Origin of the sequence: Mesorhizobium sp. WSM4989 (assembly GCF_029625795.1) — a bacterium.
In the GTDB taxonomy this organism is placed as follows: domain Bacteria; phylum Pseudomonadota; class Alphaproteobacteria; order Rhizobiales; family Rhizobiaceae; genus Mesorhizobium.
Genome location: NZ_JARTVN010000002.1, coordinates 2,096,409 through 2,151,054, shown reverse-complemented (window position 1 = coordinate 2,151,054; position 54,646 = coordinate 2,096,409). Strand labels below are relative to the sequence as shown.

Below are 54,646 nucleotides of genomic sequence, written 5' to 3'. Positions count from 1 at the left end.
TCGACGGCGCATGTCGAGTACGAGACGGCCAACCGTCACTACGCCCATGTCGACTGCCCCGGCCATGCCGACTATGTCAAGAACATGATCACCGGCGCCGCCCAGATGGACGGCGCGATCCTGGTGGTTTCGGCCGCCGACGGCCCGATGCCGCAGACCCGCGAGCACATCCTTTTGGCCCGCCAGGTCGGCGTGCCCTCGATCGTGGTGTTCCTGAACAAGGTCGACCAGGTCGACGACGCCGAGCTGCTCGAGCTGGTCGAGCTCGAGGTTCGCGAGCTGTTGACCAAGAACGAGTTCCCCGGCGACGACATTCCGATCGTCAAGGGTTCGGCGCTGGCCGCTCTGGAAGATTCGAACAAGACCATCGGCGAGGACGCCATCCGCGAGCTGATGGCGCAGGTCGACGCCTACATCCCGACGCCGGTCCGTCCGCTGGACAAGCCGTTCCTGATGCCGATCGAGGACGTGTTCTCGATCTCGGGCCGCGGCACGGTCGTGACCGGCCGCGTCGAGCGCGGCGTGGTCAAGGTCGGTGAGGAATTGGAGATCGTCGGCATCCGTCCGACGGCCAAGACCACCTGCACGGGCGTGGAGATGTTCCGCAAGCTGCTCGACCAGGGCCAGGCCGGCGACAACATCGGCGCGCTGTTGCGCGGCATCGACCGGGAGGGTGTCGAGCGCGGCCAGGTTCTGGCCAAGCCGGGTTCGGTGAAGCCGCACAAGAAGTTCGTGGCCGAAGCCTACATCCTGACCAAGGACGAGGGCGGCCGTCACACGCCGTTCTTCACCAACTACCGGCCGCAGTTCTACTTCCGCACCACCGACGTGACCGGCATCGTGACGCTGCCGGCAGGCACCGAGATGGTGATGCCCGGCGACAACATCACCGTCGATGTCGAGCTGATCGTGCCGATCGCGATGGAAGAGAAGCTGCGCTTCGCCATCCGTGAAGGCGGCCGCACCGTCGGTGCCGGCATCGTCGTCACCATCAAAGAATAATTGGACGAAACGGATCTGTCGCGGGCGCGGGGCTGCCCGCGCCGCGCCAGAACAAGGAATTGACGCATGAACGGACAGAATATCCGCATCCGCCTTAAGGCGTTTGACCACCGGGTGCTCGACGCCTCGACGCGCGAAATCGTGTCGACCGCCAAGCGCACCGGCGCCAACGTCCGCGGCCCCATTCCGCTGCCGACGCGGATCGAAAAGTTCACGGTCAACCGGTCGCCTCACGTCGACAAGAAGAGCCGCGAGCAGTTCGAGATGCGCACCCACAAGCGGCTGCTCGACATCGTCGATCCGACCCCGCAGACGGTCGATGCTCTGATGAAGCTCGATCTGGCCGCCGGTGTCGACGTCGAGATCAAGCTCTAAGGAACAAGAGGGCGGGGCGACCCGGAACTCTGAAGGAAGCAAGAGGCGTGGAGGGGCGTCAGCCCCGACAGGGAACTCTAAAGGAATTGAACCGATGCGTTCAGGTGTGATTGCAAAGAAGGTGGGAATGACCCGCATCTATAACGATGCAGGGGAACACGTTCCCGTCACCGTTCTCCAGATGGAGAACTGCCAGGTCGTGGCGCAGCGCACGCAGGAGAAGAACGGCTACACCGCCGTCCAGCTCGGCGTTGGCCTTGCCAAGGTGAAGAACACGTCGAAGGCGATGCGCGGCCATTTCGCTGCCGCCTCCGTCGAGCCAAAGGCGAAGCTCGCCGAGTTCCGCGTCTCCGCCGACAACATGATCGACGTCGGCGCCGAGCTCACCGTCGAGCACTTCGTCGCCGGCCAGAAGGTCGACGTGACGGGCACCTCGACCGGCAAGGGTTTTCAGGGCGTGATCAAGCGGCACAACATGGGTGGCGGCCGTGCCACGCACGGTAACTCGGTCTCGCACCGCACGCACGGCTCGACCGGACAGCGCCAGGACCCCGGCAAGGTGTTCAAGGGCAAGAAGATGGCCGGCCACATGGGCGACGTTCGCGTCACCACCCAGAATGTCGAGGTCGTCTCGACCGATGCCGACCGCGGCCTGATCCTGATCCGCGGCGCCGTCCCGGGGGTGAAGGGCGCCTGGATCCTGGTCCGTGACGCGGCCAAGGTTGCGCTGCCGGCCAACGCGCCGAAGCCAGCCGCGATCCGTGCCGCTGCCGCCAAGAACGATGCCCCGGCCAATGAGGGAGCGGAATAATGGACCTCAAGATCACAACCCTCGGCGGCAAGGACGCCGGCAAGGTAAAGCTCTCCGAGGAGATCTTCGGCCTTGACCCGCGTGAGGACATCCTGCAGCGCGTCGTGCGCTGGCAGCTGGCCAAGAAGCAGCAAGGCACGCACAAGGCCAAGGGCCGCGCCGAGATCGCGCGCACCGGCGCCAAGATGTACAAGCAGAAGGGTACGGGCCGCGCCCGTCACCATTCGGCTCGCGCTCCGCAGTTCCGCGGCGGTGGCAAGGCGCACGGCCCGGTCGTGCGCAGCCACGAGCACGAGCTGCCGAAGAAGGTGCGCGCTCTGGGCTTGAAGCACGCTCTCTCGGCCAAGGCCAAGAGCGCTTCGCTGATCATCGTCGACGAGCTGAAGCTCGCCGAAGCCAAGACCAAGGCGCTGGTTGCGAGCCTCGAGACGCTCGGGCTCACCAATGCCCTGGTGATCGGCGGCGCCGAGCTTGACCAGAACTTCAAGCTGGCGGCGACCAACATCCCCAACATCGACGTGCTGCCGATCCAGGGCATCAACGTCTACGACATTCTGCGCCGCGGCACGCTGGTCCTTTCGAAGGCCGCCGTCGAGGCTCTCGAGGAGCGCTTCAAATGACCGACCTCCGTCACTACGACGTGATCGTCTCGCCGGCGATCACCGAAAAGTCGACCATGGCTTCCGAGCAGAACCAGGTCGTCTTCAATGTCGCCAAGAAGGCGTCGAAGCCGGAAATCAAGGCCGCCGTGGAAGCTCTCTTCGGGGTCAAGGTTACGGCCGTGAACACGCTCGTCCGTAAGGGCAAGATCAAGCGCTTCCGCGGCACGGTTGGCCGCCAGGGCGACGTCAAGAAGGCGGTTGTGACGCTGGCCGACGGCCAGTCGATCGACGTCGCGACGGGTCTCTGAGCAAGGCCGCGAGGACAGGACAATGGCACTCAAGAAATTCAACCCGGTAACGCCGAGCACCCGTCAGCTGGTCATCGTCGACCGCTCGGGCCTCTACAAGGGCAAGCCCGTCAAGGGCCTGACCGAAGGCCTGACCAAGTCGGGCGGCCGCAATAATTACGGCCGCATCACGGCCCGCTTCATCGGCGGCGGTCACAAGCGTTCGTACCGCATCATCGACTTCAAGCGTAAGAAGTACGACGTCGTCGGCACGGTCGAGCGCATCGAATACGATCCGAACCGCACCGCCTTCATCGCGCTGATCAAGTATGACGACGGCGAGCTGTCCTACATCCTGGCGCCGCAGCGTCTGGCCGCCGGCGACAAGATCGTGGCCGGCGAAGCGGTCGACGTGAAGCCGGGCAACGCGATGCCGCTGGCCTCGATGCCGGTCGGCACGATCGTCCACAACATCGAGCTGAAGCCGGGCAAGGGCGGCCAGGTCGCCCGTTCGGCGGGCGGCTACGCCCAGCTCGTCGGCCGCGACCAGGGCATGGCGATCCTGCGCCTCAACTCGGGCGAGCAGCGCGTCGTGCACGGCTCCTGCATGGCCACCGTCGGCGCCGTGTCGAACCCCGACCACGGCAACATCAACGACGGCAAGGCCGGCCGCACGGTGTGGCGCGGCAAGCGCCCGCACAATCGCGGCGTGGCCATGAACCCGGTCGATCATCCGCACGGTGGTGGCGAAGGCCGCACCTCGGGTGGCCGTCACCCGGTTTCGCCCTGGGGCAAGCCGACCAAGGGCAAGAAGACGCGGTCCAACAAGGCGACCGACAAGTTCATCGTGCGCTCGCGCCATCAGCGCAAGAGCTAAGAAGAGGTAACGCCAAGTGACTCGTTCGATTTGGAAAGGCCCCTTCATCGACGGCTACCTTCTCAAGAAGGTGGACAAGGTTCGTGAAGGCGGTCGCAATGAGGTGATCAAGATGTGGAGCCGTCGCTCCACCATCCTGCCGCAGTTCGTCGGCTTCACCTTCGGTGTCTACAACGGCCAGAAGCACGTTCCCGTCTCCGTGAACGAGGACATGGTCGGCCACAAGTTCGGTGAATTCGCTCCGACCCGGACCTACTACGGTCATGGCGCGGATAAGAAGGCGAAGAGGAAATAATCATGGGCAAGGCCAAAGCTCCGCGCAGGCTTGCTGACAACGAGGCGCGCGCCGTTCTGCGCACCATCCGTATCAGCCCGCAGAAGCTGAACCTGGTTGCCGCGCTGATCCGCGGCAAGAAGGTCGCGACAGCGCTTTCCGACCTCGAATTCTCGGCCAAGCGGATTTCCGGCACGGTCAAGAAGACCCTGGAGTCGGCGATCGCCAACGCGGAAAACAACCACGACCTCGATGTCGACGCACTGATCGTATCGGAAGCCTATGTCGGCAAGTCGATCGTCATGAAGCGTTTCCACGCGCGTGGCCGTGGTCGCGCCAGCCGTATCGAAAAGCCGTTCTCGCACCTCACGATCGTCGTTCGTGAAGTCGAGGAAAAAGGGGAGGCCGCATAATGGGCCAGAAAGTCAATCCGATCGGGCTGCGTCTCGGCATCAACCGCACCTGGGATTCGCGCTGGTTCGCGAACACCGGCGAATACGGTCAGCTGCTGCATGAGGACATCAAGATCCGTAAGTATCTTGAGAAGGAACTCAAGCAGGCCGCGATCTCCAAGGTCGTGATCGAGCGTCCGCACAAGAAGTGCCGCGTCACCATCCATGCCGCGCGTCCGGGCCTGATCATCGGCAAGAAGGGCGCCGACATCGAGAAGCTCCGCAGGAAGCTGATGGAGATGACGAAGTCCGAGACGCACCTCAACATCGTTGAAGTGCGCAAGCCGGAAATCGACGCCACGCTGATCGCCCAGTCGATCGCCCAGCAGCTCGAGCGCCGCATCGCGTTCCGTCGCGCCATGAAGCGCGCCGTTCAGTCGGCCATGCGTCTTGGTGCCGAAGGCATCCGCATCAACTGCTCCGGCCGTCTCGGCGGCGCCGAAATCGCGCGCATGGAGTGGTACCGCGAAGGCCGCGTGCCGCTGCATACGCTGCGCGCCGATGTCGACTACGGCACGGCCGAGGCGAACACGGCGTACGGCATCTGCGGCGTCAAGGTGTGGGTGTTCAAGGGCGAGATCCTCGAGCACGACCCGATGGCGTCGGAGCGTCGCGCCACGGAAGGCGATCACGGCGGTCAGACCGGCGAGCGTGAGCGCGGTCGCCGTCGCGAGAACGCCTGAGAAATTTGAGAATTTGGAGTTAGAACGATGCTGCAGCCAAAGCGCACAAAGTTCCGCAAGCAGTTCAAGGGCCGTATCCACGGTACCGCCAAGGGCGGCACCAATCTGGATTTCGGCGGTTTCGGGCTGAAGGCGCTTGAGCCGAACCGCGTCACCGCGCGCGAGATCGAGGCGGCCCGCCGCGCGATCACCCGCGAGATGAAGCGCGCCGGCCGCGTCTGGATCCGGGTGTTCCCGGATCTGCCGGTCACCTCGAAGCCGACCGAAGTGCGCATGGGTAAGGGCAAGGGCGCCGTCGACTACTGGGCGGCGCGCGTCAAGCCTGGCCGCATCATGTTCGAGATCGACGGCGTCAGCGAAGAAACTGCGCGTGAGGCGCTGCGTCTCGGCGCCGCCAAGCTCTCGGTCAAGACGCGCTTCGTGCAGCGCATCGCAGAATAAGGACAGGCGATCATGAAAGCCGAAGATATCCGGACCAAGACCCAGGATCAGCTGGCCGACGACCTGGCCGCCCTCAAGAAGGAGCAGTTCAATCTGCGCTTCCAGAAGGCCACCGGCCAGCTCGAGAAGACCGCACGCGTGAAGCAGGTCCGCAGGGACATCGCGCGCATCAAGACCATCGCCGCGGAAAAAGCCGCGGCCAAGAAGGCTTAAGGACGAGAACCATGCCAAAGCGCATCCTGCAGGGCACCGTGGTCAGCGACAAGAACGAGAAGACGGTCGTCGTCAAGGTCGAGCGGCGCTTCACGCATCCCGTGATGAAGAAGACCGTGCGCCTGACCAAGAAGTACAAGGCGCATGACGAGAACAACGCCCACAAGGTCGGCGACCAGGTGTTCATCCAGGAATCGAAGCCGATCTCCAAGGACAAGCGCTGGGTCGTCATCACCGCGGATCAGGCTTGATCCGGGCGAACGAAACGAATTTTGGACAGACCGGGGAGGGGTGAAAGCCCGTCCCGTTAGAAAAGAAGAAGGCGGCCAGTCATGATTCAGATGCAAACAAACCTCGACGTCGCGGACAATTCCGGCGCCCGTCGTGTCATGTGCATCAAGGTGCTGGGCGGTTCGAAGCGGAAGTATGCCTCCGTCGGCGACATCATCGTGGTGTCGATCAAGGAAGCCATCCCGCGCGGCCGCGTTAAGAAGGGCGACGTGATGAAGGCGGTCGTGGTTCGCACGGCCAAGGACATCCGCCGTCCGGACGGCAGCGTGATCCGTTTCGACAAGAACGCGGCCGTTCTCGTCGACAACAAGAAAGAGCCGATCGGCACACGTATCTTCGGGCCGGTTCCGCGCGAGCTTCGCGCCAAGAACCACATGAAGATCATCTCGCTCGCGCCTGAAGTGCTGTAAGGAGCCGGACCCATGCAAAAGATCAGAAAAGGCGACAAGGTCGTCGTGCTTGCCGGCAAGGACAAGGGCCGTTCGGGCGAAGTCCTGTCGGTGCAGCCGAAGGAAGACACCGCGCTGGTCCGCGGCGTGAACCTCATTCGCCGTCACCAGAAGCAGACCCAGTCCCAAGAGGGCGGGATCATCACCAAGGAAGCGCCGATCCACCTGTCGAACATCGCGCTGGCCGACCCCAAGGACGGCAAGCCGACCCGCGTCGGCTTCGCCATCCAGAAGGACGGCAAGAAGGTGCGCGTCGCCAAGCGTTCGGGAGAAGTCATCAATGGCTAAGGCTGAAACCAAGCAGGCAGCTGCCAAGAACGAGCCGCGCCTCAAGAAGGTCTATCAGGAGACCATCCGCAAGGCGCTGCAGGAGCAGTTCGGCTACGACAACGAGATGCAGGTTCCGCGCATCGACAAGATCGTGCTGAACATGGGTGTCGGCGAAGCGACCGGCGATTCCAAGAAGCCCTCGGTCGCGGCCGAGGACCTCGCGCTGATCGCCGGCCAGAAGGCTGTCGTCACCCGCGCCCGCAATTCGATCGCGGGCTTCAAGGTGCGCGAGAACATGCCGATCGGCGCCAAGGTCACGCTGCGCAAGGAACGCATGTACGAGTTCCTCGACCGCCTCGTGAACATCGCGCTGCCGCGCGTTCGCGACTTTCGCGGACTGAACCCGAAGAGCTTTGACGGCCGTGGCAACTACGCCATGGGCATCAAGGAGCACATCGTGTTCCCGGAGATCAACTACGACAAGGTTGATCAGGTCTGGGGCATGGACGTCATCGTTTGTACGACGGCGAAGACGGATGACGAGGCCAGGGCGCTGCTCAAGGCCTTCAACTTCCCCTTCCGCCAGTAACGGCAGCGAAAAAGGAAAAATCTGAAATGGCAAAGACCAGCTCAGTCGAGAAGAACAACCGGCGCCGCAAGCTTGCCGGTCAGTACGCCGCCAAGCGCAAGGCGCTCAAGGACATCGTCATGGACCAGTCCAAGCCGATGGAAGAGCGTTTCCGCGCCCAGTTGAAGCTTTCGGCGCTGCCGCGCAACTCGGCCAAGATCCGCATCCGCAACCGCTGCGAAGTGACGGGGCGTCCTCGCGCCTACTATCGCAAGCTCAAGCTTTCGCGTATCGCGCTTCGCGATCTGGGCAACAACGGCCAGATCCCGGGCCTGGTCAAGTCGAGCTGGTAAGGAGACACTGAGATGTCATTGAGCGATCCTCTCGGCGATATGCTGACCCGCATCCGCAACGCCTATGGCCGCAAGAAGTCGACCGTCTCGACTCCGGCCTCGCGTCTGCGCGCCCGCGTCCTCGAAGTGCTGAAGTCGGAAGGCTATATCCGCGACTACAGCCAGACCGACTTCGAGAACGGCAAGTCGGAAATCGAGATCGAGCTGAAGTATTTCGACGGCGCTCCGGTCGTGCGCGAAATCGAGCGCGTCTCGAAGCCCGGCCGCCGCGTCTATGTCTCGGCCAAGTCGATCCCGCATGTCGCCAACGGCCTCGGCATCGCCATCCTTTCGACGCCGAAGGGCGTCATGGCCGATCACGAAGCGCGCGAGCAGAATGTCGGCGGCGAGATCCTCTGCCAGATTTTCTAAGGGTGAATGGTCAATGGTGAATAGTGAATGGTGAGACTGCACGGGACTTTGACCGCGCCGTTCGCCATTCCACCATTCACCATTCACAGCAGTAAAGGAAAGAGGAGACAACAATGTCTCGTATCGGAAAGAAACCCGTTTCGCTGCCGCAGGGCGTCTCCGCGACCGTCAACGGCCAGACCGTGACGGCGAAGGGCCCCAAGGGCGAGCTGAAGTTCGTGGTCAACGACGAAGTGCTGGTCAAGATGGAAGGCGCCGAGATTTCGGTCGAGCCGCGCGACCAGACCAAGACCGCCCGCGCCAAGTGGGGCATGTCGCGCACGCAGATCGTCAACATCCTGCAGGGCGTCAAGGACGGCTTCGAGAAGAAGCTCGAGATCACCGGCGTCGGCTATCGCGCCGCCATGCAGGGCAAGAACCTGCAGCTGGCGCTCGGCTTCAGCCACGACGTGGTCTATGAGACGCCGCAGGGCATCACGATCTCCGTGCCGAAGCCGACCGAAATCACGGTCTCCGGCATCGACAAGCAGCAGGTCGGCCAGGTCGCGGCCGAGATCCGCGAGTATCGCGGTCCCGAACCCTACAAGGGCAAGGGCGTGCGCTATGCCGACGAGCGGATTGTCCGCAAGGAAGGCAAGAAGAAGTAAGACTTTTGATCGCCGCGGGGCGCGACCGCGGGAGGCTTGGCCTACCGCACACGGTTGCCCCCGTTTTCTGAAGGCAAGGAACAGAATCATGGCTAGCCCCAAAGAAACCACCCAGCGCCGCGCGCAGCGCGTGCGCCGCCAGCTCAAGAAGGTCGCCGGCGAGCGGCCGCGGCTTTCGGTGCACCGCACCTCGAAGCACATCTACGTCCAGGTCATCGACGACGCCAAGGGCCACACGCTCGCCGCCGCCTCGACCCTGGAGAAGGACCTGAAGGGCTCGCTCAAGACCGGCGCCGACAGCGCCGCCGCTGCCGCGGTCGGCAAGCTGATCGCCGAGCGCGCGTCGAAGGCCGGCGTCAAGGAAGTCGTCTTCGACCGCGGCCCGTACATCTATCACGGCCGCGTCAAGGCGCTGGCCGAGGCTGCCCGCGAAGGCGGTCTGAGCTTCTAATGCATGATCCCGAAAAGTTGCAGACTTTTCGGACAGGATCATGCAAAGGAGAAATTCACCGCCGGTGGTCGCTAGAGGCGCCGGCAAACAGCAACCCGTGCTTCCGGAAAAGAACAAGGACTAGGATATGGCACAGGAACGTAGGGAAGGCGGCCGCGGCCGCGAGCGTGAACGCGAAGAGCGCGACGACGGCATGGTGGACAAGCTTGTCCACATCAACCGCGTCGCCAAGGTGGTGAAGGGCGGCCGTCGCTTCGGCTTTGCCGCGCTTGTCGTCGTCGGCGACCAGAAGGGCCGCGTCGGCTTCGGCCACGGCAAGGCGCGCGAAGTGCCGGAGGCGATCCGCAAGGCGACCGAATCGGCCAAGCGCGACATGATCTTCGTGCCGCTGCGTTCGGGCCGCACGCTGCATCACGACGTCGAGGGCCGCTGGGGCGCCGGACGCGTTCTGCTGCGCGCCGCCAAGCAGGGTACCGGCATCATCGCGGGCGGCCCGATGCGCGCCGTCTTCGAGACGCTCGGCATGCACGACGTGGTCGCCAAGTCGATGGGTTCGTCGAACCCCTACAACATGGTTCGCGCCACCTTCGACGCGCTGAAGAGCCAGATGCATCCGAAGGATGTGGCAGCTGCGCGCGGCATCAAGTACTCGACCCTTCAGGCCCGCCGCGGCACCGCCGTCGCGACCGAAGAATAGTCGACGCTGACCAGGGATTTCGACCATGGCCAAGAAAGCTACCAAGACCATCACCGTCGAGCAGATCGGTTCGCCGATCCGCCGGCCGAAGGAGCAGCGCGCGACGCTGGTCGGCCTCGGCCTCAACAAGATGCACAAGCGGCGTACGCTGGAAGACACCCCTTCGGTGCGCGGCATGATCGCCGCCGTCCAGCACCTCGTCCGCGTTGTGGACGAGGCCTGAACGGAAGCGCAGGAGACAGAAACATGAAACTCAACGATCTGCGTGACAAGGACGGCGCCACGCACTCCAGGAAGCGCCTCGGTCGCGGCATCGGCTCCGGCTCTGGCAAGACCGCCGGTCGCGGCGTCAAGGGCCAGAAGGCACGCTCGGGCGTTGCCATCAACGGCTTCGAGGGCGGCCAGATGCCGCTTTACCGGCGCCTGCCAAAGCGCGGCTTCAACAACCTGTTCGCCAAGAGCTTCACCGTCGTGTCGCTTGCCCGCATCCAGGCTGCCGTCGATGCCAAGAAGCTCGACGCGAAGGAGACCGTGACGGCTGAGACCCTGATCGCTGCCGGCGTCATCCGCCGCGCCAAGGACGGCGTGCGCGTGCTCTCCGACGGCGAGCTCAAGGCCAAGCTCAGCTTCGACGTCGCCGGCGCCTCCAAAGCTGCGATCGAGAAGATCGAGAAGGCCGGCGGTTCGGTGAAGCTGCCGGAAGCGGCCGCCGCCGAGTAACGGCGATTTGAAGCGCGGCCGGCGGGTATGGTTTCATTTTTGCCGCCCGTCCGCGCTTTGATCTGATCAATTAGGCGGCCGCGTCAACGCGGCCGCTTGCATGTTGACGGTCCGGAGCTTATCTCGTGAGCTTCGGTGACACGCGCCGCCTGAGCTGCGGGCATCGAGCGCGACATAGAAATCAATGAAGTAGAGCATAATCAATGAAGTAGAGGATGATGTCTTCCGAAAACCGCTTCACACTTTTCGGCATCATGCTCTAGCGGAGAAAATCAGGCATGGCTTCGGCTGCTGAACAACTAGCCTCCAATCTGAATTTTGCGGCCTTCGCCAAGGCCGAGGATCTGAAGAAGCGCATCTGGTTCACCGTCGGCGCGCTGCTCGTCTACCGCCTCGGCACCTACATCCCGCTTCCCGGGATCAATCCCGACGCTTTCGCGCAGGCCTTCTCCTCGCAGAGCAAGGGCGTGCTCGGCATGTTCAACATGTTTGCCGGCGGCGCCGTGCAGCGCATGGCGATCTTCGCGCTCGGCATCATGCCCTACATCTCCGCTTCCATCATCATGCAGCTGATGACCTCGGTCATCCCGTCGCTGGAAGCGCTGAAGAAGGAAGGCGAGCAGGGCCGCAAGATCATCAACCAGTACACGCGCTACGGCACCGTGCTGCTGGCCTTGGTGCAGGCCTACGGCATTTCGGTCGGGCTGGAGGGCGGCAACGGTATCGTCACCGATCCCGGCATGTTCTTCCGCATCTCGACCGTCGTCACGCTTGTCGGCGGGACCATGTTCCTGATGTGGCTCGGCGAGCAGATCACCGCGCGCGGCATCGGCAACGGCATTTCGCTGATCATCTTCTCGGGCATCGTCGCCGGTCTGCCGCACGCCATTTCAGGCACGCTGGAACTCGGCCGCACCGGTGCGCTGTCCACGAGCCTGATTCTCGCGATCATCGTGCTCGCCGTCGTCGTCATCGGCGTCATCGTCTTCTTCGAGCGCGCCCAGCGCCGCCTGCTCATCCAGTATCCGAAGCGGCAGGTCGGCAACCGCATGTTCCAAGGCGACACCTCGCATCTGCCGCTGAAGCTCAACACCTCGGGCGTCATCCCGCCGATCTTCGCCTCCTCGCTGCTGCTTCTCCCGGCAACGGTTGCCGGCTTCTCGCAGACCACCAACCTGCCTGCCTGGGCGAGCACGGTTCTTGCGGCGCTGGGCCACGGCCAGCCGCTCTATATGGCGTTCTATGCGGCGATGATCATTTTCTTCGCCTTCTTCTATACGGCAATCGTCTTCAACCCGAAGGACACGGCCGACCAGCTCAAGAAGCATTCCGGCTTCATCCCGGGCTATCGTCCGGGCGAGCGCACCGCCGAATATATCGACTATGTTCTGACGCGTATCACCGTCATCGGCGCCATCTACCTGGTGCTGGTGTGTCTGCTGCCTGAGTTCCTGATTTCAGCGACTGGCGTACCTTTCTATCTCGGTGGCACATCGCTTCTGATCGTGGTCAGTGTCACGCTCGACACGGTGGCGCAGATTCAGGGTCACCTGATCGCGCACCAGTATGAGGGCCTGATCAAGAAGTCGAAGTTGCGCGGGGGTAAGAGGAGCAGATGAGGCTGATATTGCTTGGGCCGCCAGGAGCGGGCAAGGGGACGCAAGCACAGAGACTGGTAGAAAAACACGGCATACCCCAGCTTTCGACGGGAGACATGCTGCGTGCCGCCGTCCAGGCCGGAACCGAAGTCGGCAAGCGGGCCAAGGCGGTTATGGATGCCGGCGAGCTGGTATCGGACGCGATCGTCAATGCGATCGTTGCCGAGCGGATCGACCAGCCCGACTGCGCCAGGGGCTTCATCCTCGACGGTTATCCGCGCACGCTGGTGCAGGCCGATGCCGTCGAAGCCATGCTCGCCGAGCGCAACATCGCGCTCGACAGCGTCATCGAGCTCGTCGTCGACGACAAGGCGCTGGTCGGGCGCATCGTCAAGCGGGCCGAGGATGCCAAGGCGGCCGGCCAGCCGGTGCGCAAGGACGACAACCCGGCGGTGTTCGAGGAGCGCCTGCGAGAATATTACAAGAAGACGGCGCCGCTGACCGGCTACTACTATGCCAAAGGCAGGCTGAAGAGCGTTGACGGCATGGCCAGCATCGACGCGGTGACCGCGGAGATCGAGAAGGTGCTCACGGCGGCGGTGAGCTAGGCCGCTCCGACAAGCAAAGATTGCGCTTGACTGGAAGAAGCCATTGGGGTATGGCGGCCCGTCTTCCTATCAGGCATGGACTTTGCTTGCCCGCAAGGGCAGGGCATCCGTTTTGAACCAGGAAACTCCCGCAAGGGCCGGCCTCCACCGGACGCGGGGCAACTTAGATAGCGCCGGGCCTGCCTTTTGAAGGATGGCCGGCCCAAATGGAGATGAAAGAACATGGCTCGTATAGCCGGCGTCAACATTCCGACCAACAAGCGCGTCGTCATTGCGCTTCAGTACATTCACGGCATCGGCAAGAAGTTTGCCCAGGAGATCGTCGACAAGGTCGGCATCCCGGCAGACCGCCGCGTCAACCAGCTGACCGACGCGGAAGTGCTGCAGATCCGCGAGACGATCGACCGCGACTACCAGGTCGAAGGCGACCTGCGCCGCGAGGTCTCGATGAACATCAAGCGGCTGATGGACCTCGGCTGCTACCGCGGCCTGCGTCACCGCCGCTCGCTGCCGGTCCGCGGCCAGCGCACGCATACCAATGCGCGCACCCGCAAGGGCCCGGCCAAGGCGATCGCCGGCAAGAAGAAGTAATTAGGGGAATAAGGGGGTAGGGGAGTAAGGCAGTAGGGAATAGTCCGAAATCGGATCGTTCATTTCCCCACTCCCTTACTGCCCTATTCCCCTACTCCCTTACGAAGGTGGAGCCGCTGGCGTTACGGCGGTGTAGAGATCAACTGAAAGGACTACCATGGCCAAGGAAGCCGCTCGTGTTCGCCGTCGCGAACGCAAGAACATCTCGTCGGGCGTTGCCCACGTCAATTCGACCTTCAACAATACGATGATCACCATCACCGACGCGCAGGGCAATTCGATCGCCTGGTCGTCCGCCGGCGCCCAGGGCTTCAAGGGTTCGCGCAAGTCGACCCCGTTCGCCGCCCAGATGGCCGCCGAGGACGTCGCCAAGAAGGCCCAGGAACACGGCATGCGCATGCTCGAGGTCGAGGTCTGCGGACCCGGCTCCGGCCGTGAATCGGCGCTGCGCGCCCTGCAGGCGGCCGGCTTCACCATCACCTCGATTCGCGATGTGACGCCGATCCCGCACAATGGCTGCCGTCCGCGCAAGAAGCGCCGCGTCTAATATTTTTGAACGCCGCGTGAGCGCCAGGGCGCTCCTCCGCGGCAATTCCAGGCTGCCCGCCACGATTGGATGGTGGCGGGTCAAAGGAAGGAAGACACCATGATCCAGAAAAACTGGCAGGAACTGATCAAGCCGAACAAGATCGAGTTCTCGTCGAAGAAGAAGACGCTGACCACGCTTGTGGCCGAGCCGCTCGAGCGTGGCTTCGGCCTCACGCTCGGCAACGCGCTGCGGCGCGTGCTTCTGTCTTCGCTGCGCGGTGCGGCCGTCACCGCCGTGCAGATCGACGGCGTGCTGCATGAGTTCTCGTCCATCGCCGGCGTGCGCGAGGACGTGACCGACATCGTGCTCAACATCAAGGAAATCGCCATCCGCATGGAAGGCGATGGTCCCAAGCGCATGGTCGTGCGCAAGCAGGGCCCGGGCGCCGTGCTTGCCGGTGACATCCAGACGGTCGGCGACGTCGAGATCCTCAACCCCGACCACGTGATCTGCACGCTGGACGAGGGCGCGGAGATCCGCATGGAATTCACCGTCGACACCGGCAAGGGTTATGTGCCGGCTGAGCGCAACCGCGCCGAGGACGCGCCGATCGGCTTGATCCCGGTCGACAGCCTCTACTCGCCGGTCAAGAAGGTCTCCTACAAGGTCGAGAACACCCGCGAGGGCCAGGTTCTCGACTACGACAAGCTGACCATGACCATCGAGACCGACGGTTCGATCTCGGGCGAGGACGCCGTGGCTTTCGCGGCCCGCATCCTGCAGGACCAGCTCAGCCTGTTCGTCAACTTCGACGAGCCGCAGAAGGAAGTCGCCACCGAGGCCGTCACCGAGCTGGCCTTCAACCCGGCGCTGCTCAAGAAGGTCGACGAGCTCGAGCTTTCGGTGCGTTCGGCCAACTGCCTGAAGAACGACAACATCGTCTATATCGGCGACCTGATCCAGAAGACCGAAGCCGAGATGCTGCGCACTCCGAATTTCGGCCGCAAGTCGCTGAACGAGATCAAGGAAGTGCTGGCGGCGATGGGTCTGCACCTCGGCATGGAAGTGCCGGACTGGCCGCCGGAAAACATCGAAGACCTCGCCAAGCGTTACGAGGATCAGTATTGAGCATGAATTCCAAGGATCGGCGGCGCGAGCCGCTCGATCCGACGGTCATGCGGAAAACCATCAGAGGCCGTGGCCTCTTGAACAACTAAAGAAGGAAAAGAGCCATGCGCCACGGTTTTAAAGGCCGTCGCTTCGCCCGCAGCGTAAGCCACCGCAAGTCGATGTTCGCCAACCTCGCAGTGTCTCTGATCGAGCACGAGCAGATCGTCACCACCCTGCCGAAGGCGAAGGACCTGCGTCCGATCGTCGAGAAGCTGGTGACGCTCGGCAAGCGCGGCGACCTGCACGCCCGCCGCCAGGTGATCGCGCAGATCGGCAATGAAGGCGTCGTCAAGCGCCTGTTCGAAACCATCGCACCGCGCTACGCCAGCCGCAACGGCGGCTACCTGCGCATCATGAAGGCGGGCTTCCGCCACGGCGACAATGCCGCCATGGCGGTCATCGAGTTCGTCGACCGCGACACCTCGGCCAAGGGCGCCGCCGACCGCGCGCGTCTCGAAGCCGAAGGCGGCGACGAGGAAGCCGCGGCCGCATAAGGCCAGGTTTTCAGCGAATGAATTCAAGGGGCCCTCGGGCCCCTTTTTGCGTTCTTGTGTCTGGCGCTATCCGAGAATATCCAAATAGTCACGGCCGGACAACGCGCGCCAATTGAGCACCCCAGGCACCTCCTCGGCGGCAGGTTGCGGATATGAATAGATGCTGTCGACCTTGGTTCGGGGATCGATATCCCGCAAAAGCCGACCTAGCTTTGCTTCTTCCAGATGCCTGACCGGGTCACCATCACCTATGAATGATGTATCGACTTGAAAGTGCACCTTGATGCAGCCGGCGCAAATGTTTAGCAGGACACTATCGCTCAGTGCGGCGTAGTGGACCTTTGTGCGTTGAAGGTCCCAGAGCCCGGCGGAAAGAAACTCCGAGGGTTTTGTCTTTCCACTGAATCTGTCCAAGGACAGCTTTAGCCGTTCCGTCACAGGCTCGAATTTGCCCTTGAGTTGGGCCGCGCCTTCGACCTGAAACCAGTTCATCCGGTAGGGAGCGGCAATGTCGAACGAAATCTCCACCTTGCCGAAACACCAATAGAGCGGAACGTCACCATCATCATCGACGTCCCAGTCGTCGGGCGTGCCAAGCACCTTCGCGACATCGATCAGCTTCATCTCAGGGGAAAGCGGCCCCAAGGTTCCGGTTGCCAAGAAATCGCAGAAGGAAGCGACCTGTTTTTTCATCAGACGAACCGCGGTACCCGATTGCGCCTGTAGCTATAGCCGGCTACTGGCTGAAAATAATTCGATATCATCGCCTTAGCCTTTCATTCTGCACAATCGTCGGGACAATGGCGCCTGATCTGGAGGATTCGGAATGCACCTCAAACGGCTGTTTCTTATTGCGGTGTGCACGCTTGCCGCTTTCGCCGCGGCTCCTAGCGTCAGACAGGCATTCGCAGAAGATGCCGCCAAGCCGGCCGACCCTGGCCTTTCCGACGTGCTGACCGATCTCTTGCATGGCGTCGAGGGCGAGAACTCCACTTCCGGGCCCGACAAGCGCGTGCCGTTCGGCCGCGAGGAGGTGCAGCTTTCGTTCGCGCCGCTGGTCAAGCAGACGGCGCCGGCCGTGGTCAACGTCTACGCCTCGCAGACCGCAAAGGTGACCTCGCCATTCGAGGGCGATCCCTTCTTCGAGGAGTTCTTCGGCCGCGCGCAGCCGCGCGCGCAGTCTTCGCTCGGTTCCGGCGTGCTGGTCGATCCGAGCGGCGTGATCGTCACCAACTACCATGTCATCAAGGATGCCGACGAGGTGAAGGTCGCGACGGCCGACGGGCGCGAGTTCACATCCAAGGTGATGCTGAAGGACGAGACACTCGATCTTGCCGTGCTCAAGATTTCCGCCGACAAGCCGTTCCCGGTGATCGCCATCGGCGATTCCGACGCGCTCGAGGTCGGCGACCTGGTGCTCGCCATCGGCAATCCCTTCGGCGTCGGCCAGACGACCACCAGCGGGATCGTTTCGGCGCTTGCCCGCAGCCATATCGGCGTTTCCGACTCCGGCTATTTCATACAGACCGATGCCGCCATCAATCCCGGCAATTCCGGCGGCGCGCTGATCAACATGGGCGGCCAGCTGGTCGGCATCAACACGGCTATCTATAGCCGCAGCGGCGGCTCGATCGGTATCGGTTTCGCCATTCCGTCGAACATGGTCAGGGCTTTCGCCGACGCCGCCAAAGCCGGCCTGGATTTCTTCGAGCGGCCCTATATCGGCGCCGAGTTTGAAGCCGTGACACCCCAGATCGCGGAATCGCTTGGCATGGAAAAGCCGACAGGCGCGCTGGTCTCGTCGGTCGATGGGGCCGGACCGGCCGGCAAGGCGGGGCTCAAGCCCGGCGACGTCGTGCTGTCGCTCAACAACACCCCGGTCGAAAGCATCGAGGCGCTGGATTACCGCATGGCGACGCTGTCGATCGGCACCAAGGCGACCTTCGCCGTGCTGAGCAAGGGCCAGCAGGCAACGCTTGAGATTGCGCTGGAGCGCGCGCCCGAAGGCGCGAAGCCGAGCGAGGTCACGCTGCATGGCCGCAGCCCCTTCGCCGGGGCCAAGGTGGCAGAGCTTTCGCCGCGCCTTGCCCAGCGTCTCGGGCTGCGCACCGACATGAAGGGGGTCACCGTGGTCGACATCAACCGCGATTCACCGGCCGCCGATTTCGGCTTCCAACCGGGCGACATCGTGCGCGAAGTGAACGGCACGAGCATCGATAAGGCGGCGACGCTGGCACAGATTGCGCAGCAGGACACGCGGTGGTGGCGGTTTACCGTCGAGCGCGGTGGGCAGATACTGCGCCAGGTGTTGCGTTACTGAGCAGGCTCTGGAAAAGGGGCCGCGTTCCAACCAAATAAAAGTGCATGGCCGATCTGTTCAGCGTCGATGAACCGGAGAAGGCGCCGCCTGGCCGACCGCTGGCTGACCGGTTGCGCCCGAAGACCCTTGGCGAGGTTGTCGGCCAGGAGCACTTGACCGGCCCGGATGGCGCGCTGACGCGGCTGATCAATTCCGGCACGCTCGGCTCGATGATCTTCTGGGGCCCGCCCGGCACCGGCAAGACGACGGTGGCGCGGTTGCTCGCCGGCGAAACCCACCTTTCCTTCGAGCAGATATCGGCGGTGTTTTCCGGCGTCGCCGACCTGAAGAAAGTGTTCGAGGCAGCAAAACTGCGCCGGACCAATGGCCGCCAGACGCTGCTCTTCGTCGACGAGATCCATCGCTTCAATCGTGCCCAGCAGGATGGTTTTTTGCCGGTCATGGAAGACGGCACGGTGGTGCTGGTCGGCGCCACGACGGAGAACCCATCCTTCGAGCTGAACGCGGCGCTTCTGTCCCGCGCGCGGGTGCTCGTCTTCCGCTCGCTGGACGAGGAGAGCATCGCCAAGCTGCTGGAGCGGGCCGAGGCGACCGAGGGCAGGGCGCTGCCGCTCGACGACGAGGCGCGGGCCATGCTGATCCGCATGAGCGATGGCGACGGTCGTGCCTCGCTGACGCTCGCCGAGGAGGTCTGGCGCGCCGCCAAGCCGGGCGAGGTGTTTGGGCCCGAAGGCCTGCAGCGCGTCATCCAGCGTCGCGCGCCGATCTACGACAAGGGCCAGGACGGCCATTACAACCTGATCTCGGCGCTGCATAAATCGGTGCGCGGCTCGGATCCGGACGCTGCGCTGTATTACCTCGCCCGCATGTTCGATGCCGGTGAGGATCCGCTCTATCTCGGCCGCCGGCTGGTGCGCATGGCGGTGGAAGATATCGGGCTTGCCGATCCGCAGGCCCTGGTCGTCGCCAATGCCGCAAAGGACGCCTACGATTATCTCGGCTCGCCCGAGGGCGAACTCGCCTTCGCCGAGGCCACCGTCTACCTCGCCACCGCGCCCAAGTCGAATGCCGTCTACACCGCCTTCAAGGCGGCCACACAAGCGGCCAAGGAATTCGGCTCGCTGCTGCCGCCCAAGCACATCCTCAACGCGCCGACCAAGCTGATGAAGGAAGAGGATTACGGCGCCGGCTACCGCTACGACCACGACGAGCCGGATGCCTTTTCCGGCCAGGACTATTTCCCGGAAAAGATGGGCCGCCGCACTTTCTACGATCCGCCCGAGCGCGGCTTCGAGCGCGAGGTCAAGAAGCGGTTGGAATACTGGGCAAAGCTGCGCAAAGAGCGGGAATAGCCGCTTCCGCGACTCGGCGGGCTCGGGTGCTTCGCGGCGAAGCTTCGTCGGCATGACAGCAAAGTCGAGATGCTGGCGCGATCGTGAGCGGGCAAACCTGTTCCAGATTGTGCCGCGTCATGAAAAATCCTATGAAGGCGCACGGCTGGCGGAGGTCGCCGTGATTTGGCTCATGCGAACAGGATCGCGCTCCCAAGCGAAAGACTATGACAAAGCAAACCCGTAAGACTCTTCGTCAGGCTGCTATCGCAGTCCCGCTTCTCGCGCTTGGCTTTTATTTTATCCCGATCCTGACCACGATCTGGATCGTCTGCGGTCTGATCGACGTGATGCGCAATGCAAACAAGGATCTGTCGTTGTTCCGCGGCTATTTCCTGGGCAACGGCATCTTCACCTGGCTGCTGTCGCCATTCAACCTTTTGGTCGACCTGCTTTGCTATCGGAACCCGGGCGTATGGAAGCTGGAGCAGTTCCCCGCAGACTATCAGCGCGAGGTCAACGAGGTTCTCGACGTCTTCAAGGCTCGCAAGGACGAGATCATCGCCGATATCGACGCCAATTTCGGCACCGGTCGGCGCGGCATGTATGTCTATCAGTGGTATGGCAAGCACAAGATCGACAACGTCGCGGAATTCAACAAGGACTTCAAATACATCAAGACCATCGCGGTCTCAGTCTTCAGAGGCAAGGAATCGACTTCCTGGCATTTCGGGCCGCTGCGGCTCAGCCTGCGCATCCTCTACAACCTGTTGCCGGTCAAGGCTGAGATTTTCGTCGAGTGCAACGGCGCCAGGAACTACTGGCACGACAACCCGCTTTACATTTTCGACGACACGCTGCTGCACCGTTCGGTGAACGAATATGACGGACGCCGCTACTGCGTGTTCATGGATATCATCCGTCCATCGCCATTCCCCGGCCCGATCGCCAACCTTCTCGCCATCGTCTCGGTCAGCGTCGAGCGCATCAATTCCATGTTCTACAAGAACTGGAAGATGATCGGCTCGTCCAAGGCCAAGAAGGCCGCCGCAAACTGAAGCGTCCGCGCCTGCGGCTCCGCAAAGCTCTTTGGCGCGATCTTTGTCCGTTGTTGGGTCTTTGGCTCGCAACCTCTTTGCCTTAGTGCTATGGCGCCGCTTTCAACCGGAAAAGCGTAACCATGGCAGGTGTCGAACAAATCACTGTGGAGGCCGACGAAGCGGGCATGCGGCTCGACCGCTGGTTCAAGGTCCATTATCCGGGCCTCGGCTTCGGTCACCTGCAAAAGCTCTTGCGCTCGGGCCAGGTCCGCGTCGATGGCGGCCGCGTCAAGGCCGACACGCGCGTCGAGCCCGGGCAGACCGTGCGCATTCCGCCGCTCGAAGTCGACAAGAAGGGCGACGCCGCGCTCACTGGCCATTCGATCCGCAACCAGGGCGATGCCGATGTGCTGGCCAAGATGCTGCTGCACGAGGACCCGAAGGTCTTCGTCTTCAACAAGCCTGCCGGGCTTGCCGTGCAGGGCGGCTCCGGCGTCACGCGCAATGTCGACGACATGCTCGAGGCCTGGCGCAACCAGAAGGGCGAGAAGCCGCGCCTCGTCCATCGCCTCGACCGCGACACTTCCGGCGTGCTGGTCGTTGCCCGCACCCGCCTTGCCGCGATGAAGCTGTCGGAAGCGTTCCGGGCGCGCGAGACGAAGAAAACCTATTGGGCCTTGGTCAAGGGCGTGCCGCCGAAGCGCGAGGACAAGATCTCGACCTGGCTGGTCAAGGAGGCGACGCCGGACGGCGACCGCGTGCGCATCGCCAAGCATGGCGAGAAGGGCGCCGACCATGCCGTTTCCTATTACCGCGTGGCCGAGCAGGCGGCGCAGTCGCTGTCCTGGCTGGAAATGGAACCTTATACCGGCCGCACCCACCAGCTTCGCGTCCATGCCGCCCATATCGGCTGCCCGATCATCGGCGATCCCAAATATTTCGAGGCCGACACCAATTGGGAGTTTCCCGGCGGCATCCAGAACCGCCTTCATCTTCACGCGCGCCGCATCGTTATCCCGCATCCAGACCAGGGCGTCATCGATGTTACCGCGCCGATGCCGCCGCATATGCGCCAAAGCTGGAACTTGCTCGGCTTCGATGAGCAGAGCGCGGAGGACGACAATTGAGCGGTGCTGCCGATACATTCGGCCGACGCGACGCGGTCGACATGACCGCGGCCGCCATGATGGTCGGGCTGACATTGTCCTGGGGCCTGAACTACGTCGCCGCCAAGGTCTCCTATGCCGGCTACGATCCGGTCTTCGTATCGATCGCGCGCTCGATCATCGGCGGGCTGTGCGTTCTCGGCTGGTGCCGGTTGCGCGGCATCAAGCTGTTTGAAGCGGATGGGACGCTCAGCGCCGGCATTGTCGTCGGCGTGCTCTTCGGCGTCGAGTTCCTGTTTCTCTATATCGGGCTGGAATACACGACCGTCGCTCGCAACACGCTGTTGGTCAACACCATGCCGTTCTGGGTACTGATCGGCGGCCATTTTTTGCTCGGCGAGCGCATCAACGCGCGCAAGCTTGGGGGCCTCGTGCTTGCTTTCTGCGGGCTTCTGGCCGTGTTCTCAGACGGCATCTTCGCCGGCAATGACGCGACGCTGACGGGCGATCTGCTCAGTCTTGGCTCGGGCATCCTGTGGGCGTTGACCAGCATCGTCATCAAGCGATCGAAGCTGGTCGAGACCAGCGCCGAGAAGCTTCTGCTCTATCAACTCGCCGGCGCCGCCGTCGTCGGTGCCCTTGTGATGCCGTTCGCCGGCCCGCCCATCCGCGAAATCGCTGCACTGCCGACACTGGCATTGATGTTCCAGTCTTTCTATATCGTCGCTTTCACCTATGTTTTGTGGTTCTGGCTGCTCACGCGCTATCCGGCGGCAGGCCTGTCCAGCTTCGCCTTCCTGTCGCCGGTGTTCGGTGTTCTGTGCGGCGCCGTGCTTTTGGGCGAGCCGCTGACGATCAGGATCTTCCTGGCACTGGGCCTGATCGCGGCCGGGCTGATCATCGTCAATCGGCCGTCGCGCAAGCAGGTCCCAGCGTAAGGAGTTCGAGATGCGCGACATCCTCAACGACCTCGAAGCGGGAAAGCAGCTTTCAGATCCCGATCCGGTGCGCCGCGCCCAGATCCAGATGAAGACGCCGCTGCCGAAGCGCTTCTACAAGGCGGTTTCGGTAGTGCCGGTCGAAGGCGGTTTTGCCGTCCATCTGGACGGCAGGCCGGTCCGCACGCCGGGAAAGGCGCTGCTGGTGTTGCCGACTGAAGGAGCCGCGACGCTGGTTGCTGACGAATTTTCCGCCCAGCGCGAGATCATCGACCCTGTGACCATGCCGGTGATGCGCCTTGCCAACACGGCATTCGACGGTGTGGCCAGCGACCCGCAAGCGGTGCTGGAGGATGTCCTGCGCTTCGCTTCGTCGGACCTGCTTTGCTACCGAGCCGATGGCCCGCAGGGGCTGGTAGACCGTCAGAACAGGCTCTGGGATCCGGTTCTCGATTGGGCAAGAAGCAACCTCGGCGTGCGCTTCAACCTCGCCGAAGGTGTCATCCATGTCGAGCAGCCGCGCGAGACGATCGCCGTCCTTGGCGCTCATCTTGCCCAGCGCGCCGAGCCGCTGCGTCTGGCCGCGATCCACGTCATGACCTCGCTGACCGGCTCAGCGCTGCTGGCGCTTGCCGTCGACTTCGGCGAGCTCGACGGCGAGGAGGCCTGGGCCGCCGGCCATGTCGACGAAGACTGGCAGATCGAGCACTGGGGCCAGGATGCCGAAGCCGTCGCGCGCCGCTCCGCCCGCAAGCGCGACATGATGGCGGCAGTCAGCCTGCTTGAGGCGCTCAAAGCCTGAGCTCCGCTTCGCATTGCATCTAATACCAAAGTCATAATCCCATCGTCGCGGTGCCTTTCCGGGGCGCTTTCTGCCATTTTTTCCTTCGTTGGCCGCGTTTTTGAGTCCGCGTTCGGAGGAATTGCGGACGGTGGCGCGCAGCCATCGAGGACAGACGGGATCCACGGGAGGATATATCAATGGCAATGGCATCGACCGCCGGCGGAAAAAGCCGCGGCATGACGCGGGAGGAAAAGAAGGTCATCTTCGCCTCCTCGCTCGGTACCGTTTTCGAATGGTACGATTTCTATCTTTACGGTTCGCTGGCCGCCTTCATCGGCGCGACCTTCTTCAGCCCGACCATCCCCGAGGCGACGCGCAACATCTTCGCGCTGCTGGCTTTCGCCGCCGGCTTCCTCGTCCGTCCCTTCGGCGCGCTTGTGTTCGGCCGCATCGGCGACCTCGTCGGCCGCAAATACACCTTCCTCGTCACCATGACGATCATGGGCCTGTCGACCTTCCTGGTCGGCCTGCTGCCCGGCTATGCCAGCTGGGGCATCGCGGCGCCGGTGATACTGATCGGGCTGCGCATGCTGCAGGGGCTGGCGCTTGGCGGCGAATATGGCGGTGCCGCAACCTATGTCGCAGAGCACGCGCCGGACGATCGCCGCGGCTTCTACACCTCCTGGATCCAGACGACGGCAACGCTCGGCCTATTCCTGTCGCTGATCGTCATCCTCATCGTCCAGGGTTCGCTCAGCAAGGAAACCTACGCTGCCTGGGGCTGGCGCATTCCCTTCATCGTCTCCTTCCTGCTGCTTGCCATTTCGATCTGGATCCGGCTGTCGCTTTCGGAGTCGCCGACCTTCCAGCGCATGAAGGAGGAGGGCAAGGGCTCCAAGGCGCCGCTGTCAGAAGCCTTCGGCCAGTGGAAGAACGCCAAGATCGCGCTTCTGGCGCTGCTCGGCCTCACCGCAGGCCAGGCCGTGATCTGGTACAACGGCCAGTTCTACGCGCTGTTCTTCCTGCAGAACGTGCTGAAGGTCGACGCGTGGTCGGTCAACGTCATGATCGCGATCGCGCTTGCCGTCGGCTCGATCTTCTTCGTCGTGTTCGGCTGGCTGTCCGACAAGATCGGCCGCAAGCCGATCATCATGGCCGGCCTTGCTTTGGGAATCGTCTGCACCTTCCCGCTGTTCAAGGCGCTGACCTGGGCCGCCAATCCCGCGCTGGCCACCGCACAGCAGAACACGCGCGCGACGGTGACCGCGGCACCCGGCGACTGCAGGTTCCAGTTCAATCCGGTCGGCACGGCGAAGTTCACGACATCCTGCGATATCGCGACCTCGTTCCTGACCAAGAACTCGGTGCCTTACGACGTCGTTTCGACCGCGGCACCCGGCACGGCCGCCAAGGTCAAGATCGGCAACGAGACAGTGCAGTCCTATGACGCCGTCGCTGCCGGCGATCAGGCCAAGGCCAAGGAGGCCGCCTTCCAAAAGGCCGTCAACATGTCCCTGCAGGATGGCGGCTATCCGCTGAAGCGGGCCGCGGCCAAGGTGCCGGATCAGAAGCTCGACGCCTTCGTCGCAGCCAATCCGGAACTGAAGCTCGATGCCGCGGCGATCCGCGGCGGCGAGAAAACGACCGTTCCGACCGACAAGGCGGTGGCCGACAAGCTGCTGACCAAGGAGGAAGCGGCCGGCGCCCCCGAGGTCACTGTCTACAACATCCCGGGCGGTGGTGCCTTTGCCATGGTCGCCGATCCGGAGGCGGTGAATTGGCCGGTGACGATCGGCATCCTGTTCATCCTGGTCGTGTTCGTGACCATGGTCTACGGGCCGATCGCCGCGATTCTGGTCGAGATGTTCCCGACCCGCATCCGCTATACCGGCATGTCGCTGCCTTACCATATCGGCAATGGCTGGTTCGGCGGCCTGCTGCCGGCAACGGTGTTCGCACTCAGCGCCTACAAGGGCGACATCTATTACGGCCTCTGGTACCCAGTGGTGATCGCCGCGATGTCGCTGATCATCGGCATGATCTTCGTCAGGGATACGCTGGGCACCGATCTGGACGCCAAGCAGTAGCCGATCCTCGGCAAATGAAGAGCCCGGCGCGAGCGATCGCGCCGGGCTTTTTCTCGTCTCGAGCTGGAAAGAATTTGGTCAGCTTTTGCGCTGCTTGTGTTCTTCCTCGATTGCCGCCTGATGGTACCAGCCGTCGAAATCTGCGTGCGTATTGCGCAACGAGGCAAGCTCTGCCGCGAATTTCGCCTTTGCGCCTAAATTTGAGGCAGACGCCCGGCCTGCAAGCGGGAACATCAGGATCTTTGCCGAAGGACGGGACGTGGTGACATCCATTGGCGGCCTCCTACCCTCTTCAGGAGCAAGTCGATTCAAATCTGTTCCCAAGATAGGTTCTGCGATTCATTTAGGCAATATGCTCACAAAAAGATCAGTCGCTGCACAATATTTATGCAGAAAGCGCGCCTGAACGATCGCCGCGCATTGCTGCGCAGGCTCAGCAAAATCAAGGCTTTGCGATGACCATTTTGCCGCACCCTGGACGAGGAGAGTGGCATACGAATTGCATTTTAGCGCACGGCAGGCCGGCTCGGTCCGGCCATGCGTTGATGCCGCCCCGGCGTCCAAGCAACGAGAGGCACTGGAATGACCAAATACAAACTCGAGTATATTTGGCTCGACGGCTACACCCCGACCCCCAATCTGCGCGGCAAGACCCAGATCAAGGAGTTTGCCGAGTTCCCGACGCTCGAGCAGCTGCCACTGTGGGGCTTCGACGGCTCTTCCACGAACCAGGCCGAAGGCCGCAGCTCCGACTGCGTGCTGAAGCCGGTTGCGCTCTATCCGGATCCGGCGCGCACCAACGGCGTTCTCGTCATGTGCGAAGTCATGATGCCCGATGGCGTCACCCCGCATGCATCGAACAGCCGCGCGACGATCCTGGACGACGAGGACGCCTGGTTCGGCTTTGAGCAGGAATATTTCTTCTACAAGGATGGCCGCCCGCTCGGCTTCCCCGAGAGCGGCTATCCGGCGCCGCAGGGACCTTATTACACCGGCGTCGGCTACAAGAATGTCGGCGATGTCGCGCGCCAGATCGTCGAGGAGCATCTCGACCTCTGTCTCGCAGCCGGCATCAATCATGAAGGCATCAACGCCGAAGTGGCCAAGGGCCAGTGGGAGTTCCAGATCTTCGGCAAGGGCTCCAAGAAGGCCGCCGACCAGATCTGGATGGCGCGCTACCTGCTGCTGCGCCTTACCGAAAAGTACGGCATCGACATCGAGTTCCACTGCAAGCCGCTTGGCGATACCGACTGGAACGGCTCGGGCATGCACTGCAACTTCTCGACCAAGTACATGCGCGAAATCGGCGGCAAGGCCTATTTCGAGGCGCTGATGGCCCAGTTCGAAAAGAACCTGATGGATCACATCGCTGTCTATGGTCCGGACAACGACAAGCGCCTGACTGGCAAGCATGAGACTGCGCCGTGGAACAAGTTCTCCTATGGCGTTGCCGACCGCGGTGCCTCGATCCGCGTGCCGCACTCCTTCATCAAGAACGACTACAAGGGCTATCTGGAAGACCGCCGCCCGAACTCCCAGGGCGACCCCTACCAGATCGCCTCGCAGGTCTTGAAGACGATCTCGGAGGTCGCGACCGACGCGAAGGTCTCGGCAGCGGCGTGATGCTTTTACGGCGTGGGCGGCAGTCCGCGCCAGGCCAGCGAAGCTTCAAAAAAGCCCCGGCGAAATGCTGGGGCTTTTTTATAGGCCTGGCTCGCTTGGCGGCCATGAGAAGCCTCGCTCGCGCGACAGTGCAGGCCTGCTGTTCTGACGAGGCGCGTCCTGCAGCCTTTCCGCCCTCTGGCGAGCTGTTCACGAAAAAACCCCGGCTTTCGCCGGGGTTGTTTTCTGTCGGGAATGCAGTCGCTTACACCGAATAGTACATGTCGTACTCGACCGGGTGCGGGGTCATTTCGAAGCGCATCACCTCCGCCATCTTGAGCTCGATATAAGAGTCGATCTGGTCGTCGTCGAAGACGCCGCCTGCCTTCAGGAAGCCGCGGTCCTTGTCGAGGTTCTGCAACGCTTCGCGCAGGGAGCCGCAGACCGTCGGGATCTTCTTCAATTCCTTCGGCGGCAGGTCGTAGAGATCCTTGTCCATCGGCTGTCCGGGATGGATCTTGTTCTTGATGCCGTCGAGACCCGCCATCAGCATGGCGGCAAAGCCGAGATAGGGGTTCGCGCCCGGATCGGGGAAGCGGACCTCGACGCGCTTCGACTTCGGCGAGGAGCCGAACGGAATGCGGCAGGAGGCGGAACGGTTGCGCGCCGAATAGGCGAGCAGCACCGGCGCTTCGTAACCCGGCACCAGACGCTTATAGGAGTTGGTGAGCGGGTTGGTGAAGGCGTTGATCGCCTTGGCGTGCCTGATGATGCCGCCGATGTAGAAGAGGCAGGTTTCCGACAAGCCGGCGTATTCGTTGCCGGCGAAGGTCGGCTTGCCGCCCTTCCAGATCGACTGGTGCACGTGCATGCCCGAGCCGTTGTCGCCGAACACCGGCTTCGGCATGAAAGTGGCCGTCTTGCCATAGGCATTGGCGACCTGGTGCACGACATACTTATAGATCAGCATCTTGTCGGCGTTGCGCACCAGCGTGTCGAACTTGATGCCGAGTTCGTGCTGGGCGGCCGCGACCTCGTGGTGATGCTTTTCGACGCGCACGCCCATTTCAGCGAGCACCGTCAGCATCTCGGAACGCATGTCCTGGCAGGAGTCGATCGGCGGCACAGGGAAGTAGCCGCCCTTGATGCGCGGCCGATGGCCGAGATTGCCGGTCTCATAGTCGGTGTCGTCGTTGGACGGCAGCTCGGTCGAATCCAGGCGGAACCCGGTGTTATAGGGATCGGCCTTGTACTTGACGTCATCGAACACGAAGAACTCGGCTTCGGGGCCGACATAGATGGTGTCGCCGATGCCTTCCGACTTCATGTAGGCTTCGGCCTTCTTGGCGGTGCCGCGCGGGTCGCGATTGTAGGCCTCGCCCGAGATCGGATCGAGGATGTCGCACAGGATGACCATGGTCGACTGGGCGAAGAACGGATCCATGTGGACCGTATCCGTGTCCGGCATCAGCACCATGTCGGACTCGTTGATCGCCTTCCAGCCCGCGATCGAGGAACCGTCGAACATGACGCCGTCGGCGAACATGTCTTCCTCGACCTCGACGACGTCCATCGTCACATGCTGCAGCTTGCCCCTCGGATCGGTGAAGCGCAGGTCGACGAATTTTACATCGTTGTCCTTGATCTGCTTCATGATGTCTTTGGCTGTCGTCATGTCATGTATCCCTGTGTGCTGACGTTTTTTTGATGATGACGGTTCAGGAAGACGGGTGGAGTCAGACCGCGTCCATGCCGGTCTCGCCGGTGCGGATGCGAACGACTTCCTCGATGTTGGAGACGAAGATCTTGCCGTCGCCGATGCGGCCGGTCTGCGCCGCCTTGCGTATGGCTTCGATGGCGCCTTCGACGGCGTCGTCGCCGAGCACGACCTCGATCTTCACCTTGGGCAGGAAGTCGACGACATATTCGGCGCCCCGATAAAGCTCGGTATGGCCCTTCTGACGACCGAAACCCTTGGCCTCGGTGACGGTGATGCCTTGCAGCCCAGCCTCCTGAAGCGCTTCCTTCACTTCGTCCAGCTTGAATGGCTTGATGATCGCTTCGATCTTTTTCATGTAGAAAGTGGCCTCCACTGCCAAAGAGACGGGTTGCGCGCCCCGCTTGCGCCTTCATCAAGCACGAAGCGTGCCAATTACCGGAGGTTGAGGGCGGTATCGGGCGATTTCCATGCCTTGCCGCATCCGAATGCAAATCCGCGTCATCCGCTGCATCGGATGCGCCATCGACGCCCAAAGCCTATACATCGCTCCTCCATCCGTCTGCGCAAAACTTGAGCAGATAGCGCAATTTGCAGGCAGATTCCCCTCCGGGCGCCACCGCTTTGGGATGCATTCGGCCGCCGCTGTTTGCTTCGAACCGCAAATCGGACAATGCTTGATCGGATGGAGATCGGCAATCCCATGCGCAATGAACTTCTTTCGCCGTCCGAAATGGCCGAAGCCGACCGGCTGGCGATCGCGCAAGGTCCGCTCGACGGCTACGGATTGATGCGCCGGGCCGGCGAGGCCTTGGCGGCCGTGCTCATGGCGCGCTATCCGGCGGCGGCACGGGTGCACGTGCTTTGCGGACCCGGCAACAATGGCGGCGACGGCTATGTCGTGGCGAGCCTGCTCCGGAAGAGCGGTGTCGACGTTGCGTTGTGGAGATCGGGCGAACCGCGCGCGGGCAGCGATGCCGCGCTGGCTGCAGCCAATTGCCCGTTGGAGCCACGACCGCTATCTGCCTTCGCGGCCGAACCGGGATCGCTGGTGGTCGACGCGCTGTACGGAGCGGGGCTCTCGAAGGCACTGTCGGGCGATGCCGCCCGGGCCGTCGAGGTCGTTACTGATCTCGGCTTGCCGGTCGTCGCCGTGGACCTGCCCTCGGGCGTTTCCGGCGAAAGCGGCGCCATCCTCGGCAGCGCATTTCGCGCGGTCGTTACCGTGACGTTCGCGCGGAAGAAGCCGGGGCATCTGCTGCTGCCGGGGCGGGAAATGAGCGGCGAGATCGTGCTCGCCGACATCGGCATCGATGACGACGTCATCGCTCGAGTCGCGCCGCGCACTTTCGAGAATGCGCCGGCGCACTGGCTGCCTGCCTTTCCGGTTCCGGCCGTCGATGCGCATAAATACAAGCGCGGTCATGCCAGCGTCTTTTCGGGCGGTCCTGCGGCCACCGGTGCCGCGCGCCTGTCGGCGCTCGCAGCCGCAAGAAGCGGGGCAGGGGCGGTGACGGTGCTGTCGCCGGCGAACGCCATGCAGGTCAATGCCGCGCATCTGACATCGATCATGCTGCGCGAGATCGACGGGGTTGCCGATCTCGGTGCGTTCCTTGCCGACCGCCGCCCCTCGTCCTTTGTGCTCGGCCCGGGCTTTGGCGTCGGCGAAAAGGCGCGCGATTTTGTCCTGGCGCTGCTCGGCGCCGGGCACGCGCAGCAGACCGGCGTTGAAGGGCTGGTGCTCGACGCCGACGGCATCACCTCGTTTCGCGACGTGGCTGAGACGCTTTTCCAGGCTGCCCGAAAGTCCGGCGCCCCGGCGCTGGTGATGACGCCGCATGAAGGCGAGTTCGGCAGGCTGTTCCCCGAGGTCGCGGGCGACAAGGCTCTTTCCAAACTCGGCAAGGCCCGCGCGGCGGCGGCGCGAGCCAACGCCGTCATCGTCTACAAAGGCGCCGACACGGTGATCGCAGCACCAGACGGCCGCGCCGCGATCAACGCCAATGGCTCGCCGTGGCTTGCCACCGCGGGTTCGGGCGACGTGCTGGCGGGCATCATCGCCGGGCTCCTGGCACAAGGCATGCCGGCGTTCGAAGCGGCCTGCGCGGCTGTCTGGATACACGCCGAAGCCGGCAGCCGGTTCGGACCCGGCCTGATCGCCGAGGATTTGCCTTTGGCCATGGTGCCTGTGCTGCACGCGTTGGTCGAAAATGGGATGGCTGCTCGATGATGAGGCTGGCGATCCTTGTCGCGGTCGCTGCCATCGCTGTTCTTGGCGTGCGGGCGGCTGATGCAGCCGGTCGCCCGGTCACGGTCGTGGACGATCCGCAGGTGCTCGCCAAGCTCGACGCCGATGGCTTCGGATTCGCCGGTATTTTTGGCATCAGCGGCAAGGACGATCTGAAAACGCTCTATGACGCGGCGCCGGCCTACCACGCCATCGTCGACACCGTAGCGGCCGATGTCGCAGCACTGCGCGCCGACCTGAAAGCAGGCGGCCGGCCGCTCTATGAGGTGACCGACGGCAATGTCGGCCGCATCATCGACATGCGCTGGCTGAAGACCGACGCGGCGCGTTTCCGGCTGGTCGGCGTCGTCAACCGGCTCGACCGGCGTGACTTCGCAAAGCTCGGTGGGGAAGCGGGCTGCGGCGAGGTGCGCTTCATCTACCGCCTTGCCTATAGTTTCAGGAAGAACGGCAAGGTGTTGGCCTCGAGGCTGCCGTTCAATTTCAGTGCCATCTACCGCGCAGCTCCCGACGCCGACGGCGGCTGTACCGGCGTCGCCGGGCGCTGGACGCCGCAGATCGACGAAGCGGCGGATGCCGGGTGGCTGTCCGGCGGACCGCTGGATAAAGCGAGCCTCTCCTTCAAGCAGCTCGAACTCAACGCCCAGGTGGTGCGCTTTCCTTCCGGCCAGGAGACCGAATTTGGCGGTCAGGCCGCCTATCTCATGCGCATCTTCGGTATCGACGGCACCACAATCAGCCAGAAACCGCTCGAAAATACGCCGGACACCATCCGCCTTGCGCAAGACGCGCGGTTGAAGGCGAGGCTTACGGACTATGTCCGCGCCAATGCCGGTGCAATCGATCTCGGCGTTTACGAAATCCCGGATGAATTCCTAGCGAAGAAGGTCATCTCCTGGTCGACCTTCGGCAGTGCCAGGCAGGCCAATCATCCATTCACGCCACTGTTCGAACCGGAGGCGCTTGCCGGGGTCGACTATTCGAAACTGACATTGGCGCGCACGGCTGAAGCCCTGATCGAGCGGCTCGACAACGGCGCCTGCCATGGCTGCCATCAGGCGGGCTCGACCGCAGGATTCCATTTCATCGGCCTCGACGATAGCACGACTTCGCCGCTCAACCGCATCGAAGTCGGCATCTCGCCGCATCTCCATGCCGAGATTCCGCGCCGCGAGGCGTGGCTGCAGGAGACTGTGGAAGGCAGAGAAGCGAACGGGTTTCGCCCGTTGTCCTTCGCACCACCCGCCGCGTGGAAAGACACCGGCGAGATCGCCTATACGCCGGCCGAGACGACCATGCCGTGCCTGGTGCCGGAAGACGCCGCCCGCTTCGGCAGCAGCTGGCAATGCGGAGCCGGCACGGTCTGCACACCGATCGCGACCGCTACAGGGGTTAGGACGAAGCTGGCGCAATGCCTGCTGCCGAAGGAGAGCCGGAACATCTTTTCCGGCCATCCCTGCTTGACCGGAACGATTGCCAGCGACACCGCGCAGCCCTTCAACGACCGTTACAACGTCACCGGCCAGTTCGCGGCGTTCGCGCCCGCCATTTCACGCACCGCCTATACCTGCCGGCCGCCCAAGATCGGTGTGCCAGGCGGCTTCGCCTATCGCGGCTGCGACGCGAAGGATCTGGCCTTCTCCGCTTTCAAGGCTGGCAAGCCGATGCCGAGCGAAATCTGCGGCTTGGTCGGCGGCAAGAAGTTCGATATTTGCGTGGCGACCAACAATTTCGACCAATGCCTCGGCGGCGCCGTTAATCGCGGTAACCGTCCGGCCTGCTCGGCCGATCGTTTCTGCCGCGAGGATTATATGTGCCAGTCGCTGCCGTCCGACACGCCGGGTGCTGGCAGGGTCAAGGGCATCGGCTTCTGCTCGCCGACCTATTTCCTGTTCCAGATGCGCATCGACAATCATGCGACGCCGTGGACGAACACCGCCCGCGCGAGCATGAGCGCGGGCTTTGGCGCCACCGAGGAGTAAGCGGTCATACCGGTTGGGGTGCGTATTTTCCGACGCTTGCCGCCAGCGCTTCGAGCACACGCTGCTCACTGATACCGCGCGTGTTCAGGACCCAGCTCGGTATCGAGATCGGAGGCTCGATGAAGGTTACCTGCTCGTTCAAGGGTCCATGCACGTAGGATCGGTTCGAGCCGAAGATGAGCACGCTTGGAATGCCTAAGGCGCCGGCTGCATGGGACACACCGCCATCGACACCGAGAAAGACGGTGGAGGCCGCGATCTGGTGCATGGCCTCCGCAATGTCGGGCGTCGAGGTGAAGTCGATCGCCTCAGGCAACAAGGCGCGAATCTGGGCGGCAGCCTGGCGTTCGCGCGGACCGCCGACAAGCCAGACGGACCAGCCCCGTTCGATATGCTTTCGCGCGACCGAGACGAAGCGCTCGGGCGGCCAGGAGCGCATGTTCTCGAAATCGGAAGTATAGAGGGAAAGCACCGGCCTTGCCGGATCGACGCCGTTGCGCCGGCGCCACTTGGCAACGTCTTCGGACGAAATCGCCAGCCGCGGGGCCGGCAGCTGTTTTTCTTCGGCGGGCTGCTTGCCGAGGAGCGCGATCGCACAGACCTGTTCGACGAGCCTTGTCTTGCGCGGGCCGAAGGCCACGAAGGTTCTCAGCCATCCCGACGGCAGTCGGTTGACGATGCCGAACTGGAGCTCGCGCGGATATCCAATGCGCTCGGGAATGCCCGCCAGCCACGGCACCAGGGCCGCCTTGGTGCTGCTGGTGAGCAGATAGGCTGCGTTATAATTCTCCTGGCGGAGTTCGCGCGCCAGCCGCGCCCGCTCCTTGAGACCGGGGTTCCAATGCCTTTCAACGGTCCAGGCCTTCCGGACATGCGGCATCAAGCGCGCCAGGGGCGCGGCCAGCGGCGAGGTGATGACGTCGATCGGCTGTCCAGGAAACGTCGCTGCTATGATTTGAATTGCCGAATGGCAGCGGATGAAGTCGCCGATTGCCGGCAAGCAGAACACGAGAATGGGGCGCAACGCGCGATACCTTTTCGATCCGACACAGTCGCCGCGAACGGCGAGCATGCCGGTTCCTTGTCACGGAAGCGCTTCGCCATCAAGGATGCGGGCATAGAGTTCCAGATAGGCCTTCGCGGTTTTCGCGATCGGAAATCTGTCGGCGGCAGATTCACGGCATTTGCGCATGCACAGGTCTGCGACCTCGGCAAGACCTTCGGCGAACTCCTCGTCGCTCTCGAAGAATCGGCCCGTATCCGTGTCCACCGTCTCCGGCAGGGCGCCGCGCGCTGTGGTCAAAACGGGCGTGCCGCGCAGCATCGCCTCGACCGGCGCATTGCCGAAAGGCTCTTCCCAGGCGATCGGATTGAGGAAGGCCTTCGATGCGCCCAGCAGGCGCAGCTTGTCGTCGCCGTCGACGACGCCGTTGAAGCGATAGCGGCGGGAAAGACTCTTGAAAAAGACCCCCTCGCGGCGGGTCCGACTTCGGCCGAGCAATTTCCACCGCGAGCCGCCGGCGATATCGAGGGGAAAGTCGAATTTCCTGGCGAGCTCGACTGCCCGGTTCAAGCCCTTTCCGGCGCGTGCGATGGCCGCCATGAAGAGGAGGCGATCACTCTTCGATTCGGCCAGCCGATAGTCATCCACCGGAAAGCCGTTGTAGACGAAGGTCTTGCGGCCGTGCAGCTGGGCGTGCCGTGCGCTGATGAAGCTCCAGTTCGGTTGCGGCCGCGGATAATCCGGTAAATGGCCCCGCTCGGTGTTGAGGGTCGGGAAGTCAACCTCGACCTTCCACGCATGAAGGTGGACGATTTGGGTGTCCTTGGGGATCGCCGCGCGGCACTCGGCATCGCTCACAGCATGCCGGACTTCGCACAGTGGATGTGACGATCCAGGGCCCGCCACGAGGACGACATGGTGGCCCTGCCTGACCAGTTCAGTGGCCAGCCAGTCGACCTGACGTTCTATCCCGCCGTAGCCTTTGCACGGAACGACGCCCTTTGTTGCAAGGGTTATTAGCATTCAGCACCGTCATCACATTGATGTGATTTCAATGTGATTAGAGGTTGCCAGTTGTCAACCTCCGACGACGGATTGCGTAAGCCAGAGTTCCAGCCGCCGGCCGGCTTTCGAGGTTCCACCGATTGAGATGGTCGGCGACTCCCCGTCGCGAGGCCAAGCGGAAGGAGAGGGGCTAATCAACGAGAATAACGGCGGACCTGCCGAAATGCTTGCCAGCTACAAGGACCAGTCGCGACACCACCGCCTCACAGCGGAATGTTGTCGTGCTTCTTCCAGGGGTTCTGCATATCCTTGTTGCGCAGCATGCGCAGCGCCCGCGCGATCCGGCGGCGCGTCGAATGCGGCATGATCACCTCGTCGATATAGCCGCGTTCGGCCGCTACGAAGGGCGACAGGAACCGATCCTCGTATGCTTTGGTGTGGGCGGCGATCTTCTCCGCGTTGCCGATGTCCTTGCGGTAGATGATCTCGACCGCGCCCCTTGCGCCCATCACCGCGATCTGCGCCGTCGGCCAGGCATAGTTCATGTCGCCGCGCAGGTGCTTCGACGCCATCACGTCATAGGCGCCGCCATAGGCCTTACGGGTGATCACGGTGATCTTCGGCACGGTGGCTTCGGCATAGGCGAACAGCAGTTTTGCGCCATGCTTGATCAGCCCGCCATATTCCTGCGCGGTGCCGGGCAGAAAGCCTGGAACGTCGACCAAGGTAACGATCGGGATCGAGAAGCAGTCGCAGAAGCGCACGAAGCGCGCCGCCTTGCGGCTGGCGTCGGAGTCGAGCACGCCGGCCAGAACCATCGGCTGGTTGGCGACGAAGCCGACGGTTCGCCCCTCCACACGGCCGAAGCCGGTGACAATGTTCCTGGCGAAGCTCGCCTGGATCTCGAAGAAGTCGCCTTCGTCGGCAACCTTCAGGATCAGTTCCTTGATGTCGTAGGGCTTGTTGGCGTTGTCCGGAATCAGCCGGTCGAGCGACATGTCATGGTCCGTCACCGACTGGTAGCATTCGATCTCGGGAATCTCTGCGGTATTGGACGCCGGCAACAGGTCAATCAGCCGGCGCATCTGCAGCAGCGCCTCGACATCGTTGTCATAGGCGCCGTCGGCGATGGAGGATCGGGTCGTGTGTACCGTGGCGCCGCCGAGGCTTTCGGCCGTCACCGTCTCATTGGTCACCGTCTTCACCACGTCCGGCCCGGTGACGAACATGTAGGAGGTGTCGCGCACCATGAAGATGAAGTCGGTCATGGCCGGCGAATAGACATCGCCGCCGGCGCACGGGCCCATGATCAGCGAAATCTGCGGGATGACACCGGAGGCGAGCACGTTGCGCTGAAAAATCTCGGCATAGCCGCCGAGCGCGGCCACGCCTTCCTGGATGCGTGCGCCGCCCGCGTCGTAGAGGCCGATGATCGGCGCGCGATTGCGCAGCGCCATCTCCTGCACCTTGACCACCTTCTCGGCATGCGCCTCAGACAGCGAGCCGCCGAAGACGGTGAAATCCTTGGCAAAAAGGTAGACTGGACGGCCGTTGACGGTGCCCCAGCCTGTGACGACGCCGTCGCCCGCGATCTTGGTTTTCTCCATGCCGAAGTCGGTTGAGCGGTGCTCGACATACATGTCGAACTCCTCGAACGAACCCTCGTCGAGGAAGACGTCGATGCGCTCGCGGGCGGTGAGCTTGCCCTTCTTGTGCTGGGCCTCGATCCGTTGCTTGCCGCCGCCCATCCGGGCGATCTCGCGGCGGCGCTCGAGTTCCTTCAGCACGTCCTTCATCGCTGCCCCCACCATAGAAAGGTGGTTTGTGGTAATCGTGAGGGCAGCGCAGCGCAAGCGTCGCTTTTCGCACGCCGTTTTGTTGCGCTGCAACATCCACCCTTGCATTTTGCGGCGGACTCGGCCATATGCGGTCGCATAGGCGCTTGGGCCGAACTTCGGCTTTCTCCACTAATTGAGACTGGTTGCGTCTGTTTTCCCTCTTTCCGGTGGGCCCTCCCGTCGATCGGCAAGCTGGCGAAAGAGCCCCGGGGCATGACGCCTGCGGGCACGACAGCGCAGCCGCGCGGACGCTCCCGTCCGCCGCCTTGTCGTTTCCTGACAATTTTTCGACGGCAGGTTGCGCCCTGCCGCCATGATGTTTGCGGCTACAGGGCCGCGTGAAAGAAGACTATTTTGACCAATGAAAATCAGGCGGACCAGAACGGTTTCGCTACCCTTGGAATCACCGGCGCGCTGCTCAAGGCCGCCAATGCCGCGGGCTTCACGGATCCGAAGCCGATCCAGGTGCAGGCGATCCCGCCGCAGCTCGAAGGCCGTGACATATTCGGCATTGCTCAGACCGGTTCGGGCAAGACGGCGGCTTTCGCGCTGCCGATCCTGTCGAAGATCATCGGGCTCGGCACGAAGCGCCGGCCAAAGACGGCCCGCGCGCTGATCCTGGCGCCGACACGCGAGCTAGCGGTACAGATCGAGGACACCATCAAGCTGCTCGCCAAGGGCGCGCACATCTCGACCGCGCTCGTGCTCGGCGGCGTCTCCCGCTACAGCCAGGTGAAGAAGATCGCACCCGGCGTCGATATCCTGATCGCCACGCCCGGCCGGCTGACCGACCTGGTGCGGGAAGGCGACCTCATCCTTGCCGATACCAAATGGCTGGTGCTCGATGAGGGCGACCGCATGCTCGACATGGGCTTCATCAACGACGTCAAGCGCATCGCCAAGGCGACCGCGCCGAACCGCCAGACCGCGCTGTTCTCGGCCACCATGCCGAACGAGATCGCGGAACTCGCCAAGGGCTTGCTGAAGGACGCCGTCCGCATCGAAGTCTCCCCGCAGAGCACGACGGCGGCCGAGATCGTGCAAAGCGTGGTGCTTGCCCGCACCAAGCAGAAGCGCCAAGTGCTGTCCAAGATGCTGGCCGACGAGGCGATGCGCTCGGTCATCGTGTTCTCGCGCACCAAGCATGGCGCCGACCGCGTCACCAAGGACCTTGCCCGCGACGGCTTCGACGCCGCAGTGATCCACGGCAACAAGTCGCAGAACGCGCGTCAGAAGGCGCTCAACGATTTCCGCGACGGCTCGGTGCGTATTTTGGTGGCGACCGATATCGCCGCGCGCGGCATCGACGTCCCAGGCATCAGCCATGTCGTGAATTTCGACTTGCCGGACGAAGCGGAGAGCTATGTCCACCGTATCGGCCGTACCGGCCGCAACGGCAGGGACGGCATCGCGATCACGCTTTGCGATCCATCGGAGAACGGCAAGCTGCGGCAGGTCGAGCGCATCATCCGCATGAAGCTTCCGGTCATTGCCGATCATCTCGGCAGTCCCGACCCGCAGCGCGATCCGAAGGAAAGGACCGAGCGTCATTTCGAGCCGGCCAATGACCGCGAGCACCATGGCGGCCGTCGTGATGGCCGCCGTCCCGGCAGCGGCAACAACGGCAAGAAGCGCTTCGGCGGCAAGCCCGGTGGCGAGCGCCAATTCGCGCCCAAGCCGCAAGGCGAACGTCCTGCGGGCGCCAAGCCGAATGGCGAGCACAAGCCTGACGGCTTCAAGCGCTTCAAGGGCAACAACAAGCGCCGCTTCGGCGGCAAGCGGCCGGCGAACCGGGCCGCTTAAAGTCCCACCGAGGTTTGATTGAAACAGCATAACGGCCGGAAGCAACGCTCCGGCCGTTTCTCGTTTCACGGACTTGATTGCTGCTGCATCAGCGCCTTCACCCACACCACGATCCGCTCTGTCAGAAAGCCCGTGGTCTGCGGCGATAGCGCATCGCCTGCAATGACGTGGTTGTCCGGATCGCCCGTATCGTCGACCGGCACCAGTTCGTGCGGACCGCCCCAGCGGCCGGCGACCTCGCGCGTGCGGTCCGGCCGGACCACCTTGTCGGCATCCGAGAAGATGAACAGGGCAGGGATGGTCGCCTTCTCGACCGGCGCGCGATAGGCGAGCTCGGTGAGCGCAGCCATCGGCAAGGCCGCCGCGATCGGATATTTGGTGGTCCAGAATTTTTCGTGCAGCGCATTGCGCGCCGGAAAACTGCGCTCCCTGCCGCCGACGAGTTCGGCAATCTCTCTGCCCCAAGGCAGTGTAAGGACCTCGGCGCCCGACGCCTTGACGCCGAAATTAGGCGAGATGAATGCGATTGCCGCGACGCCGTCGGAAGCACCAGGCTGGGCTGCAGCCCATGTCGCCAGTGAGGCGCCAGTCGAGGTGGCGATAACGATCACCTTCTCGCCGATCGCGCGCCCGATCGCCAGTGCCTCCTCATAGTCGTTGATCCAGGCATTCACGCTGCCTTCGGCCATGGCCGCGCCGTCCTGCCCGTGGCCGGTCAGGCGGGTGTAGAAGAGATTGGCCTCGATCTCCCCGGCGACGTCGTCCGGCAGCGGCCGGATCTCGCCCTTGGATGCCGAAAACCCGTGGATGTAGACGATCGCAAGCTTGGTCTTGGCGTGAACCAACGGATTCGCCCAGATGATCTCCTTGTCCAACCCGTCACGGATATTGGGTACGGCCGCTTCTTCGCGCGCCAGATAGGCCTGCGGATCGTCGCCGATCGCCGAAGGATCGAAACGGATCGTCGTATCGACCGCCACGCGTGGGCCGAGGTAAAAGCCTGAGAGGAGGATAACGACGAGACCCAGTACCGCAAGCAAGATCCGTCGCCCCATGACCGACTCCAAGCAACAATTCTCAACCTATGGCGGTGCCCACCGAGAGGCAATCTCTCCCGGATCAGCGGATGTCGTGCAAAAGCCTGCGACGGTTTTGCGAAACGACTTGCATAGAAAGGCATAAAGCGCGTTGCCTGAATGCGTTTCAGCGCGAGGCGCTTTACGCCGCTTTGTCCGTTGGACTTTTTTAGCCCGGCGTCTTGCGGTCGAAATACAACGGCCGTCCCCGCCAGCTGGTGGTCAGCCCGATCACCAGTCGGCCTACGGGTCGCGGCAGCAGGCCCAGCAGCTTCAGCGGCCAGCTTATGTGATAGGGGAAGGTGACTTCGAAGCCTCCCCTCCGGATGCCGCGCGCCATGCGGCGCGATGCCCGGTGAACAGGCATCAGGCCCGGCATCGGCAGCATGGTCTTCTCGGTCAGCGGCGTGTCGACGAAGCCCGGATTCATCACCTGGATGCGGATGTTCATCTTGTCGAAGTCGTATTTCAGCGATTCCGCCAGGATGTTGATTGCCGCCTTGGTGCCGCCATAGGCGGCGGTGGTCGGCCAGCCGGAATAGGCCGTGACCGACCCGACCAGGACGACATGGCCGCGTCCTCGCGTGCGCATATAGTCGACCGCAGGCACCAGTCCGTTGACGATGCCGAAATAATTGACGGCGAAGGAACGATGAAAATCGCGCACCACGAGATGCTCACCGGGGGTGGCGATGTAGTTGCCGGCGTTGAAGACGGCGAGCACGATCGGCCCCATGTCTTTCTCGATCGCCGCGACAGTGCGTGCCATCCCTTCTTCGTCGGTCACATCGCAGGGAAAGGATTTCACGTGGCCGGCCATCTGCGCGGTCTCAACCAGCAGCGTATCGGCTGGATCGCTGGCCAGCGCCGTCACCGCGACGGCATAGCCTTGCCTCGCCAGGTCCTTGGCCAGCGCCCGGCCGAGGCCGCTGCTGCCGCCCGTGATCCAGGCGACACCGTCTTTCGGGTTGGCCCGGTAGAGTGTCATTGGAAGTCCTGCGAATTATCTGGGCTAGTGCTCTAGCGGCGAAGAAATGGGATGAAAAGAGCGCTTTTGGATGACATCGTTGAAATGCTCGGGAGCATTGCAGCGTCCCGAATGCGACTGGACCAGGCAAAATCTTGCCTTGAAACCGCGGCTTCCGGTTTTTAGGGTCTCGCCGCACGCATAAAGGAATCCCCATGCCCCGTAATGTGATCGAAGCGATCGGCAACACCCCCCTGATCCGGCTCAACAAGGCTTCGGACGCAACCGGCTGCGAGATCCTGGGCAAGGCCGAATTCATGAATCCGGGACAATCGGTCAAGGACCGTGCAGGCCTCTTCATCATCAGGGACGCCGAACATCGCGGATTGCTGAGGCCCGGTGGTGTCATCGTCGAAGGGACCGCCGGCAACACCGGCATTGGCCTCACGCTGGTCGCCAAGGCGCTCGGCTACCGGACAGTCATTGTCATCCCCGACACGCAAAGCCAGGAGAAGAAGGACACGATCAAGATCCTGGGAGCCGAGCTGATCGAAGTGCCGGCCGTGCCGTACAAGAACCCGAACAACTATGTGAAGCTTTCGGGGCGGCTCGCCGAGCAGATGGCACGGTCGGAGCCGAACGGCGCGATCTGGGCGAACCAGTTCGACAATGTCGCGAACCGCGACGGCCACATCCGCACGACTGCCGAGGAGATCTGGACCCAAACCGGCGGCAAGGTCGACGGCTTCGTGTCCGCCGTCGGCTCCGGCGGCACGCTCGCCGGCGTTGCGCTCGGGCTCAAGGCCAAGAGCAGGCACGTCAAGATCGCACTTGCCGATCCGTTGGGTGCTGCGCTCTACAGCTTCTATACCAGCGGTGAGCTGAAAGCCGACGGCAGCTCGATTACCGAAGGCATCGGCCAGGGTCGCATCACCGCCAATCTCGACGGCTTCACGCCGGACTTCTCCTACCAGATACCGGACGAGGAGGCATTGCCGATCATCTTCGATCTGATCCAGGAAGAGGGACTGTGCGTCGGCGGCTCGACGGGCATCAACATCGCCGGCGCCATTCGGCTGGCGCGCGAGCTTGGCCCCGGCCATACCATCGTGACGATCCTCGCCGACTACGGCACGCGCTACCAGTCGAAGCTGTTCAATCCCGAGTTCCTGCGAAGCAAGAACCTGCCGGTCCCTGGCTGGATGGACGAAAAAGCCAACATCCCGGTGCCGTTCGAAAAGGTGGCCTGATGGCGCAGAGAACCGAAGCGCTGTTTCGCGACGACGCCTATCTGAGCACGGCGGAGGCGCAAGTCGTCGCCATCAATGACCGCGGCGGCATCCTTCTCGACCGCACGATCTTCTATGCCACGTCGGGCGGACAGCCAGGCGATACGGGCATGTTGGAGCGCGCCGACGGCAGCCGCATCGCGATCGCCGCCGCCATCACCGGCGAAACCAAGGACGAGATCATCCATGTGCCGGCGCCTGAACAGGCCCTGCCGGCCGTCGGTGAAAAGCTGAAGCTCGCCATCGACTGGCGGCGGCGGCATCTTCTGATGCGTATGCACTCCGCGTGTCATCTGCTCACCGTCGTCTGCCCGTTTCCGATCACCGGGGCAGCAGTCGCCGAGGACGACAGCCGCGTCGATTTCGACATTCCCGATGCCGGCTTCAGCAAGGAGGACGTGACAGCGAGGTTGATGGAGCTTGTGCGGGCCAACCATCCCGTCTTCACGCGGCTGATCACCGACGAGGAACTTTCGGCCAATCCCGGGCTTGTCAAATCGAAGAACGTGCGGCCGCCCGTCGGCACCGGCAGGATTCGCCTGGTCTGCATCGGCGAGAATGCCTCAATCGACAGTCAGCCTTGCGGCGGCACCCATGTGAAGAGCACCGGCGAAATCGGCGAGATCCATATCGGCAAGATCGAAAAGAAGGGCCGCGAGAACCGGCGCTTCCGCATCCGCTTCGGGCCGATGCCGGCGAATTGACGAGCAACACCTACCAAAGTCGCCAGGAGCGGGCAGGAGAGGAAAAATGGCCGAAGACAGCCCATTCATCGTCGACGCGGATTGGCTCGAGAAGCGGTTGGGAACGCCAGGACTGACCATCATTGACGCGTCCTGGTACCTGCCGGCGCAGAAACGCGACGCCCGCGCCGAGTATGACGACGCCCATATCCCCGGTGCTCGCTTCCTCGATCAGGACGCCGTTTCGGACCCGGATTCCAAGCTGCCGCACACATTGGCGTCGCCCCAATATTTCGCGCAATATGTCGGCTCGATGGGCGTTTCGGCCGACGACACGATCGTCATCTATGACGGTCCAGGCTATTTCTCGGCGCCGCGCGCCTGGTGGATGTTCCGCGTCATGGGCGTCTTCCAGGTCTATATCCTGAATGGCGGCTTCGACCGCTGGAAGGCGGAAGGGCGGCCGGCAACGGCGGAGCAGACCCGGATCGCACCTTGCGTCTTTTATGCCGATTTCGATGCAAGCCGGATTGTCAGCCTCGACGAAATGCGCCGGATCGTTGGAAGCGGAGAAAGCCAGATCGCCGATGCGCGCTCACCCGGGCGTTTCGCCGGCACCGATCCCGAACCGCGTCCCGGCGTCCGTTCCGGCCATATGCCGGGCGCTCGCAATGTTCCGGTTGCCGCGCTTGCCGAGAATGGCGAACTGCTACCCAAGGACCGCTTGCGCATGGTCATTGAGGAGGCCGGCATCGATCTTACAAAGCCGGTCGTCACCTCGTGCGGATCTGGCATCACCGCGGCGGCGATCACGTTGGCGCTGGAGACGCTTGGCCATACCGACAACAGGCTGTACGACGGCTCATGGACCGAATGGGGTGGGCTGAGCGACACTCCCGTGGTGACGGGCAAGGAATGACGGCGATGGAAAACGGTGGACCGAAGGATATCGATGTCACGGTCACATTCCTCGAAATGCACGCACCGCCGGCTTCATCTCCCCCGCTGCCCTACAACCGGCAGATCGCCTTGCTGAGGACCAAGGACATTCCGCTGCATTTCTACCGCTACCTGATGGATCGCGTCGGGCGCAAATGGCACTGGGTCAACGTGCTTAGACTGAGCGACGAGGAACTGGCCGCCGGCCTGCATCGTGAGGACCGCGACATCAGCGTGCTCTACCTCGACGGCTCTCCCGCCGGCTTCTTCGACCTCAAGCCGCATCTGCCCGAGGAAGTGGAACTCGCCTATTTCGGTATGATGGAACATGCGCACGGCCAGGGTATCGGCCGCTGGTTCCTGGGAGCGGCCATCTCGGCTGCATGGTCGTATGGGCCGAAGCGCATCACCGTGCAGACCTGCACGCTCGACCACCCGGCGGCGCTGCCGCTTTACCAGAAGCTTGGCTTTACGCCGGTTGCGCAGAAGAAAGAGGTCGTGCATCCGCTGACCTTCGCCGAGCGCTCCGCAAGCGTCATGCGGCCGTAGCTAAGGGGAAGCGCGGCGCAGTCGGCTGCCTCGATGCCGCTTACGCAACCGGCGGCGGCTGGCCCTCGGCAGCCACGTGTCGATGCAAGCCCAGCGGGGCGCCTTGGTCGTCCGGATCGTCGCTGCGGGCCGTATCATGCTCGGATCATCGCCCGACCTCAGCCGGCCGCGCGCCGCACCCTTCTTCTGCGATCATCATGGCGCGGAGCGCGGTCCATGGCGAGTCCGATAAGTCTAGTATCGTGATTTCGGGTTCGTAATTCGATACTGCGCTTCGAGCGACGCACGAAGCGCTTGGCAGGAATCGGGTGGGAGACGCTGTCGGCTCGTCATAGTTTCCGGCCAAGGACACCGGAGAATTTTGCCATGAGCATCCAGTTCAAAGCCCTGCCGACCGAAGCCGTGCGCGCCTTACAGCGGGGAGGGCCCGACGCTTACGGCCACACGCCAGAGCGAAGGATTTCGGACGGCGATGGCGTGCCGTGCCGGCATTGCATGAAGAACGTCGCAACCGGCGATAGCTATCTCATCCTCGCCTACCGGCCGTTCCCGGAGCTTCAGCCTTACGCGGAGACCGGACCGATCTTCCTGCATGCGGACGAATGCCAACGCGCCGCGGAGGCGGATGCACTGCCTGAGATGCTCCAAAGCAGCGACTACATAGTGCGCGGCTATGGCAAGGACGACCGCATCGTCTACGGCAGCGGCGCCGTCGTCCCGACCGGCGATATCGCGGCCCGCGCCGAGACTTTGTTCGAGCGCGACGACATAGCCTACATTCACGTCCGCTCGGCACGGAACAATTGCTACCAGTGCCGCATCGAACGAGCTTGATCGCCGGCAAAAAAATGCCCGCCGGTGGTCTGGCGGGCCGTTGGAAGTCTGTGACAGAAGCCTTCGGCCCGAGCCGCCGGCGGGGCCGGTTTTCACCGGAACCGAGGGCGACCGTAGCCATCAGGTAGCGAAATCTCTCTAGGCAGGTTTCTCGGGTCCCGAGTGTGAAGGATTTCACACAAGAGGCACCGGATTCGCTCGCATGGCTGAGCGGCGGCCCGCATGCCCCCGCAAACTGTCGTACTCCCGTCGCATAACCGCGCTAGAAGGGCGGTCGTTGATCGATGGCCGACCGCGGATGGACCGGCGGCACATCGCAACATCGAGAAAGCGGGGCTCTGGCTCCGCTTTTTTGTTGCCCGGACTCTTCGCGCAAAGGACCGGTTGGAAACACGATAAAAAAACGCCCGCCGGAAGAACCGGCGGGCGACAGAAGGAAGCTTTTATCGAGGGCAATTCCAGGAAAGGTCTGTAGCAGCGGTACCGTCCGGAATTGCGTGACAAATAGTTTCAGGCGGCCAGCACCGCCTTCGGTTCGACCATCTCGTAACCCAGCGCTTCGGCGACGGCACGATTGGTGATCTTGCCCTTGTGGACATTGAGGCCGTTGCGCAGGTGATGGTCGTCGACCAGCGCCTTCAGGCCCTTGTCGGCGAGCTGCAGGCCGTGATGCAGGGTGGCGTTGTTCAGCGCGTGTGCCGAGGTAACCGGAACCGCGCCCGGCATGTTGGCGACGCAGTAGTGGATCACGCCGTCGACCTCATAGGTCGGGTCGGCATGGGTCGTGGCGTGCGAGGTCTCGAAGCAGCCGCCCTGGTCGATGGCGACGTCGACGAGCACCGAGCCCTTCTTCATGCCGGAGAGCATTTCGCGGGTGACCAGCTTGGGTGCGGCAGCGCCCGGGATCAGCACGGCGCCGACGACGATGTCAGCCGAGAAGCACTCGTCTTCGAGCGCCTCGACGGTCGAGTAGCGGGTATGGACACGGCCGCCAAAAATGTCGTCGAGCTGGCGCAGGCGCGGGATCGAGCGGTCGATGATGGTGACGTCGGCGCCGAGGCCGGCAGCCATCTTGGCAGCGTGCAGGCCGACGACGCCGCCGCCGAGCACGGTGACCTTGCCTGGCAAAACGCCGGGAACGCCGCCGAGCAGCACGCCGCGGCCGCCATTGGCCTTCTGCAGCGCGGTCGCGCCGGCCTGGATCGACAGGCGGCCGGCGACTTCCGACATCGGTGCGAGCAGGGGAAGACCGCCACGGTCGTCGGTGACCGTCTCATAGGCGATCGCCGTGACGCCCGAAGCGAGCAGGCCCTTGGTCTGCTCCGGATCCGGGGCGAGGTGGAGGTAGGTGTAGAGGATCTGGCCGTCGCGCAGCTGCACCCATTCGTTGGGCTGCGGCTCCTTGACCTTGACGATCATGTCCGACTTGGCGAACACGTCGGCGGCCGTCTTGGCGATCGTGGCGCCGGCGGCGCGATAGGCGTTATCGTCGGCGCCTATTCCGGCGCCGGCGCCAGCCTCGACAAGCACTTCGTGACCGTGCGCGACATATTCGCGGACAGAGCCGGGCGTCAGACCGACACGGTATTCATGGTTCTTGATTTCCTTGGGGCAGCCGACGCGCATCTTCTTCTCCTGTCCGGCCCTTGAAAGGGCGCTCTCCCTGACATTTCCGGGCATGCCGCCAATCCCAAACCGCCGCGCAGTTTTAGGGCGACATGCATGAGGCGCAGTGAAGCATGAATCGTTCCGCATGTGTTTGCGAATGCACTTGCGGCAGCGTCCGGTCTTCGATAATCGTTGCGCAAAAAGCCGGAATATTCGCAGGAATCTCGAAAAATGCCGCTCGACAGGATCGATATCGCCATTCTGGAGACTTTACAGAAGGATGGCCGGATCCCCAATGCAGCGCTTGCCGAAAAGGTTGGGCTGTCGCAGTCGGCCTGCTCCAGGCGCCTGGACAATCTGGAGAAATCCGGAACCATCCGCGGCTATCACGCGCGACTGTCGAATGCCGCGCTCGGCCATCAGATGACGGCGATCGTGCATATATCGTTGTCGGGGCAGTTCGAGAAGACGCTGTCCGATTTCGAAGCGGCGATCAAACGCTGCCCGAACGTGCTTTCCTGCCATCTGATGTCGGGCGAATACGACTATATCCTGCGTATAGCGGCCAAGGACCTTGCCGACTATGAGCGTATCCACAAGGAATGGCTGTCGGCGATGCCGCATGTGACGAAGATCAACTCATCCTTCGCCCTGCGCGAGATCGTCGACAGGACAGCGGTGGGGTTGAGGCCGGAAATGGCCTAGCTGAGGTCAGAGCGTTTCAGCGTTCCACCGGAACCCGAACCGCTCAATGTCTTTGCTTTGCGCAATTGCGGACGGAAACCGCTACACTCTTTTCGTGGAACTGCCTTAGGCTCCGGCCGCCTCGGTGACCACCTTGGTCATCGGGATGTCGTGCGGTTGCGGATAGATGGTGGGAATGCGCTGCAATTCGTAGCCGACGCCGATCACCAGCGGCCTGAACGGCATGGCAGCAAGTGTACGATCGTAGAAACCGCCGCCATAGCCCAGCCGGTAGTTGCTGGGATCGATGCCGACCACAGGCGAGATCACGATATCGGGCAGGACAGGATCACCCTCGGCCGGGATCGGGATGTTCCAGACGCCTTTCTCCAGCCGGTCGCCCGGCGCGTAGGCGCGGAACACCAAAGGCTGGCCCTTCTCGATGACGACGGGCAGCGCGGTGCGGCCGCCGCGCGCATTGATCGACGCCATAAAGCCGCGCAGGTCCGGCTCGCCGCGGAACGGCCAGTAGAGGCTGACCATAAGGCCGGCAACCTTGCCGACCAGCATATCGAGGCCCTCGGCAATCCGCTGTGACATTGCCGCGCGTGCATCGGCGGAAACCGCAAGCCGCGCGCCGATCAGCCGCTCACGCTCCGCCTTGCGCCAGCGCCGGACATCGGTCCAGTCGGACAGCGGCATCTGATAGGCCGGGTCGAGCTCATGCATGAAACAAGGCGGCGAAGCGTATTGGGCCGGGCCGTCGTCATCGCGATTGTCAGACATGCTTCACTCCTATCGTTCTGCTCCACGCTATACCGGGCGTTCCGGGGCGACATGCGCGTACACGACACCGGACGACGACTCCCAGGCAATGACATGGCCAGCGGCGGCGTTGTTGCGGTGCACTAAAAATGCTTACATCTAAGCAATCGGGTTGCTTTGGGCGAGGTGGCTGAAAATGGACGAAGCCAAGCATCATGTCGTGATCGTCGGCGCCGGGTTCGGCGGTCTCGAACTTACCCGCGCGCTGGCCGGCGCACCGGTGCGCATCACCATGATCGACAAGCGCAATCACCACTTGTTCCAGCCGCTGCTCTACCAGGTGGCGACCACCGCGCTGGCGACTTCCGAGATCGCCTGGCCGATCCGTCATCTGTTACGCAAGCGCAAGGACGTGACGACGCTTCTGGGTACGGTCATCGGTGTTGACCGCGCAGGCAAACGCGTGCTGCTCGATGACGGGAGCGCAGTCGGCTACGACACGCTAGTGCTCGCCACCGGCGCGCGCCACGCCTATTTCGGCCATGACGAATGGGAGCCATTCGCGCCCGGGCTGAAGACGCTGGAAGATGCCACCACCATCCGGCGCCGCATCCTGCTCGCTTTCGAGCAAGCCGAGCGCGAGACCGATCCCGCCAGGCGCCAGGCATTGCTGACGCTGGTCATCGTTGGCGGCGGACCGACCGGCGTGGAGCTTGCCGGCACCATTGCAGAGCTTGCGCAGGACACGCTGCGCGGCGAATTCCGCAATATCGACACGCGGCAGGCGCGCGTTGTGCTGATCGAAGCCGGTGACCGTGTGCTCGCCAATTTCGCACCGGAGCTCTCGGCCTATGCTCAAAAAGCGCTGGAGCGGCTTGGCGTGACGGTCGAGCTTGGCCGTGCCGTCACGCAGTTGGATGCCGAGGGCGTCGTCTTTGGCGATACCTACCTGCCGGCAAAGACGATTTTATGGGCAGCCGGCGTCGCCGCTTCGCCTGCGGCGGAATGGCTGGGAGCGCCCGCCGACCGGGCGGGCAGGGTGCTGGTCGAGCCCGATCTCACCGTGCCGGGCAGCCCGGAGATATTTGTTATCGGCGATACGGCACATCTGCTGCGAGCGGACGGCAAGCCGGTACCGGGCGTGGCGCCGTCCGCCAAGCAGGAGGGCAGGCATGTTGCTGCAACGATCAAAGCGAGGCTCGATGGCGACGCAACGCCACGCCCTTTCCGCTACAAGCATGCCGGCGACCTGGCGACGATCGGCAAACGCGCGGCCGCCATCGATTTCGGCTGGATCAAGCTCACCGGCTGGCTCGCATGGTGGCTCTGGGGGATAGCGCACATTTATTTCCTGATCGATTTCCGCAATCGGCTCGCAGTGTCGCTCAGCTGGCTATGGATATATTTTACCGGACAGCGCAGCGCGCGCCTGATCACTCAGGGTGACGACGACAAGAGCTGATTGCTTTTCATCGACGCGTCACCGTGTCGTGATCAACAGACATCCAACAGACATGGACTCGAAATGCCTTCGGCGGCATGTTCCGATTGAGGGGCAGGGCATGTCGCGTTGTCTAAGAGGAGGAAAACAATGTCACTTTTGCCCGTCTCTCGCCGCGAATTCCTGGCCGGAGCCGCCGCCAGCGGAGCGCTGATCATGCTGCATCCGTTCTCCGCCCGGGCCGCAGCCAATCAGGCGCATCTGAGGATCATGGAGACGACCGACATCCATGTGAATTTGCTGCCCTATGACTATTACGCCGACAAAGCGAACGACACGATGGGCCTGTCGCGCACGGCCTCGCTGATCGACGGGGTGCGCAAGCAGGCCACCAATGCGATGCTGATCGACAACGGCGACCTGTTGCAGGGCAATCCGATGGGCGACTACATCGCCTATGAAAAGGGCATGAAGGACGGCGACCTGCATCCGATCATGAAGGGCATGAACCTGCTCGGCTATGAATGCTCGACCCTCGGCAACCACGAATTCAACTACGGCCTGTCCTTCATGGACAAGGTGTTGGCCGGCGCCAATTTCCCCTTCGTATGCGCCAACCTGATCCGGGGCACCACGCTCGCCACGAACCCGCGCGACGACAAGCTCTACCTCAAGCCCTATGTTATCCTCGACAAGAAGATCAAGGACGGCTCCGGCGCCGAACAGCCGATCAAGATCGGGGTCATCGGGTTCGTGCCGCCGCAGATCATGGTCTGGGACCTGAAAAACCTGGAAGGCAACGTCCAGACCCGCGACATTGTCCAGGCGGCCAAGGCCTGGGTACCGCAAATCCGTGAGGAGGGCGCCGACATCGTCATTGCGCTTTCGCATTCCGGCATCGATATCAAGCAGGGCGACATGATGGAGAACGCCTCCTTCTTCGTCGCCGGCGTCGAAGGCATCGACGCGGTCTTCACCGGGCACCAGCATCTCGTCTTCCCCGGCAAGAAGGATTTCCAGGCGCTGGAAGGCGTCGACACCGAAAAAGGCACTCTGCAGGGCAAGCCGGCGGTGATGGGCGGCTTCTGGGGCTCGCATATGGGCCTGATCGACCTGCTTCTTGAGCGCGATGGCTCGAAATGGCGCGTCGTCTCGGCCACCTCCGAGGCGCGGCCGATCTATGAGCGGGTCGACAGCAAGAACAAGGCTACGGTCGGCGACGACAAACGCATCATCGCGGCGCTCGAGCAGGATCACGAGGCGACGCTCGCCTATGTCCGCCGCCCCGTCGGCAAGACGTCCGCGCCGCTCTATTCCTATTTCGCTTTGGTCGCCGACGATCCCTCGGTGCAGATCGTCAATCAGGCGCAGAGCTGGTATCTCAAGGATATTCTGAAGAGCACAGAGTGGAAGGACGTGCCGCTCCTCTCTGCGGCGGCACCGTTCAAAGCAGGCGGCCGCAACGGCGCCGACTACTATACCGACGTTCCTGTCGGCGATATCGCCATCAAGAACGTCGCCGATCTCTATCTTTATCCGAACACCGTGCGCGCGGTCGAAATCACCGGCTCGCAAGTCAAGGAATGGCTGGAGATGTCGGCCGGCATCTTCAACAGGATCGAGCCCGGGAAGGCGGATCAGCCGCTGATCAACACCGAGTTCCCCTCCTACAATTTCGACGTCATCGATGGCATCACCTACAAGATCGACCTGTCGCAGCCACCGAAATACGATACGAAGGGCGCCGTCGCCAATGCCGGCTCCAGTCGCATCGTCGATCTTAAATTCGGCGGCAAGCCGCTCGATCCGGCAGCGAAATTCGTGGTTGCCACCAACAACTACCGCGCTGGCGGCGGCGGCAATTTCCCTGATATCAATGCTTCGAAGATCATCTATGAGGCGCCGGACACCAACCGCGACGTGATCGTGCGCTACGTCATCAGCGAGGGCACGATCAATCCGTCGGCGGACGACAACTGGTCGTTCGCGCCGCTGCCTGGAACCAGCGTTGTCTTCGAGACCGGACCCAGGGCCAAGGATTTCATCGGTCAGGTGAAGTCGCTGAAGATCGAGCCGGCGGGCGAGGGTGAGGCGGGGTTTGCCAAATACCGCATTACCCTTTGATGTTGCGCGGCCGGGCCGGCCTGATTTGGCTAAGGCGAAGGGGTGGTCGCGGGCGTGGTGAGCGGCCCGGGGAAGGCCGGCTGGATCGACGTGCCGAGCGGATCGCTGGGCACGGTCAGCGGCGCCATTCCTCTCGGGTGGCGAATCTCCTGGATGGTCGATGTCGGCGTGTTGTTGACAAGGTCGCTGGCCCCCGGTGTCAGCGTCGGGGCAGTCAGCGCGCCCAGCGGGTCATTGGTGACTGTGGGCAAGGATACTTTTGCTTCAGCGGCACTTGCCGAGATCACGGCAAGCAGCAGCACGGCGACGGCTACGGTGCGGTTCAAGGAAGCCTCCTGTTGCGAACGACGCTCGGCGCTCGCCCGAGGATGCAGTGACGGCGCCGGACAGTCGGAAAAATGCCGGATGTCCGATCGCGGTTGCATCACGTTCGCATGAGACATTTGTGCTCGCACCGCAGCTCTCCAGGTAGCCGGCGCTGGGTCCCATGACGCCGGAAAGGTGCGTCGATTACAAAGCAGTGAATTGGAACGATTGCCGTGAAGGCGCTCTGGTTCGGTTTGAGGACATACGCTAGCTTTAGCCATGCGTTATGTGATCGTTATCGTCGCCATCACGTTCTTCCTGATCTGGGACGGCCTCTACAACCAGGGCCAATATCTCGACGCGACCGTCAGGGAGATGTCGCGCATCGTGCGTTACGTCACCGGCGCTGCCTGAGGCCCCGACGCTGCCGCTCAAATAGCGGGCGCGACATCGTTGCCGGTTGACGCGACGGCCTTGCTCCCACAAAACGCGTTCATCCGTCGATCAAGGAGGCTGGGTTTGATCCGGCACATCGTTTTCTTCAGCGTGCGGCGCAAGGAGGATGTGGAGGCCGTCCGGTCAGGGCTGCAGGAACTGGGCAAGATTCCACATTCGAAACACTTCGAGGTGACGCTCAATACCAAGGTCGATCTGTTCTCAAACGCGATCGACGTGGTCGTCTATGCCGAATTCGAGGACGAGGCAGCGCTCGCAGCATACAGGGCGCATCCGATCTATGCGGAGACGACAGGCAGGGTTAAACCGTTGCGCGAGCTGCGTTATTCGGCCGACGTCGTGGCCGCCGCCTGAGCCGCGCCGTCCGCTCGCCTTGGACGCCAGGCCTTGAACCGATTTCCGCAATGGTGCACACCGCGCCGGCATGACGAAAACTCCGCCCCATCCGCTCGACCATCTCGTTCTGCCCACGCGGAGCCTCCACATTGCAAGGCAGCGCCTCTCGTCGCTCGGCTTCGTCGTCGCCCCGACCGGCGTCCATCCTTTCGGGACCGAGAACGCTTGTGTCTTCTTCACCGACGGCACCTATCTGGAACCGCTGGCCGTCGGCGATGACAAAACGGCCGATCGGGCGATGGGCGAAGGCAACGTCTTCGTCGCGCGCGACCGCCTTTACCGCAGCAGGCTTGACGACGAGGGCTTCTCCGCGGTCGTCTTCGGGACCGCCGATGCAGATGCCGACCACGCGCGCTATGTCGAAGCGGGGCTGTCGGCTGGCAACATGTTGAGCTTTTCGCGCGCCTTCACCGACACCACGGGCAAAAGCGACACGGCATCGTTCAAACTGGCATTCGCGGCCGATAGAAAAGCACCGGACGCCTTCCTGTTCGCCTGCCAGCGCATCAACGCGCCGCAGATCGACCACACCGCACTGCAGGCACATGCCAATGGCGTGACCGGCATCGTTGAGATCGTGGCGGTGAGCGACGAGCCTTCGAGCCAGAGGGGACTGATATCGATCGCTGCCGGCCAGGACGCGAGCGACGGCGACAGGACTGACCTGCCAAACGCGACCCTGGCCGTTCTGACGCCCGACGCTTTTGCCGCACGGTTCGGTGCTTCGGCAGGGCAGCCTTCGGACCTGCGATTTGCGGCCGTCATCTTTGCGGTTCGCAGCGTCGCCGCAGCTACCCAGCTACTTGCGGCAAACGCGATAGAGCACAACATGAGCGACGACGATGTCGTCGTGCCGCCGGCACCCGGTCAGGGCGCGGCCTTCATCTTTCGGGAGATCCCATGAGCGAACCCCTTGCGCCCAATGCCGCGGTAAGCGTCGGCAAGGTGGTTTTCGCCAACAATGCGCCCTTGTCGCTGATCGCAGGCCCCTGTCAACTCGAGTCGCGCCAGCATGCCTTCGACATGGCCGGCGCGCTGAAGGAACTGACCACTAGGCTCGGCATCGGGCTCGTTTACAAGACGAGCTACGACAAGGCCAACCGCACCTCGCTTGGCGGCGCGCGCGGCGCTGGGCTCGAGGCGGCGATGCCGATCTTCGACGATCTGCGCAAGGAGTTCGGACTGGCGGTGCTGACCGACGTCCACACCGAGGAGCAATGCGCATCGGTCGCGCCGCATGTCGATGTGCTGCAGATACCGGCCTTTCTCAGCCGGCAGACGGATTTGCTGATTGCGGCGGCGCGCACCGGCAAGGTGGTGAACGTAAAGAAGGGTCAGTTCCTTGCGCCATGGGACATGAAGAATGTCGTCGCCAAGCTCACCGGTTCCGGCAATGCCAACGTGCTGGTCACCGAGCGCGGCGCCTCCTTCGGCTACAACACACTGGTTTCGGACATGCGAGCGCTGCCGATCATGGCCGAGATCGGCGCGCCGGTCATCTTCGACGCCACCCATTCCGTGCAGCAGCCGGGCGGGCAGGGCGGCTCGACCGGCGGCGAGCGACGCTTCGTCGAGACCCTCGCGCGCGCCGCCGTGGCGATCGGCGTTGCCGGCGTGTTCATCGAAACCCACCAGGATCCGGACAACGCCCCCTCCGACGGCCCCAACATGGTGCCCTTGAAGAATCTTCCCGCATTGCTGGAAAGGCTGATGGCGTTCGATCGGATCGCCAAGAGGCCGTAGCAGGGCAGCTGAAAATCTGGAACCTTCGCCCGCTCCCCTCATTGTCCACAACGGACAATCAAATGAGAGGAGCACAACAATGACCACTCCGTCTGGCCACACCGAAGCCATCGCCGCC

64 protein-coding genes (2 of these 64 only partly in view) are annotated in these 54,646 nt (G+C 63.0%); 52 read left to right on the top strand and 12 right to left on the bottom strand.

The window, feature by feature from the left end:
- The 28 genes from tuf to rplQ form a co-directional block, all read left to right on the top strand.
- Positions 1-1,002, top strand: the 3' portion of a protein-coding gene (gene tuf / locus P9217_RS23255; RefSeq protein ID WP_066989565.1) for an elongation factor Tu. It extends 174 nt beyond the left edge of the window; the window shows 1,002 of its 1,176 coding nt (coding positions 175-1,176); the start codon falls outside the window, past its left edge; the stop codon is at positions 1,000-1,002.
- A gap of 66 nt (positions 1,003-1,068) precedes the next feature.
- The gene (gene rpsJ / locus P9217_RS23250; protein ID WP_006205468.1) at positions 1,069-1,377 is read left to right on the top strand and encodes a 30S ribosomal protein S10; all 309 of its coding nucleotides are present in this window, start codon (positions 1,069-1,071) and stop codon (positions 1,375-1,377) included.
- Between the two features lie 94 nt (positions 1,378-1,471).
- Positions 1,472-2,188: a 50S ribosomal protein L3 gene (rplC, locus tag P9217_RS23245; RefSeq protein ID WP_067321479.1), complete on the top strand. Its 717-nt coding sequence runs from the start codon at positions 1,472-1,474 to the stop codon at positions 2,186-2,188.
- The gene (gene rplD / locus P9217_RS23240) at positions 2,188-2,808 is read left to right on the top strand and encodes a 50S ribosomal protein L4 (protein WP_066989592.1); all 621 of its coding nucleotides are present in this window, start codon (positions 2,188-2,190) and stop codon (positions 2,806-2,808) included. Before rplC ends, rplD begins: the two co-directional genes overlap by 1 nt.
- On the top strand, positions 2,805-3,098 hold the full coding sequence (locus P9217_RS23235) for a 50S ribosomal protein L23 (protein ID WP_040983033.1): 294 nt from the start codon (positions 2,805-2,807) through the stop codon (positions 3,096-3,098). Before rplD ends, P9217_RS23235 begins: the two co-directional genes overlap by 4 nt.
- A gap of 22 nt (positions 3,099-3,120) precedes the next feature.
- Positions 3,121-3,954 carry a 50S ribosomal protein L2 gene (gene rplB, locus P9217_RS23230; RefSeq protein WP_040970375.1) on the top strand — a complete coding sequence of 278 codons (834 nt, stop codon included), beginning with the start codon at positions 3,121-3,123 and terminating at the stop codon, positions 3,952-3,954.
- 16 nt (positions 3,955-3,970) lie between these two features.
- Positions 3,971-4,249 carry a 30S ribosomal protein S19 gene (rpsS, locus tag P9217_RS23225; protein WP_006205463.1) on the top strand — a complete coding sequence of 93 codons (279 nt, stop codon included), beginning with the start codon at positions 3,971-3,973 and terminating at the stop codon, positions 4,247-4,249.
- Between the two features lie 2 nt (positions 4,250-4,251).
- A complete protein-coding gene (gene rplV, locus P9217_RS23220; RefSeq protein WP_066989594.1) occupies positions 4,252-4,641 on the top strand; it encodes a 50S ribosomal protein L22 in 390 nt (129 codons plus the stop codon).
- On the top strand, positions 4,641-5,363 hold the full coding sequence (rpsC, locus tag P9217_RS23215) for a 30S ribosomal protein S3 (protein ID WP_066989596.1): 723 nt from the start codon (positions 4,641-4,643) through the stop codon (positions 5,361-5,363). The genes rplV and rpsC overlap by 1 nt, the downstream gene beginning before the upstream one ends.
- A gap of 27 nt (positions 5,364-5,390) precedes the next feature.
- Positions 5,391-5,804: a 50S ribosomal protein L16 gene (gene rplP, locus P9217_RS23210; RefSeq protein WP_027170364.1), complete on the top strand. Its 414-nt coding sequence runs from the start codon at positions 5,391-5,393 to the stop codon at positions 5,802-5,804.
- A gap of 12 nt (positions 5,805-5,816) precedes the next feature.
- The gene (rpmC, locus tag P9217_RS23205) at positions 5,817-6,017 is read left to right on the top strand and encodes a 50S ribosomal protein L29 (RefSeq protein ID WP_040970379.1); all 201 of its coding nucleotides are present in this window, start codon (positions 5,817-5,819) and stop codon (positions 6,015-6,017) included.
- An 11-nt stretch (positions 6,018-6,028) separates the two neighbouring features.
- A complete protein-coding gene (gene rpsQ / locus P9217_RS23200; protein WP_040970380.1) occupies positions 6,029-6,268 on the top strand; it encodes a 30S ribosomal protein S17 in 240 nt (79 codons plus the stop codon).
- Positions 6,269-6,349: 81 nt separating this feature from the next.
- Positions 6,350-6,718, top strand: a complete 369-nt coding sequence (gene rplN, locus P9217_RS23195) for a 50S ribosomal protein L14 (RefSeq protein WP_006205457.1) — start codon at positions 6,350-6,352, stop codon at positions 6,716-6,718.
- A 12-nt stretch (positions 6,719-6,730) separates the two neighbouring features.
- Positions 6,731-7,045, top strand: a complete 315-nt coding sequence (gene rplX, locus P9217_RS23190) for a 50S ribosomal protein L24 (protein WP_059188493.1) — start codon at positions 6,731-6,733, stop codon at positions 7,043-7,045.
- Positions 7,038-7,616 carry a 50S ribosomal protein L5 gene (rplE, locus tag P9217_RS23185; protein ID WP_095777622.1) on the top strand — a complete coding sequence of 193 codons (579 nt, stop codon included), beginning with the start codon at positions 7,038-7,040 and terminating at the stop codon, positions 7,614-7,616. The genes rplX and rplE overlap by 8 nt, the downstream gene beginning before the upstream one ends.
- Positions 7,617-7,642: 26 nt before the next feature.
- Positions 7,643-7,948, top strand: a complete 306-nt coding sequence (gene rpsN / locus P9217_RS23180; protein WP_059188495.1) for a 30S ribosomal protein S14 — start codon at positions 7,643-7,645, stop codon at positions 7,946-7,948.
- Between the two features lie 12 nt (positions 7,949-7,960).
- A complete protein-coding gene (gene rpsH / locus P9217_RS23175) occupies positions 7,961-8,359 on the top strand; it encodes a 30S ribosomal protein S8 (protein ID WP_095800670.1) in 399 nt (132 codons plus the stop codon).
- A gap of 113 nt (positions 8,360-8,472) precedes the next feature.
- Positions 8,473-9,006, top strand: a complete 534-nt coding sequence (gene rplF / locus P9217_RS23170; protein ID WP_067321468.1) for a 50S ribosomal protein L6 — start codon at positions 8,473-8,475, stop codon at positions 9,004-9,006.
- A gap of 88 nt (positions 9,007-9,094) precedes the next feature.
- Positions 9,095-9,457 (top strand): 50S ribosomal protein L18, encoded by a 363-nt coding sequence (rplR, locus tag P9217_RS23165; protein WP_127248175.1) that lies wholly within the window; start codon positions 9,095-9,097, stop codon positions 9,455-9,457.
- A gap of 127 nt (positions 9,458-9,584) precedes the next feature.
- Positions 9,585-10,154, top strand: a complete 570-nt coding sequence (gene rpsE / locus P9217_RS23160; RefSeq protein WP_095807478.1) for a 30S ribosomal protein S5 — start codon at positions 9,585-9,587, stop codon at positions 10,152-10,154.
- A gap of 25 nt (positions 10,155-10,179) precedes the next feature.
- Positions 10,180-10,377 (top strand): 50S ribosomal protein L30, encoded by a 198-nt coding sequence (gene rpmD / locus P9217_RS23155; protein WP_027170355.1) that lies wholly within the window; start codon positions 10,180-10,182, stop codon positions 10,375-10,377.
- Positions 10,378-10,400: 23 nt separating this feature from the next.
- Positions 10,401-10,874: a 50S ribosomal protein L15 gene (gene rplO / locus P9217_RS23150; protein ID WP_066989606.1), complete on the top strand. Its 474-nt coding sequence runs from the start codon at positions 10,401-10,403 to the stop codon at positions 10,872-10,874.
- 278 nt (positions 10,875-11,152) lie between these two features.
- Positions 11,153-12,493, top strand: a complete 1,341-nt coding sequence (gene secY / locus P9217_RS23145) for a preprotein translocase subunit SecY (RefSeq protein ID WP_066989608.1) — start codon at positions 11,153-11,155, stop codon at positions 12,491-12,493.
- The gene (locus tag P9217_RS23140; RefSeq protein ID WP_095780445.1) at positions 12,490-13,080 is read left to right on the top strand and encodes an adenylate kinase; all 591 of its coding nucleotides are present in this window, start codon (positions 12,490-12,492) and stop codon (positions 13,078-13,080) included. Before secY ends, P9217_RS23140 begins: the two co-directional genes overlap by 4 nt.
- Before the next feature lie 222 nt (positions 13,081-13,302).
- Positions 13,303-13,671 (top strand): 30S ribosomal protein S13, encoded by a 369-nt coding sequence (rpsM, locus tag P9217_RS23135; RefSeq protein WP_027170351.1) that lies wholly within the window; start codon positions 13,303-13,305, stop codon positions 13,669-13,671.
- A gap of 157 nt (positions 13,672-13,828) precedes the next feature.
- Entirely contained in the window at positions 13,829-14,218 is a 390-nt protein-coding gene (gene rpsK / locus P9217_RS23130; protein WP_006205444.1) for a 30S ribosomal protein S11, read from the top strand.
- 99 nt (positions 14,219-14,317) lie between these two features.
- Positions 14,318-15,328, top strand: coding sequence for a DNA-directed RNA polymerase subunit alpha (locus P9217_RS23125; protein WP_059188661.1), 1,011 nt, complete (start codon positions 14,318-14,320; stop codon positions 15,326-15,328).
- A 104-nt stretch (positions 15,329-15,432) separates the two neighbouring features.
- Positions 15,433-15,864, top strand: a complete 432-nt coding sequence (gene rplQ, locus P9217_RS23120) for a 50S ribosomal protein L17 (protein ID WP_095800672.1) — start codon at positions 15,433-15,435, stop codon at positions 15,862-15,864.
- 66 nt (positions 15,865-15,930) lie between these two features.
- Here the strand turns inward: rplQ and P9217_RS23115 are convergent, their stop codons facing one another.
- Entirely contained in the window at positions 15,931-16,557 is a 627-nt protein-coding gene (locus P9217_RS23115) for a hypothetical protein (protein ID WP_278055901.1), read from the bottom strand.
- Positions 16,558-16,690: 133 nt separating this feature from the next.
- On the opposite strand from P9217_RS23115, the gene P9217_RS23110 reads away from it, so the two are divergent.
- The 7 genes from P9217_RS23110 (at position 16,691) to P9217_RS23080 (ending at position 25,470) form a co-directional block, all read left to right on the top strand.
- Positions 16,691-18,184, top strand: a complete 1,494-nt coding sequence (locus P9217_RS23110) for a DegQ family serine endoprotease (RefSeq protein WP_095825450.1) — start codon at positions 16,691-16,693, stop codon at positions 18,182-18,184.
- Positions 18,185-18,228: 44 nt separating this feature from the next.
- Complete coding sequence (locus P9217_RS23105) at positions 18,229-19,536, top strand: replication-associated recombination protein A (protein ID WP_278087611.1); 1,308 nt, start codon at positions 18,229-18,231, stop codon at positions 19,534-19,536.
- Positions 19,537-19,742: 206 nt separating this feature from the next.
- The gene (locus P9217_RS23100; protein WP_278087610.1) at positions 19,743-20,573 is read left to right on the top strand and encodes an aspartyl/asparaginyl beta-hydroxylase domain-containing protein; all 831 of its coding nucleotides are present in this window, start codon (positions 19,743-19,745) and stop codon (positions 20,571-20,573) included.
- A 122-nt stretch (positions 20,574-20,695) separates the two neighbouring features.
- A complete protein-coding gene (locus tag P9217_RS23095; protein WP_278087609.1) occupies positions 20,696-21,682 on the top strand; it encodes an RluA family pseudouridine synthase in 987 nt (328 codons plus the stop codon).
- Positions 21,683-21,723: 41 nt separating this feature from the next.
- Positions 21,724-22,599 carry a DMT family transporter gene (locus P9217_RS23090; protein ID WP_067321630.1) on the top strand — a complete coding sequence of 292 codons (876 nt, stop codon included), beginning with the start codon at positions 21,724-21,726 and terminating at the stop codon, positions 22,597-22,599.
- Between the two features lie 10 nt (positions 22,600-22,609).
- Positions 22,610-23,401, top strand: a complete 792-nt coding sequence (locus P9217_RS23085) for an ATP12 family chaperone protein (RefSeq protein ID WP_278087608.1) — start codon at positions 22,610-22,612, stop codon at positions 23,399-23,401.
- Positions 23,402-23,580: 179 nt separating this feature from the next.
- Positions 23,581-25,470: an MFS transporter gene (locus P9217_RS23080; RefSeq protein WP_278087607.1), complete on the top strand. Its 1,890-nt coding sequence runs from the start codon at positions 23,581-23,583 to the stop codon at positions 25,468-25,470.
- A gap of 78 nt (positions 25,471-25,548) precedes the next feature.
- Here the strand turns inward: P9217_RS23080 and P9217_RS23075 are convergent, their stop codons facing one another.
- Entirely contained in the window at positions 25,549-25,743 is a 195-nt protein-coding gene (locus P9217_RS23075; RefSeq protein WP_067321438.1) for a DUF2735 domain-containing protein, read from the bottom strand.
- 309 nt (positions 25,744-26,052) lie between these two features.
- On the opposite strand from P9217_RS23075, the gene P9217_RS23070 reads away from it, so the two are divergent.
- A complete protein-coding gene (locus tag P9217_RS23070; RefSeq protein ID WP_278055897.1) occupies positions 26,053-27,093 on the top strand; it encodes a glutamine synthetase beta-grasp domain-containing protein in 1,041 nt (346 codons plus the stop codon).
- Positions 27,094-27,337: 244 nt separating this feature from the next.
- On the opposite strand, the gene glnA is transcribed toward P9217_RS23070, so the two are convergent.
- Positions 27,338-28,747, bottom strand: a complete 1,410-nt coding sequence (gene glnA / locus P9217_RS23065) for a type I glutamate--ammonia ligase (RefSeq protein WP_066989632.1) — start codon at positions 28,745-28,747, stop codon at positions 27,338-27,340.
- Between the two features lie 61 nt (positions 28,748-28,808).
- Entirely contained in the window at positions 28,809-29,147 is a 339-nt protein-coding gene (locus P9217_RS23060) for a P-II family nitrogen regulator (RefSeq protein ID WP_006205430.1), read from the bottom strand.
- A gap of 345 nt (positions 29,148-29,492) precedes the next feature.
- On the opposite strand from P9217_RS23060, the gene P9217_RS23055 reads away from it, so the two are divergent.
- Positions 29,493-31,019, top strand: a complete 1,527-nt coding sequence (locus P9217_RS23055; RefSeq protein WP_278087606.1) for an NAD(P)H-hydrate dehydratase — start codon at positions 29,493-29,495, stop codon at positions 31,017-31,019.
- Entirely contained in the window at positions 31,016-33,019 is a 2,004-nt protein-coding gene (locus P9217_RS23050; protein ID WP_278087605.1) for a hypothetical protein, read from the top strand. Before P9217_RS23055 ends, P9217_RS23050 begins: the two co-directional genes overlap by 4 nt.
- 4 nt (positions 33,020-33,023) lie before the next feature.
- Here P9217_RS23050 and waaF read toward each other — a convergent pair whose 3' ends face one another.
- The 3 genes from waaF to P9217_RS23035 form a co-directional block, all read right to left on the bottom strand.
- Positions 33,024-34,043 (bottom strand): lipopolysaccharide heptosyltransferase II, encoded by a 1,020-nt coding sequence (gene waaF, locus P9217_RS23045; RefSeq protein ID WP_127216686.1) that lies wholly within the window; start codon positions 34,041-34,043, stop codon positions 33,024-33,026.
- Positions 34,044-34,103: 60 nt separating this feature from the next.
- Complete coding sequence (locus P9217_RS23040) at positions 34,104-34,928, bottom strand: glycosyltransferase (RefSeq protein WP_278088314.1); 825 nt, start codon at positions 34,926-34,928, stop codon at positions 34,104-34,106.
- Positions 34,929-35,290: 362 nt separating this feature from the next.
- On the bottom strand, positions 35,291-36,823 hold the full coding sequence (locus P9217_RS23035) for an acyl-CoA carboxylase subunit beta (protein ID WP_067321426.1): 1,533 nt from the start codon (positions 36,821-36,823) through the stop codon (positions 35,291-35,293).
- Between the two features lie 396 nt (positions 36,824-37,219).
- On the opposite strand from P9217_RS23035, the gene P9217_RS23030 reads away from it, so the two are divergent.
- Positions 37,220-38,668: a DEAD/DEAH box helicase gene (locus P9217_RS23030; protein ID WP_278055890.1), complete on the top strand. Its 1,449-nt coding sequence runs from the start codon at positions 37,220-37,222 to the stop codon at positions 38,666-38,668.
- 65 nt (positions 38,669-38,733) lie between these two features.
- On the opposite strand, the gene P9217_RS23025 is transcribed toward P9217_RS23030, so the two are convergent.
- Entirely contained in the window at positions 38,734-39,723 is a 990-nt protein-coding gene (locus P9217_RS23025; protein WP_127324068.1) for an alpha/beta fold hydrolase, read from the bottom strand.
- Between the two features lie 190 nt (positions 39,724-39,913).
- Positions 39,914-40,732 carry an SDR family NAD(P)-dependent oxidoreductase gene (locus tag P9217_RS23020; RefSeq protein ID WP_278087604.1) on the bottom strand — a complete coding sequence of 273 codons (819 nt, stop codon included), beginning with the start codon at positions 40,730-40,732 and terminating at the stop codon, positions 39,914-39,916.
- A gap of 194 nt (positions 40,733-40,926) precedes the next feature.
- Here P9217_RS23020 and P9217_RS23015 point away from each other — a divergent pair, with 194 nt between their 5' ends.
- The 5 genes from P9217_RS23015 (at position 40,927) to P9217_RS22995 (ending at position 45,005) form a co-directional block, all read left to right on the top strand.
- Complete coding sequence (locus tag P9217_RS23015) at positions 40,927-41,961, top strand: cysteine synthase A (RefSeq protein WP_278087603.1); 1,035 nt, start codon at positions 40,927-40,929, stop codon at positions 41,959-41,961.
- Positions 41,961-42,704, top strand: coding sequence for an alanyl-tRNA editing protein (locus P9217_RS23010; RefSeq protein WP_095825444.1), 744 nt, complete (start codon positions 41,961-41,963; stop codon positions 42,702-42,704). The genes P9217_RS23015 and P9217_RS23010 overlap by 1 nt, the downstream gene beginning before the upstream one ends.
- 46 nt (positions 42,705-42,750) lie before the next feature.
- Positions 42,751-43,602, top strand: coding sequence for a 3-mercaptopyruvate sulfurtransferase (sseA, locus tag P9217_RS23005; protein WP_278087602.1), 852 nt, complete (start codon positions 42,751-42,753; stop codon positions 43,600-43,602).
- Positions 43,603-43,607: 5 nt separating this feature from the next.
- A complete protein-coding gene (locus P9217_RS23000; protein ID WP_067321624.1) occupies positions 43,608-44,171 on the top strand; it encodes a GNAT family N-acetyltransferase in 564 nt (187 codons plus the stop codon).
- Between the two features lie 366 nt (positions 44,172-44,537).
- The gene (locus tag P9217_RS22995; RefSeq protein WP_095825442.1) at positions 44,538-45,005 is read left to right on the top strand and encodes a DUF1203 domain-containing protein; all 468 of its coding nucleotides are present in this window, start codon (positions 44,538-44,540) and stop codon (positions 45,003-45,005) included.
- Positions 45,006-45,515: 510 nt separating this feature from the next.
- Here P9217_RS22995 and ald read toward each other — a convergent pair.
- Entirely contained in the window at positions 45,516-46,631 is a 1,116-nt protein-coding gene (ald, locus tag P9217_RS22990; RefSeq protein ID WP_067321621.1) for an alanine dehydrogenase, read from the bottom strand.
- A 213-nt stretch (positions 46,632-46,844) separates the two neighbouring features.
- Here ald and P9217_RS22985 point away from each other — a divergent pair, with 213 nt between their 5' ends.
- On the top strand, positions 46,845-47,318 hold the full coding sequence (locus P9217_RS22985; protein ID WP_059188527.1) for an Lrp/AsnC family transcriptional regulator: 474 nt from the start codon (positions 46,845-46,847) through the stop codon (positions 47,316-47,318).
- A 105-nt stretch (positions 47,319-47,423) separates the two neighbouring features.
- Here P9217_RS22985 and P9217_RS22980 read toward each other — a convergent pair whose 3' ends face one another.
- Positions 47,424-48,083 (bottom strand): 5-formyltetrahydrofolate cyclo-ligase, encoded by a 660-nt coding sequence (locus P9217_RS22980; RefSeq protein ID WP_095800688.1) that lies wholly within the window; start codon positions 48,081-48,083, stop codon positions 47,424-47,426.
- Between the two features lie 175 nt (positions 48,084-48,258).
- Between P9217_RS22980 and P9217_RS22975 the strand changes: the two genes are divergently transcribed.
- A complete protein-coding gene (locus tag P9217_RS22975) occupies positions 48,259-49,524 on the top strand; it encodes an NAD(P)/FAD-dependent oxidoreductase (RefSeq protein WP_278087601.1) in 1,266 nt (421 codons plus the stop codon).
- A gap of 129 nt (positions 49,525-49,653) precedes the next feature.
- Positions 49,654-51,627 carry a bifunctional 2',3'-cyclic-nucleotide 2'-phosphodiesterase/3'-nucleotidase gene (locus P9217_RS22970; RefSeq protein WP_278088313.1) on the top strand — a complete coding sequence of 658 codons (1,974 nt, stop codon included), beginning with the start codon at positions 49,654-49,656 and terminating at the stop codon, positions 51,625-51,627.
- A gap of 29 nt (positions 51,628-51,656) precedes the next feature.
- On the opposite strand, the gene P9217_RS22965 is transcribed toward P9217_RS22970, so the two are convergent.
- A complete protein-coding gene (locus tag P9217_RS22965; RefSeq protein WP_095825439.1) occupies positions 51,657-51,953 on the bottom strand; it encodes a hypothetical protein in 297 nt (98 codons plus the stop codon).
- Positions 51,954-52,212: 259 nt separating this feature from the next.
- Here P9217_RS22965 and P9217_RS22960 point away from each other — a divergent pair, with 259 nt between their 5' ends.
- The 5 genes from P9217_RS22960 to P9217_RS22940 all read left to right on the top strand — a co-directional run.
- On the top strand, positions 52,213-52,347 hold the full coding sequence (locus P9217_RS22960) for a hypothetical protein (RefSeq protein WP_259979787.1): 135 nt from the start codon (positions 52,213-52,215) through the stop codon (positions 52,345-52,347).
- Between the two features lie 105 nt (positions 52,348-52,452).
- On the top strand, positions 52,453-52,743 hold the full coding sequence (locus P9217_RS22955; RefSeq protein ID WP_066989660.1) for a Dabb family protein: 291 nt from the start codon (positions 52,453-52,455) through the stop codon (positions 52,741-52,743).
- Positions 52,744-52,813: 70 nt separating this feature from the next.
- The gene (locus tag P9217_RS22950; protein ID WP_278087599.1) at positions 52,814-53,689 is read left to right on the top strand and encodes a VOC family protein; all 876 of its coding nucleotides are present in this window, start codon (positions 52,814-52,816) and stop codon (positions 53,687-53,689) included.
- Positions 53,686-54,528, top strand: coding sequence for a 3-deoxy-8-phosphooctulonate synthase (gene kdsA / locus P9217_RS22945; RefSeq protein ID WP_095800693.1), 843 nt, complete (start codon positions 53,686-53,688; stop codon positions 54,526-54,528). Before P9217_RS22950 ends, kdsA begins: the two co-directional genes overlap by 4 nt.
- A 79-nt stretch (positions 54,529-54,607) precedes the next feature.
- Positions 54,608-54,646: the 5' portion of a PRC-barrel domain-containing protein gene (locus tag P9217_RS22940; protein WP_066989666.1), read on the top strand. It continues 327 nt past the right edge of the window; the window shows 39 of its 366 coding nt (coding positions 1-39); the start codon lies at positions 54,608-54,610; its stop codon lies off the right edge, out of view.

Excerpts from the sequence above, each read along its gene's own strand:
- rpsJ (WP_006205468.1), top strand. The coding sequence starts at position 1,069 with ATGAACGGACAGAATATCCGCATCCGCCTTAAGGCGTTTGACCACCGG.
- rplC (WP_067321479.1), top strand. The coding sequence starts at position 1,472 with ATGCGTTCAGGTGTGATTGCAAAGAAGGTGGGAATGACCCGCATCTAT.
- rplD (WP_066989592.1), top strand. The coding sequence starts at position 2,188 with ATGGACCTCAAGATCACAACCCTCGGCGGCAAGGACGCCGGCAAGGTA.
- P9217_RS23235 (WP_040983033.1), top strand. The coding sequence starts at position 2,805 with ATGACCGACCTCCGTCACTACGACGTGATCGTCTCGCCGGCGATCACC.
- rplB (WP_040970375.1), top strand. The coding sequence starts at position 3,121 with ATGGCACTCAAGAAATTCAACCCGGTAACGCCGAGCACCCGTCAGCTG.
- rplV (WP_066989594.1), top strand. The coding sequence starts at position 4,252 with ATGGGCAAGGCCAAAGCTCCGCGCAGGCTTGCTGACAACGAGGCGCGC.
- rpsC (WP_066989596.1), top strand. The coding sequence starts at position 4,641 with ATGGGCCAGAAAGTCAATCCGATCGGGCTGCGTCTCGGCATCAACCGC.
- rplP (WP_027170364.1), top strand. The coding sequence starts at position 5,391 with ATGCTGCAGCCAAAGCGCACAAAGTTCCGCAAGCAGTTCAAGGGCCGT.
- rpmC (WP_040970379.1), top strand. The coding sequence starts at position 5,817 with ATGAAAGCCGAAGATATCCGGACCAAGACCCAGGATCAGCTGGCCGAC.
- rpsQ (WP_040970380.1), top strand. The coding sequence starts at position 6,029 with ATGCCAAAGCGCATCCTGCAGGGCACCGTGGTCAGCGACAAGAACGAG.
- rplN (WP_006205457.1), top strand. The coding sequence starts at position 6,350 with ATGATTCAGATGCAAACAAACCTCGACGTCGCGGACAATTCCGGCGCC.
- rplX (WP_059188493.1), top strand. The coding sequence starts at position 6,731 with ATGCAAAAGATCAGAAAAGGCGACAAGGTCGTCGTGCTTGCCGGCAAG.
- rplE (WP_095777622.1), top strand. The coding sequence starts at position 7,038 with ATGGCTAAGGCTGAAACCAAGCAGGCAGCTGCCAAGAACGAGCCGCGC.
- rpsN (WP_059188495.1), top strand. The coding sequence starts at position 7,643 with ATGGCAAAGACCAGCTCAGTCGAGAAGAACAACCGGCGCCGCAAGCTT.
- rpsH (WP_095800670.1), top strand. The coding sequence starts at position 7,961 with ATGTCATTGAGCGATCCTCTCGGCGATATGCTGACCCGCATCCGCAAC.
- rplF (WP_067321468.1), top strand. The coding sequence starts at position 8,473 with ATGTCTCGTATCGGAAAGAAACCCGTTTCGCTGCCGCAGGGCGTCTCC.
- rplR (WP_127248175.1), top strand. The coding sequence starts at position 9,095 with ATGGCTAGCCCCAAAGAAACCACCCAGCGCCGCGCGCAGCGCGTGCGC.
- rpsE (WP_095807478.1), top strand. The coding sequence starts at position 9,585 with ATGGCACAGGAACGTAGGGAAGGCGGCCGCGGCCGCGAGCGTGAACGC.
- rpmD (WP_027170355.1), top strand. The coding sequence starts at position 10,180 with ATGGCCAAGAAAGCTACCAAGACCATCACCGTCGAGCAGATCGGTTCG.
- rplO (WP_066989606.1), top strand. The coding sequence starts at position 10,401 with ATGAAACTCAACGATCTGCGTGACAAGGACGGCGCCACGCACTCCAGG.
- secY (WP_066989608.1), top strand. The coding sequence starts at position 11,153 with ATGGCTTCGGCTGCTGAACAACTAGCCTCCAATCTGAATTTTGCGGCC.
- P9217_RS23140 (WP_095780445.1), top strand. The coding sequence starts at position 12,490 with ATGAGGCTGATATTGCTTGGGCCGCCAGGAGCGGGCAAGGGGACGCAA.
- rpsM (WP_027170351.1), top strand. The coding sequence starts at position 13,303 with ATGGCTCGTATAGCCGGCGTCAACATTCCGACCAACAAGCGCGTCGTC.
- rpsK (WP_006205444.1), top strand. The coding sequence starts at position 13,829 with ATGGCCAAGGAAGCCGCTCGTGTTCGCCGTCGCGAACGCAAGAACATC.
- P9217_RS23125 (WP_059188661.1), top strand. The coding sequence starts at position 14,318 with ATGATCCAGAAAAACTGGCAGGAACTGATCAAGCCGAACAAGATCGAG.
- rplQ (WP_095800672.1), top strand. The coding sequence starts at position 15,433 with ATGCGCCACGGTTTTAAAGGCCGTCGCTTCGCCCGCAGCGTAAGCCAC.
- P9217_RS23115 (WP_278055901.1), bottom strand. The coding sequence starts at position 16,557 with ATGAAAAAACAGGTCGCTTCCTTCTGCGATTTCTTGGCAACCGGAACC.
- P9217_RS23110 (WP_095825450.1), top strand. The coding sequence starts at position 16,691 with ATGCACCTCAAACGGCTGTTTCTTATTGCGGTGTGCACGCTTGCCGCT.
- P9217_RS23105 (WP_278087611.1), top strand. The coding sequence starts at position 18,229 with ATGGCCGATCTGTTCAGCGTCGATGAACCGGAGAAGGCGCCGCCTGGC.
- P9217_RS23100 (WP_278087610.1), top strand. The coding sequence starts at position 19,743 with ATGACAAAGCAAACCCGTAAGACTCTTCGTCAGGCTGCTATCGCAGTC.
- P9217_RS23095 (WP_278087609.1), top strand. The coding sequence starts at position 20,696 with ATGGCAGGTGTCGAACAAATCACTGTGGAGGCCGACGAAGCGGGCATG.
- P9217_RS23090 (WP_067321630.1), top strand. The coding sequence starts at position 21,724 with ATGACCGCGGCCGCCATGATGGTCGGGCTGACATTGTCCTGGGGCCTG.
- P9217_RS23085 (WP_278087608.1), top strand. The coding sequence starts at position 22,610 with ATGCGCGACATCCTCAACGACCTCGAAGCGGGAAAGCAGCTTTCAGAT.
- P9217_RS23080 (WP_278087607.1), top strand. The coding sequence starts at position 23,581 with ATGGCAATGGCATCGACCGCCGGCGGAAAAAGCCGCGGCATGACGCGG.
- P9217_RS23075 (WP_067321438.1), bottom strand. The coding sequence starts at position 25,743 with ATGGATGTCACCACGTCCCGTCCTTCGGCAAAGATCCTGATGTTCCCG.
- P9217_RS23070 (WP_278055897.1), top strand. The coding sequence starts at position 26,053 with ATGACCAAATACAAACTCGAGTATATTTGGCTCGACGGCTACACCCCG.
- glnA (WP_066989632.1), bottom strand. The coding sequence starts at position 28,747 with ATGACGACAGCCAAAGACATCATGAAGCAGATCAAGGACAACGATGTA.
- P9217_RS23060 (WP_006205430.1), bottom strand. The coding sequence starts at position 29,147 with ATGAAAAAGATCGAAGCGATCATCAAGCCATTCAAGCTGGACGAAGTG.
- P9217_RS23055 (WP_278087606.1), top strand. The coding sequence starts at position 29,493 with ATGCGCAATGAACTTCTTTCGCCGTCCGAAATGGCCGAAGCCGACCGG.
- P9217_RS23050 (WP_278087605.1), top strand. The coding sequence starts at position 31,016 with ATGATGAGGCTGGCGATCCTTGTCGCGGTCGCTGCCATCGCTGTTCTT.
- P9217_RS23035 (WP_067321426.1), bottom strand. The coding sequence starts at position 36,823 with ATGAAGGACGTGCTGAAGGAACTCGAGCGCCGCCGCGAGATCGCCCGG.
- P9217_RS23025 (WP_127324068.1), bottom strand. The coding sequence starts at position 39,723 with ATGGGGCGACGGATCTTGCTTGCGGTACTGGGTCTCGTCGTTATCCTC.
- P9217_RS23020 (WP_278087604.1), bottom strand. The coding sequence starts at position 40,732 with ATGACACTCTACCGGGCCAACCCGAAAGACGGTGTCGCCTGGATCACG.
- P9217_RS23015 (WP_278087603.1), top strand. The coding sequence starts at position 40,927 with ATGCCCCGTAATGTGATCGAAGCGATCGGCAACACCCCCCTGATCCGG.
- P9217_RS23010 (WP_095825444.1), top strand. The coding sequence starts at position 41,961 with ATGGCGCAGAGAACCGAAGCGCTGTTTCGCGACGACGCCTATCTGAGC.
- sseA (WP_278087602.1), top strand. The coding sequence starts at position 42,751 with ATGGCCGAAGACAGCCCATTCATCGTCGACGCGGATTGGCTCGAGAAG.
- P9217_RS23000 (WP_067321624.1), top strand. The coding sequence starts at position 43,608 with ATGGAAAACGGTGGACCGAAGGATATCGATGTCACGGTCACATTCCTC.
- P9217_RS22995 (WP_095825442.1), top strand. The coding sequence starts at position 44,538 with ATGAGCATCCAGTTCAAAGCCCTGCCGACCGAAGCCGTGCGCGCCTTA.
- ald (WP_067321621.1), bottom strand. The coding sequence starts at position 46,631 with ATGCGCGTCGGCTGCCCCAAGGAAATCAAGAACCATGAATACCGTGTC.
- P9217_RS22985 (WP_059188527.1), top strand. The coding sequence starts at position 46,845 with ATGCCGCTCGACAGGATCGATATCGCCATTCTGGAGACTTTACAGAAG.
- P9217_RS22980 (WP_095800688.1), bottom strand. The coding sequence starts at position 48,083 with ATGTCTGACAATCGCGATGACGACGGCCCGGCCCAATACGCTTCGCCG.
- P9217_RS22975 (WP_278087601.1), top strand. The coding sequence starts at position 48,259 with ATGGACGAAGCCAAGCATCATGTCGTGATCGTCGGCGCCGGGTTCGGC.
- P9217_RS22970 (WP_278088313.1), top strand. The coding sequence starts at position 49,654 with ATGTCACTTTTGCCCGTCTCTCGCCGCGAATTCCTGGCCGGAGCCGCC.
- P9217_RS22960 (WP_259979787.1), top strand. The coding sequence starts at position 52,213 with ATGCGTTATGTGATCGTTATCGTCGCCATCACGTTCTTCCTGATCTGG.
- P9217_RS22950 (WP_278087599.1), top strand. The coding sequence starts at position 52,814 with ATGACGAAAACTCCGCCCCATCCGCTCGACCATCTCGTTCTGCCCACG.
- kdsA (WP_095800693.1), top strand. The coding sequence starts at position 53,686 with ATGAGCGAACCCCTTGCGCCCAATGCCGCGGTAAGCGTCGGCAAGGTG.